This window comes from Streptomyces sp. TSRI0281 (assembly GCF_001905125.1).
GTDB lineage: Bacteria > Actinomycetota > Actinomycetes > Streptomycetales > Streptomycetaceae > Streptomyces.
This window is the reverse complement of record NZ_LWLE01000002.1, coordinates 121,226-167,210: the sequence shown is the minus strand read 5'-3', so window position 1 is coordinate 167,210 and position 45,985 is coordinate 121,226. Positions and strand designations below refer to the sequence as shown.

Sequence of the window (45,985 nt, the reverse complement as noted above, 5' to 3'; positions counted from 1 at the left end):
ACCAGGACGAACGGGAACGCCTGGCTGATCACGACCCAGCCGGTCGCCGCGGTCGACAGCCGGCCCCGGTGGCGGGCCATCACATAGGCCATGGGGGTCGCGATCACGACCGCGATCAGAGCGGCGCAGACGGCGGCGAACAGGGAGTTGGCGGCGGCCTGGAGCAGCGGCTGCTCGTCGAATGCCTGCCGGAAGTTGTCCAGGGTCGGATTCTCGGGAATCCAGGTGGGGTGCAGCGAGCCCAGTTCGCGGGCGGGCTTGAAGGCCGTGGAGATCAGCCAGAGGAACGGGAACGCCAGGAAGATCAGATAGGCCAGGAGCGCCACGTACTGCCCGGCGCGCGCGGACCTGCTGGTACGGAGGCTCATGCGTCCTCGCCTCCCCTGAGCCGGCCGGCGAGGTAGCAGGCGAGGATCACGGAGATCACCGCGACCATCACACAGCCCATCGCGGCGGCGTAGCCGAACTGTCCGTAGCGGAACGCCTCTTCGTAGGCGAAGAGCATCGGCAGCCGGGTGCGGCCGCCGGGACCGCCGCTGGTCAGGACGTAGACCAAGGCGAAGGAGTTGAAGTTCCAGATGAAGTTGAGGGCGGTGATGGAGAGCGCGACCGGCTTCAGCGCGGGCCAGGTGACGGTACGGAACCGGCGCCAGGCGCCGGCGCCGTCGAGGGCGGCGGCCTCGTGGAGTTCGTGCGGGGTGTTCTGCAGGCCGGCCAGCAGGGCGACGGTGGTCTGCGGCATGCCCGCCCAGATGCCGACCAGGATCACGGCGGGCAGCGCGGTGGCCAGTCCGGTCAGCCAGTCCCGGCCGTCGCCGAGCCCCAGATCGCGGATGGTCTCGTTGAGGATGCCCGCGTCCGGGTTGTAGACGAGGCGCCACATGATGCCGACGACGACCTCGGGCATGGCCCAGGGGATGATCGCCAGCGCCCTCGCCAGCCAGCGCATCCGCAGTTTCTCGTTGAGCAGGAGGGCGAGGCCGAGCGCCAGGAAGAACTGCGGGACGGTGACGCCGACCGCCCACAGCAGGCCGATCCGGAACGAGTCCCAGAACAGGGTGTCGTGGAGCAGGTCCTGGAAGTTGAGTGCGCCGATCCACTGCGTGGACCGGGTGCGGCCCGACTGCGCGTCGGTGAAGGCCAGCGCGATGCCGTAGAGCAGCGGTCCGACGCTGAGGATCAGGATCGGGATGAGCGCGGGCAGCACCAGGAACCAGGTGGCCCGGTCCCGGGCCGCCCGTCGGGCCCGGCCGTCCTGTCCGCCCCGGCCGTCCTGTCCGCCACGCGGGCCGCGTGGACCGGACCGCTTCGTCGCGGTCGGCAATGTCACGAATTCGACCTCTTCGCCTATATGAATGGGATTCATCCCGGTCTGGCCGCCCGGTCGGCCCCCGTTATCGTGCTGACGGTCCGTCCGTTCGTCAAGGCGGCCTGCACGGATGCGAAAATCGGAGCCATGAACGAGATGCGTGCGCGCGAGGTGCTGACCGCTGCCGGACTGTCCGGCGGTGCGGAGCTGCTCGCGCTGGGCGAGAACGCGGTGTTCGCCGTCGGCGATCTGGTGGTCAAGGTCGGCCGGGACGCCACGACGCACCCGGAGCTACGGGACCGTGCCGACCGGGAGGTGGCGGTCGCCCGGTGGCTCGCCGCGTCCGGCGTCCCCGCCGTGCGGGCGGCCGAGCCGAAGGCCCGCCTGGTCGAGGGCCACCCCGTGACGCTGTGGCACCGGCTCCCCGAGGCCGTACGCCCCGCCGAGCCGCGGGACCTCGCGCCGCTGCTCTCGCTCGTGCACGCACTGCCCTCCCCGGCCGGCCCCACCCTGCCGCGCCGTGAGCTGCTCGGCGGCGTCGAGCGCTGGCTGCGGCTCGCGGGCGACACGATCGATCCGGCCGACGCCGACTATCTGCGCGAGCGCCGCGACGGTTTCGCGGCGGCCGCGGCCGCACTGGTCCCGCATCTGCCGCCGGGGCCGATCCATGGCGACGCCCTCCCCCGTAACGTCCACATCGGTCCGGAAGGCCCCGTGCTGGTCGACCTGGAGACGTTCTCCACCGATCTGCGGGAACACGACCTGGTCGTCCTCGCCCTGTCCCGGGACCGCTACGGCCTGCCCGCGCAGGCGTACGACGCCTTCACTGCGGCGTACGGATGGGACGTACGGGAGTGGGACGGCTGTGCGGTGCTGCGGGGGGCCCGGGAGACCGCGAGCTGTGCCTGGGTCTCCCAGCACGCTCCGGCCAACCCGAAGGCCCTCGCCGAGTTCCGGCGGAGGGTGGCGTCCTTGCGCGACGGCGACTCCGAGGTGCGCTGGTACCCGTTCTGAGAGCGGGGCCTTCGCTCCGGGCGGGAACGGGGCCCTCGCTCCCGGTCGCCGGAACGGCGCGGGAGGGGGGCCCGGTCGCCGGAACGGCGCGAGCTGCCTCAGTCGCCGGACGGGCTCGATATGCCGGACCGGCCCGACGCGCCCGACCCCGCCGTGGCGCCGGACGATCGCGCCGTCACCGCTTCCCGCAGCGGCCAGTGGCCGTCGATCACCGCGTCGGCGTTGCCCTTGCGCCGGAGGAACTGCTCGAAATCGGCCGCCCACACGGCATACCACCCGATCTGACGCTCGTGCAGTTCGCCCGGGGTGAGTGCGGCCACCGAGCCGTGCCGCTCGGCTATGGCGTACGCCACACGTACCGCGGCCAGCGCGTCCGCCCCCGCGTCATGGGCGCCGCCGTGCACCACCCCGTACTCGACGCAGACCGCTTCGAGGGTGCGCTTGCCCTTGCGGTAGCGGTCGACAGCGCGGTCGATCGTGTACGGGTCGATGACCGGGCCGATCTCGCCGCCGTCCAGCCGGTCGACGAGCGAGGGCAGTCCGTGCCGCCGCAACTCGGCCGTCAGCAGGGTCAGATCGAACGTCGCGTTGTACGCGACGACCGGCACGCCCTCGCGCCAGTACGCCACGAGGGTCTCGGCGATCTCGTCCGCCACCTCGCGCACCGGGCGGCCCTCCGCCGCCGCCCGCTCGCTGCTGATGCCGTGGATCGCGGAAGCCTGTGCGGGAATCCGGATGCCCGGATCCGCCAGCCAGGCCCGTCGTCGGGCCGGCTCGTCGTCGCGGCCGTGGACCGCGACGACCGCGGCGGTCACGATCCGGGCCTCCAGCGGTTCCGTCCCCGTCGTCTCCAGGTCGAAGCCGACCAGCGGCTCCCGGTGCCAGCTCATCCCGTACCTCCTTCGTGGTGCTCTCCCCCAGGTGATGAACACCCTCCCACGCACCACTGACAAGCCCGCACGGGGCGGCTTCTCAGGAGACCGGCCGCGAGTCCGTCCAGACGGACTCGAACTCCTCACGGTAGGTCTCGAACAGACCGTGCTCACTGTCCTGCCCCACCCGGACCACCGAGCGCCCGCCGCCGCGCAGGACGAGCACGGGCGCCTCCATCCCGCGGGCCCGCCGCAGGTAGGTCTGGACGACCCCGACCGCGTCCGGCCCGTCGCCGTCCACCAGGTAGGCGGTGAAGCGCGGGGTCTCGTCGAAGACCTGGATCTGGAAGGCGCCCGGGTCGCGGAGCTTGGAGCGAACCCGGCGCATATGGAGGATGTTCATCTCCACCGAGCGGCTCAGCTCGCCCTTCTTCAGGCCCAGTTCCCGCTCACGGCGCTTGACCGCGCTGCTGGCCGGGTTGATGAAGAGCAGCCGGACCCGGCAGCCCGATTCGGCGAGCCGGACCAGCCGGCGGCCGGAGAAGTTCTGCACCAGCAGGTTGAGCCCTATGCCGATGGCGTCCAGGCGCCGCGCCCCGCCGAAGAGGTCCTCGGCGGGCAGCTGGCGCTGGAGCCGTACCCGGTCGGGGTGGACGGAGACCACATCGGCGTACCGGTCGCCGACCAGTTCCTCGACGGCGTCGACGGGCAGCCGGTCGGCGGACGGGACCGCGGCCCCGCTGCCGAGGATCTCCAGGAGCCGCGCGGAGGCCCGTTCCGCCTGGGCGAGGACCGCCTCGTTCAGCGCGCGGTTGCGGGAGACCACGTTGCGGGCCACCTCCAGCTCGTCCAGAGCCAGCTCGACATCGCGGCGGTCGTCGAAATACGGCTCGAAACAGGGCCAGTGCTGGACCATCAGCTCGCGCAGCTGCGGCAGGGTGAGGAAGCTGAGGACGTTGTCGTCGGCCGGGTCGAGCAGATAGCCCTTGCGGCGCGAGACCTCGCGGACGGCGACGGCGCGCTGCACCCACTCCTGTCCGGCCGGTCCGGCCGCGGCCACCACCCAGTCCTCGCCGTGCACCGGTTCGTAGATGGGCCGGAGCACCGCGGCGACGACGGCCCGCAGCCGCTGTTCCACGAGATTCAGCCAGATATAGGCCCGCCCGGCCCGCTGCGCACGGGTGCGCACCTCGCTCCAGGCGTCGGCTCCCCAGTCGAGTTCGGCGCCGATCTCCAGAGGCTGTGCGAGGGACACCGCCCCGGGCTGGGCATCGGTCGCTTCCCCCTCGTGACCTGCGTCACCTGGGGGCAGCTCGAACCCTCCCGAGCTCACCCGCGTACCGCCTTCCACTCCCCCACCCAACGATCAAGGAAGGGTACTCCGGGAGCGGGAGCCGGTGCAGCCGGATGCGCAGGCTGGTTTCTCAACTCCCCTATGGGGCAGGCGCGTTCCCACCGGCAACATTGGGCGGAGTGAGCGGATTCATAGTGATTAACCACCCCACGGCACGCCGTACACCGGGCTGCGGACCCGGACGCCGTGGCGGAATTCCGTCCGGGGCGGCATCGAGGTGTCCGAAGTTGACCGGTGCCGCCGTTGGGTGCGCCGGGGGTACGCCCGCCGGACGGGACCGCACCGGGCCGGACCGCACCGGACCGCACCGGCCGACGTGCTAGGTGCGCGCGCCTCTTTCGGGGAGTATCGGGCGCAAGAAGCCCATCGCACCCGGATCAGAAGTGGAAGAGTCCTATCTATGCAGGTCTGGCCGGGACAGGCGTATCCGCTCGGTGCCACGTACGACGGCGCCGGGACCAACTTCGCGGTCTTCTCCGAGGCCGCCGACCGAATCGAGTTGTGCCTGCTGCACGACGACGGTTCCGAGACGGCGGTGGAACTGCGCGAGACCGACGCCTTTGTCCGCCATGCCTATCTGCCCGGGGTGATGCCGGGACAGCGCTACGGCTTCAGGGTGCACGGGCCGTACGAGCCGCAGCGCGGGCAGCGGTGCAATTCGGCGAAGCTGCTGCTCGATCCGTACGCGCGGGCCGTCGCCGGGAAGATCGCGTGGGGCGAGGAGGTGTACGGGTATCCGTTCGGCCGGCCCGACGCGCGCAACGACCTCGACTCGGCGCCGCACACCATGAGCTCGGTCGTGGTCAATCCGTACTTCGACTGGGGCGACGACCGGCGGCCCCGTACGGACTACCACCGCACGGTGATCTACGAGGCCCATGTGAAGGGCCTGACGATGCTCCATCCGGGGCTGCCCGAGGAGCTGCGCGGTACGTACGCGGGGCTGGCGCACCCGGAGGTGATCGCCCATCTGACGGAACTGGGGGTCACCGCGATCGAGCTGATGCCGGTTCACCAGTTCGTCCAGGACCACCGGCTGGCCGACGCGGGACTGGCCAACTACTGGGGGTACAACACCATCGGCTTCTTCGCCCCGCACAACGCGTACGCCTCCTGGGGCGACCGCGGTGAGCAGGTGCTGGAGTTCAAGCAGGCCGTACGGGCGCTGCATCAGGCGGGTATCGAGGTCATCCTCGACGTGGTCTACAACCACACGGCCGAGGGGAACCACCTCGGTCCGACGCTGTCCTTCCGGGGCCTCGACAATGCGTCGTACTACCGCCTCACGGACGATCAGCGGTACTACATGGACACCACGGGGACCGGGAACTCCCTGCTGATGCGGTCCCCGCACGTGCTCCAGATGATCATGGACTCGCTGCGGTACTGGGTGACCGAGATGCATGTGGACGGGTTCCGGTTCGATCTGGCGGCGACCCTGGCACGGCAGTTCCACGAGGTGGACCGGCTGTCGTCGTTCTTCGATCTGGTCCAGCAGGACCCCGTGGTCAGCCAGGTGAAGCTGATCGCGGAGCCGTGGGACGTCGGTGAGGGCGGCTACCAGGTGGGGAACTTCCCGCCGCTGTGGACCGAGTGGAACGGCAAGTACCGCGACACGGTACGGGATCTGTGGCGGGGCGAGCCGCGCACCCTGGCGGAGTTCGCGGGGCGGCTCACGGGCTCGTCGGACCTCTATCAGGACGACGGGCGCCGGCCGCTCGCCTCGATCAACTTCACCACCTGCCACGACGGGTTCACGCTGCACGACCTGGTCTCGTACAACGACAAGCGGAACGAGGCGAACGGCGAGGGCAACCGGGACGGTGAGAGCCACAACCGGTCCTGGAACTGCGGCGCGGAGGGCGAGAGCGACGATCCGGAGGTCCTGGAGCTCCGTCTGCGGCAGATGCGGAACCTCATCGCCACGCTGATGCTGTCGCAGGGCGTGCCGATGCTGAGCCATGGGGACGAGTTCGCCCGTACCCAGCGGGGCAACAACAACGCGTACTGCCAGGACAACGAACTGTCCTGGGTGCACTGGCCCGATCCCGGCGGGGCCGGCTCCGACGACGGCGGGGAGGGCGCGGGGCGGACCGGCGACGGGCTGCTGGAGTTCACCCGGGCCATGGTGTGGCTGCGCCGCGACCATCCGGTCTTCCGCCGCCGCCGGTTCTTCCACGGACGGCCGGTGGAGGGCACCCGCGACGAACTCTCCGACATCGCCTGGTTCACCCCCGAGGGGGCGGAGATGACGCAGCGGGACTGGCAGGCGGCGCACGCGAGGGCCATGGCGGTCTTCCTGAACGGCCAGGCGATCTCGGAGCCGGGGCCGCGCGGCGAGCGGATCTCCGACGACTCGTTCCTGCTGATGTTCAACGCGGGCCCCGACACCCTGGACTTCGCCGTTCCGGTGAACCACGGGCGGCGGTGGCAGGTGCTGGTCGACACCGCGCGTACGGACGGTGTGCCGCCCGGTACCGGGCCGAAGGTGTCGGCGGGTGAGCGGGTGACGCTGATCGGGCGGAGCCTGACGGTACTGAAACGCCTGGCGTGAACCCGAGGACCCTACGGAGGGCGGAGGACAAGAACGGGTGATGCTCCCGGCGACCGTGACACAGACCGCTTCCGGCTGGGTACGTACGTTCGCATGACGCCCACCGCCACGTACCGGCTCCAGCTCCAGCCGGACTTCCCCTTCTCGGCCGCCGAAGACGCGGTGCCGTATCTCGCCGCGCTCGGTGTCTCCCATCTGCATCTGTCGCCCGTCCTGGAGGCCGTCCCCGGTTCCCGGCACGGCTACGACGTCGTCGACCACAGCCGGGTCCGGGCCGAGCTGGGCGGTGAGGAGGGGCTGCGGCGGCTCGCCGCCACGGCCCGGGAACACGGGCTCGGGCTGATCCTGGACATCGTGCCCAACCACATGGCGGCCGCGCCCCGCCACAACCGGGCGCTGTGGGAGGTCCTGCGCGAGGGCCCGGCGTCACCGTACGCCCGCTGGTTCGACATCGACTGGACGGCGGACGGCGGCAAGGTGCTGCTGCCGGTCCTCGCCGGGCGCATCGGCGATGAGCTCGACGGGTTCTCGGTGGACGGGGACGTGCTGCGCCACGGCGAGCAGGCGTTCCCGCTGCGCGAGGGCACGGCCGCGCTGGCGCTGCCCGAACTGCTGGACGCCCAGCACTACCGGCTCGGCTGGTGGCGGCTGGCCCGTACCGAGCTGAACTACCGGCGCTTCTTCACCGTGTCCGAACTGATCGGGGTCCGCGTCGAGCACCCCGAGGTCTTCGACGCCACCCACGCCAAGGTGCTCGAACTGCTCCGGGAGGGCGTGCTCGACGGGCTGCGCGTCGACCACCCGGACGGACTCGCCGACCCGGCGGCCTATCTGGAACGGCTCCACCGGGCCACGGACGGCCGGTGGACGGTGGTGGAGAAGATCCTCACCGGCTCCGAGCCGCTGCCCGCGGGCTGGGCGGTCGCCGGGACGACGGGGTACGACGCGCTGCACCGGATCGACGGGCTGTTCACCGACCCCGCCGGCGCCGCGGAGCTGCTCGGCCGCTACCGGGACTTCGCGGGCCCGCCGGGCGACCGGGGCGGCTACTGGAAGGCCACCGTGCGCCGTGCCGCGTACCGCGTGGTGACCCATGAACTGGCCGCCGAGACCGCCTGGCTGACCCGGCTGGCGGTCGGGGTCTGCGCCGCGGACCCCGCGCTGCGCGACCACGCCCCGTGGGCGCTGCGCGCCGCCGTACGCGAACTGCTGGTCCGCGTCCCGGTCTACCGCCCGTACGTCACCGCGGGCGGTCCGCTCACGGAGGCCGCCGCGTCGGCCCTTCCGGACGAGGCGGTCCGGGACGCGAAGGCGGTCTTCTCCGTGCCGCAGGAGGCGGCGGCCGTCGACGTGGTGCGGGGCCTGGCGCTGGGGCGGCTCGGCGACGGACCGGAACAGGCGGCGTTCTGCGCCAGGTTCGCGCAGACGGCGTCGGCGCTGCACGCCAAGTCGGTCGAGGACACCGCGTTCTACCGCTATGTCCCGCTGATCTCCGCGACCGAGGTGGGCGGCGATCCGGGGCAGCCCGCCGTGGCGCCGGAGGAGTTCCACGCGTTCTGCGCACGGCTGGCCCGGGACTGGCCGTCCACCGGCACGGTGCTGACCACGCACGACACCAAGCGCAGTGCGGACGTACGGGCCCGGATCGCGGTGCTCTCGGAGTGCCCCGAACGATGGTCCTCGCTGGTGGCGCAGCTGACGCGGGCGACGACGGTGGCGGCGCCGGACCCGCAGCTGGCCTGGCAGGCATGGCAGTCGTCGTACGGCTGCGCGGTGCTGCCGGCCGGGGAGATGGCGGGGCGGCTGGAGCCGGCGCTGCTCAAGGCCGTGCGGGAGGCGGGGCTCGTCACCAGTTGGACGGAGCCGGATCCGGGGTACGAGCGGGCTGTGACGGACTTCGTCGCGGCCGGTCCGGGCAGTGCCACCGGGGCGGCGCGGACGCTGGTGACCCGGTTCGCGCGCACGCTCGGCCCGTTCGTGCGGGCCAATGTGCTGGGGGCGGCGCTGGTGCACCTGACGATGCCGGGGGTGCCCGATCTGTACCAGGGCACCGAGCGCGAGTACATCGCGCTGGTCGACCCGGACAACCGGCGGCCGTTCCGGCGCCCCGGCGGTGCCGCGGACGGTGCCGGCAGCACCGCCGACGGCACGGACGTCTCCGACGAGAAGGCGGCGCTCACGGTGGCGGCGCTGGGGCTGCGGCGGGCGCGGCCGGAGGTGTTCGGGGAGTCGGGGACGTACGCCCCGCTGGTCGCGCGCGGTTCGGCGGCCGGGCACTGTGTGGCGTTCTGCCGGTCGGGCGAGGTGGTCACGGCGGTGACCCGGCTGTCGCTGCGCCTGGCGGAGGAGGGTGGCTGGCGGGGGACGGTGCTGGCCCTGCCGGACGCGGGTCCCTGGCAGGACGTCCTGTCGCCGGGCCGGGAGTTCTCCGGCTCCACGGTCGCGGTGGACGAGCTGTTCGCCGAGCGGCCGGTGGCGCTGCTCAGGAGGGGCGTACGAGAAGGGACCTCGGACCGCGGGTGAGCAGCCCCGTGCCGACGGGGCGGAAGCCGTCCGCCCAGCGGAGGCCGGGCATGGCGTCCAGCAGGGCGCACAGTCCGTGCTCGGCTTCGAGCCGGCCCAGCACCACGGCGGGGCAGCCCGCGGGGCCGGTGGTGAGACTGCCCGGGTCGGCGCGGAACGGGTCGAAGCGGTCGGGGGCGTCGAATCTGTCCGGGTCGCGGCCCGCCGCGCCGATCAGGCAGGCGACGGGCGCCCCGGCGGGGAGCGTGCCGCCGCTGACGCGGACGTCGGTGCGGGTGCGGCGCAGGACGATCTGGACGGGCGGATCGCGGCGCAGCGTCTCCGTCCAGGCCCCTGCGATCAGACCGGGTTCGGTGCGTACGGCGGCCAGCAGGTCGGCGTCGTCGAGCAGGTTGGCCAGGAACGAGGCGAGGGCCGTCTCGCGCAGGGCGGTGTGCCCGGCGCAGTCGGTGGCGGTGGCGGCGGGGCGGGTGAGCCGTAGGTGGAGGGCGGTGCGCGGGAGCCGGGTGAGGTCCGGCGCGGACGGCCCGCGCGCGGCGGCAGCGGCACCGGCGGGGAGCCAGCGGCAGAACTCCTCCACCAGGTCGGCCTGTTGACGGCCCGCTATCCGGCGGGCGAGGACATACGCGGTCCGCTCGACGGCCTTGCGGTGGACGGCGCCCGCCCGCGCCGCGGGCCGCGGTGGTCCTTCGTCCGGGGTGGCGCAGCCGATGGCGCCCCGGCAGAGTCCGAGCGGGGCGGGGCCGCCGAGGGGTGCGCCGTCGTGCGGACAGCCGGCGAACCGGGGATCGGTGAGCGCGGCGGCCACATCGGCGTACCTGCTGAGCAGCCAGGCGCCGAGCTCCTCGTCGTAGCAGAGCGGGAAGTCCTCGCGCAGGACGCGGTAGAGCCGGAGCCGGTAGGGGTCGGTGGCCGCGCCGGGCGACAGGAGGCCGGGAGGCCCGCCCGGCCGCCGGGGGGCGCGGGCCGCGGGCAGGCGCTCGGGTCCGTCGACCGGCATCCGTACCCCCGGGGTCGGTGCGTCGCTGTCCGACGCGGGTGCCCTCAGCCGACCACCACCGGGGGCTCACCGCAGTGGGCGTACGGCCGTTCGAGTGACGGCGGGCGGGGGTGCGGGGGCAGGTGGGGGTACGGGTCGGGACCCGGGACCGGCAGCGCGGGTCAGGCAGCGGGTCAGGCCGGTGGCCGGAGAGCCGGGGTGGTCAGCCGGAAGCTCATCCGGCCGAAGCTCACCTGGTCCCCGTCGCGCACCGGGACCGATCCGACGAGGCGCTGGCCGTTGACGCAGGTGCCGTTCGTCGAGCCGAGGTCGCGCAGCACCCATCGGCTGCCCTGCACGGTGAGCTCGGCGTGCAGCCGGGACACGGTCTCGTGGTTGAGCCGGAGTCCGTTGCCCGGATCGCGGCCGATGAGCAGCGGATACGGGCCGGGCGCGGGCAGCAGCAGCTTCGGCAGCCGTTCGGTCTGCCAGGCCCGGCGCATCCGCCCGGGGAAGGCCGACAGACCGCCCACGGCCCGGACCAGGCCCTGGGTCCAGCGGCCGCCGGAGTCCAGGTCGGAGGTGAGCGCAGCCAGTTCCTCGGGGCCGCGGGCGACGAGGGCCAGTTCCATGCGTCGCATGAAGGTGTCGTGGGAGAGCTTGCCCTGTGCGGCACCCTCTCTGAGCACGCCGAGGACACGGTCGCGCTGGGCGTCCGACAGCCGCGCGGGATACGTGTGGAACTCGAAGGAGGACGTCACAGAGTCGATTGTCGGGCCGACCGGCCCGGGGTGTCCAGAAGAACCCCGCTTTACTCGCCTGCTGACCTGCGGTGCTGCTGGCCGGAAGCCGTTGTTAGGGTCTGCGGCCTACATGCCATGAGGAGACTTTGTGACCCTTGCACCACGGGAACTGACTGTTCGTCCACTGGCGGGACCGCGGGAACTCGGCCTGTTCCGCGGCCTGTCGTACGTCCTGGACCACGAGCTGGCGGACGATCTGGCCACCGGCCGCCGCCGCCCGGAGTGGATGTGGGTGGCCCTGCGCGGAGAGCGGGTCATGGCCCGTGCCGCCTGGTGGACCTCGGAGGAGGGCGGGCAGCCGCTGGCGCTGGACTTCTTCGACCTGGACGACACCCTGCCGGAGCCGGAGCGCGGCGAGATCGGGGAGCGGCTGCTGGCGGCGGCGACGGCGGCGGTCCTGCCGAAGGGCGCGGCGCGTCCCGAGTACGGCCGCTTCGTGCCGCCCGACTGGCACGAGGACCCGGCGGCGCGGGATGTCGTCGAGGCCCGGATCCGGGTGATGGAACGCACCGGCGCCCGGATGCTGGTGGAGCGGCTGCGCCTGGAGTGGCGGGCCGGGACGCCGGTCCCCGCGGACAGTGGCCGGCTGGTGTTCCGGCAGGTCTCCGGGCGCGAGGATCTTCTCGCGCTGATGACGCCCGTGATGGAGGGCACCCTCGACGCGCACGGCCGGGCGGACCTGGCGTCCGGGCTGAGCGCCCGCGAGGCGGCGGAGAAGCACTACGACGAGGAACTGGCGGGCTACCGGAGCCCGCGGGACTGGTGGCGGGTGGCCGAGCTGCCCGGCGGTGAGCCGGTCGGATTCGTCATTCCGGCCCGCAACAACTACAACCCGATCATCGCGTACATCGGCGTCGTACCGGCGCACCGCGGGCAGGGCTACATCGACGACATCCTCGCCGAGGGCACCCGGGTGCTCGCCGCGCAGGACGTGGACCGGATCAGGGCGGCGACGGACCTCGACAATGTGCCGATGGCGAAGTCCTTCGAGCGCCTGGGGTACGTGAACTTCGAGCGCTCGTTCAACATGGTCTGGGACTGACAGCCGCGGTCTCGGGCCGAGGGCGGGACCACCAGGGCGCCGGCGACGTCCGCACCGGCTCGCGGCGCCGGACGTCCCCCTCGATAATCGGTGGACGGGCCGTCCGGCGCCGGGCTAGTGTCGCCGCGCAACGTCGGACCCGATCGTGCGAAGTCGTGGAAGGAGGCGAGAAAAGTGCGTACGAGCAACAGCACCACCATCCGTAGCACCTCATTCCCGCGCTCCCGTCCCGTCCGCAGGGCGGTGTCGGACTCCGTCTGACCGGGCGCGCGGCGTTTCGTCCCCGGAGGACATTTCCATGACCGATCTGGTCATCCGCGCGCTCAGCGAGAGCGACGCCGAGCTTTTCGACTCCCTGCAGGACAGCGGTCTTGTCGGCCGTGCCGCGTTCGGCCACCGGTACGCCACGGTGCTGAACGGCGGCGAGTACCGCCCCGAGTGGACCTGGGTCGCCCTGCGCGACGGCACCGTGGTGGCCAGGGCCGCCTGGTGGGCGGGGCCCGATGACACCGAACCCGTCCTGCTGAACTGGTTCGACTTCGCGGACGGCGAGGACGGGGCGGGCGCCGAACTCCTGCGCCGCGCCCCGTTCCACGTCGAGTACGAACTGATCCTGCCCGCGAACTGGCGGGAGGTCCCCGCGGTCACGGCCGCCGCGGAGTCCCGGATCGCCGCCGCCACGGCGAGCGGCCTGGAGCCGCTGGTCGAGCGCTACCGCTATCTCTGGACCCCGGACGACGGCCTGCCCGAGCGTCCCGGGCGGCTGACCTTCCGGCCGGAGCCCGACGACGCCGTGATCCTGGACGTCCTGCGCCGGGTCCACTCCGTCACGCTGGACGCCCACGCCCGTAAGGCGATCGAGGGTCCCGGCGGTCTTGGGGCGGCGGCCCAGGAGGAGCTGGACTTCTTCCACTGGTGCCCCTCGCCGCGTTCCTGGTGGCAGCTGGCGTACACGGCGGACGGCGCGGTGGCGGGCATCCACGTGCCCGCGCACAACCCGTCGGGGCCGTGCGTCGGTTTCATCGGGGTCGTTCCCGAGGCGCGTGGCCACGGCTACGGCTACGACCTGCTCGTGGAGTGCACGCACTTCCTTGCCGAGCGGGGAGCCGGGTTCGTCGCGGGCGCGACCGACCGGGGGAACCTGCCGATGGCGGTCGCGTTCGCCCGCGCCGGTCATCGCATCACACAGGAACGCGTCCATCTGGCGTGAGTCCACCGGCCTCGCCGGCCCGTCGGCCGGCGAGGCACGGCAGCAGCCGCTCGGCGGGGCGCGGTAGCCGCTCGGCGGGGGCCGTCACGTCCTCGCCGGGCGGTCCCTCGCGGAGCGGCCCGCGTTCAGCTCCTCTGTGCGCGGATCAGATCGCGGTACCAGTCGTAGGACGCCTTCGGCGTCCGGCGCATCGTCTCGTAGTCGACGTGGACGAGCCCGAAGCGCTTGGCGACGCCCTCGGTCCATTCGATGTTGTCGGTGAGCGACCAGGTGAAGTAGCCGCGCACGTCGATCCCCGTGTCGATGGCGGCGCGCAGGGCGGTGAGGTGGCCTTCGAGGTAGTCGATACGACGGTGGTCGGCGAGGGGCTCGTCGATCGCGCAGCCGTTCTCCGTGATGTAGAGCGGCGGGAGCCGGTCGCCGAAGCGCCCGCGCAGCCGGGTGAGTGTCTCGTTCAGCCCTTCGGGGACGACGGGCCAGCCGAAGTCGGTCTTCTCGTAGCCCTCGATCTCCCGGATGCCGAAGGGGAGTTCGGCGGGCATGCCGAAGCCGGAGAAGGAGTCGAGGGCTTCCGGCTTGGGGGCACCGACGAGGGTGGGGTTGTAGTAGTTGACGCCGTACCAGTCGAGCGGTGCCGAGATGACTTTCAGGTCGTCCGCCACCGGGCCGGGCATCAGGGCCGCGAAGTTCTCGTCGGGGTAGCGGCCGGTGAGGATCGGATCGGCGAACAGCCAGTTGGTGAGCGTGTCGTACAGCTCCGCGCCGAAGCGGTCCTCCTCGCTCTCCCCGGCCGTCCAGACGGGGGCGTGGGAAAGGGCGGCGCCGATGTTGTCGGCGCCCGCCGCGCGGAGCGCGCGGACGGCGAGGCCATGGGCGAGCAGCTGGTGGTGGGCGGCGGGCAGCGCGTCGAAGAGAAGGGTGCGCCCGGGGGCGTGCTCGCCGAGCGCGTAGCCCAGCAGGGTGACTTCGGCGGGTTCGTTGATGGTGATCCACATGGGGACGCGGTCGGCGAGACGTTCGGCGACGATGCCCGCGTACTCGGCGAAGCGGTAGGCGGTGTCCCGGTCGAGCCAGCCGCCCGCCTCGTCCAGGGGCAGCGGGGTGTCCCAGTGGTAGAGGGTGGGAGCCGGGGTGATGCCGTGGGCGCAGAGTTCGTCGACGAGCCGGTCGTAGAAGTCGAGCCCTTCGGGGTTGACCGCTCCGCTGCCTCCGGGCACCACGCGGGGCCAGCTGACGGAGAACCGGAAGGCGTCCGCCCCCAGCCCCGCGAGCAGGGCGACGTCCTCGCGGTAGCGCTCGTGGAAGCCGGTGCCGCGGGTGGTGTCGGTGCCGTCCTTGATCCGGCCCGGCAGCGCGGCGAAGGCGTCCCAGCCGGAGGGGCCCTTGCCGGCGGTGTCGACGGCCCCCTCGGTCTGAAAAGCGGAGGCAGAGGCTCCCCAGAGGAAGCCCGGAGGGAACATCGGGACGGTCATCTCGGCCTCCAGCAGCCGTACGTATGAGCAGAACCTGGCAGGGCAATGATCAGAACCAGACCCTAATCGCCAGTAACGGGCTCGCTCTAGTGTTCCGGGGCCGTGAGCGCGACTTCCGCCGATCATGGAGCCGCCTTCGGGCGACCTGTTCATGGACGAGGAGTGGTGAATGCAGTTCGAGGTATGGGCCCCGGATGCGGAGTCGGTCGAGCTCCGGCTGTCGAGCGCGGCGGCGGGCGCGGGTGCGGAAACGGGTGCGGGTGCGGGCGCGGGCGCGGGCGCGGGGAGGGTGGCTGACGCAGGGACAGGAGCGGGCGCCGGGGCGGTGGAGGACAGCGCGGCGGGGGCGCGACGTGCGATGGAGCGTGATCCGGAGCGGACGGGCTGGTGGCGGGCCGAGGCGGAAGCGGTGGACGGCGACCGCTACGGCTTCGCCGTGGACGGGGGCCCTGTACTCCCCGATCCGCGGTCCCGCCGTCAACCGGACGGCCCGGACGGAATGAGCGCGGTCGTCGACCAGGAGGCGTACGTCTGGCGCGGCGGCTGGGCGGGGCGTGGACTGCCGGGTTCCGTCCTGTACGAGCTGCACATCGGTACGTTCACCGACGCGGGGACCTTCGACGCCGCCGCCGAACGGCTCGGGCACCTCGCCGGGCTGGGCGTCACCCATGTGTCGCTGATGCCCGTCTGTCCCTTCCCCGGCACCCATGGCTGGGGGTACGAAGGGGTGTCGCTGTGGGCCGTGCACGAACCGTACGGCGGCCCGGCAGGACTGAAGCGCTTTGTCGACAGGGCGCACGAGCTGGGGCTCGCGGTGATCCTGGACGTGGTCCACAACCACCTCGGCCCGTCCGGCAACTACCTCCCGGCCTTCGGCCCGTACTTCACCGATACCCACCACACTCCCTGGGGCGCGGCGGTGAACCTCGACGCCCCGGGCTCGGACGAGGTCCGCGCGTATCTGCTGGGCAGCGCGCTCGCCTGGCTGCGGGACTACCGGCTCGACGGGCTGCGCCTGGACGCGGTGCACGCGCTCGCCGACAGCCGGGCGCTCACCTTCCTGGAGGAGTTGTCCTCGGCCGTCGACGCGCTCGCGGCGGAGGCCCGCCGGCCGCTCGCCCTGATCGCCGAGTCGGACCTCTGCGACCCGCGCACCACCACCCCCCGCGACGCGGGCGGGATCGGGCTGCACGCCCAGTGGAACGACGACTTCCACCACGCGCTGCACACGGCGCTCACGGGCGAGTCCCAGGGCTACTACGCCGACTTCGCGCAGGCCCCGCTCGCCGCCCTGGCCAAGACGGTGACCAGCGGCTTCTTCCACAACGGGACGTACTCCAGCTTCCGGGGCCGTACGCACGGCCGCCCCGTCGACGTCACCCGGAGCGCGGCCCACCGCTTCGTCGGGTACGCCCAGACCCATGACCAGATCGGCAACCGGGCCCTGGGCGACCGGCTCGCCGCCGCCCTCTCCCCCGGCCTCCAGGCGTGCGCCGCGGCCCTGGTGCTCACCGGCCCCTTCACCCCGATGCTGTTCATGGGCGAGGAGTGGGGCGCCCGTACGCCGTGGCAGTTCTTCACCGACCACACCGACCCCGCGCTCGCGCGAGCCGTGCGCGAGGGCAGACGGCGGGAGTTCACGGCACATGGCTGGGCCGCGGAGGAGGTCCCCGACCCGCAGGACCCGGCGACCCGCGACCGCTCCTGTCTCGACTGGAGCGAGCCGGAGCGCGAGCCGCACGCGCGCCTACAGGCGTGGTACGTCGAACTGATCGCGCTGCGCCGGGCCGTGTCCGACCTCCACGACCCGGACCTGGCCACGGTGAAGGCCGCGTACGACGAGAACGCCCGCTGGCTGGCGTACCGCAGGGGTGATCTGCGGGTCGCGGTGAACCTGGCGGACAGGCCGGCCACGATCCCCCTGGGCGGCGGCCGCAACCGGGGCGGCGGCGCACGGGTGCTGGCGGCCTGGGAACCGGTCCGGTCACCGGCCGCCGACGGCCTGCTGCACCTGCCGCCGCAGTCGTGCGTGGTACTGGCGGACGACTGAGGAGACGCGGGGCGGGCGGCGCGGACGGGCCGGGCGATGCGGACGGTCCGGGCGATGGCGGCGGGGACGGGCGATGGCGGCGCGGACGGGCCGGGCAGACCTGCCGTTTCGTGGTCCGCTCGGCCAACTCCCCGCGCTTTCCCTTGCCTTCGTGTGCACTCCAACACCTAGCGTTTCCTGTCGCAGGGAGAACACACGGAGGGAACACCATGAAGCAGCGATACCTCGGCCGGTCCGGACTGCGGGTCAGTGAACTGTGCCTGGGGGCCATGACGTTCGGCCAGGACACCGACGAGGCGAGCGCGCATCGCGTCCTCGACACGTTCACCGGGGCGGGCGGCACGTTCATCGACACCGCCGACGTCTACCAGCGGGGCGTGTCCGAGGAGATCATCGGCCGCTGGCTGAAGGGCCGCAGGCGCGACGACCTCGTCATCGCCACCAAGGTGTTCGGGACGATGGGCGAGGCGCCCAACGCGGGCGGGCTGAGCCGCAAGCACATCGTGTCGGCCGTGGAGGCGAGCCTGCGGCGGCTCGGCACGGACTACATCGACCTCTATCAGACCCATGTGTGGGATGCGACGACACCTCTTGAGGAGACCCTCGCCACGCTCGATTCCCTGGTGAAGGCCGGAAAGGTGCGCTACCTCGGCGCGAGCAACGTCTCCGCCTCCCAGCTCCAGCGCGCGCAGGACCTGGCCGACCGCAACGGCTGGGAGCGCTATGTGAGTCTCCAGCCCCTCTACAACCTGCTCGCTCGCGAAGTGGAGTGGGAGCTCGTCCCGGTGAGCCGGGCGGAGGGGGTCGGCATCATCCCCTGGAGCCCGCTGCAGGGCGGCTGGCTGACCGGGAAGTACCGGCGCGGCATGACGGCCGCGGCCCCCGGCACCCGCGAGGCCCGCTACCAGGAGGAGTTGGGCCGCGAGGCGTGGCGGGAGCGGGACAACGAGGAGACCTGGCGGGTCGTGGAGACGCTGGTCGCGGTCGCGGAAGAGGGCGGGCACACCCCGGCGCAGGTGGCGCTGCGCTGGCTGCTCGGCCGGTCCGCCGTCACCGCGCCGATCGTCGGCGCCCGCAACGCCGAGCAGCTGACCGACAGTCTCGGCGCGGTGGGCTGGGAGCTGACGCCGGAGCAGACGGACCGGCTGGACGCGGCGAGCGCCCGCCCGCTCCCGTACCCGTACGACGTGCTCCACCGCTTCCGGGACCGCGAGCCGCAGGACTGAGCGGCGGAGCGGACGAGGAGCAGTGGGCGCGACGGGAGCGGCGGGCCGGTTTCGCGCACCGGCCCGCCGTTCCCGACGCCGGGCGCCCGGTGCTACTCGACGATCGCCAGCTCGCGCGGGGTCGTGTTCAGCCGGCGTCCGCCGTCCTCGGTGACCGTCACGATGTCCTCGATCCGGACGCCGAACCGGCCGGGGAGGTAGATGCCCGGCTCCACCGAGAAACACATGCCGGGGACCAGCGGCAGCTCCTCGCCCTCGATCATGTAGGGCGGTTCGTGGGTGGTGACCCCGATGCCGTGCCCGGTGCGGTGGATGAAGCGTTCGCCGTAGCCGAACTCGGTGATCACCGCCCGCGCCGCCCGGTCGATGTCCTGGCAGGCGGCGCCGGGGCGGACCGCGTCGCAGCCCGCCTTCTGCGCCTCCCGGACGATGTCGTGCACCCGCTGCTCCTCGGCGGTGGGTTCGCCGACATGGACCGTACGGGAGGTGTCGGAGCCGTAGCCGTGCTTGAGCCCGCCGAAGTCGAGGACCACCATGTCGCCGCGCTCGATGGTGCGGTCGCCCGCCTCGTGGTGCGGGTTGGCGCCGTTGGGGCCGGAGCCGACGACGGTGAAGTCGACCTGGGAGTGGCCGAACCGCTTGAGGAGAGCGGCCAGATCGGCGGCGACGTCGGTCTCCCTGCGGCCGGAGAAGCGCACCTTCAGGATCTCGCCGTACGTGGCGTCGGCGGCGGCGCCCGCTGCGGCGAGGCGGTCCAGCTCGTGCGCGTCCTTGACGGCGCGGAGCATCGGGAGTGCCTCGGTGAGGGAGGTGTAGGAGGTGGTGGGGAGGATCTGCTGCAGGCCGAGCAGGTGCATCGCCCAGGCGTTGTCGCTGATCCCGTACCGCCCACCGGTGTCCAGCAGCGGGGCGGTCACCTCGTACGGGTCCTTGCCGTCGGTCCAGTCGCGCAGGGTGAGGGCCGGGGCGCCGACGGCGTGTTCGGCGTCCGGTGCCTCCAGCGTCGGGACGACGAGGACCGGGTCCTGTCCCGCCTTGAGGACGAGGAGGGTGAGCCGTTCGGTGCTCACCGGCTGGTAGCCGGTGAGGTGCACGAGGTCGGGGCCGGGCGCGACGAGGACGCCGGCGAGCCCGGCGGCCTCGGCCGCCTCGGCGGCGCGGGTCATCCGGGCCCGGTAGTCGTCGGCGGTGAAGGGGACGGGCTGGTGCGGGCTGGGCATGCGGGACCTCCTGGCGGCACGGTGCGCGGCACACAGCATCCTGCCCGCCCGCCGGGTGCCGCGCTAGCGGGCTCGGGGCGTGGCACCCGGATCGGGCCGGGGTGCCGGGCGCAGCCGTACGAGGAGGTCGGCCCGGTCCCGGCCGCGGTCGACCAGGCGGGCATTGGTCTCGTCGGAGCCGGCCACCCAGCGCTCGGCGTACGGGCGGGGCTTGCCGAACCGCACATGCCGCTCCACGAGCCTGCGCACCCGCTCCTCGGGGTCGAGGTCCAGGAACCACACCTCGTCGAGCAGCCCGCGCACCGGTGCCCACGCCTCGTCGTCGTGGAGGAGGTAGTTCCCCTCGGTGACGACCAGCGGGACGTCCGGCGGGACCGGCAGGGCCCCGGCGACGGGCTCCTCCAGGGCGCGGTCGAAGGCGGGCGCGTAGACGGGCCCGGTGGCGTCGGGGTCGCGCAGGCGGCGCAGGAGCGCCGCGTACCCGGCGGCGTCGAAGGTGTCGGGTGCGCCCTTGCGGTCCGCGCGGCCGAGGCGGTCCAGTTCCGCACGGGCGAGGTGGAAGCCGTCCATGGGGACGAGGACGGCGCGCCCTTCGAGGGCGTCGACGAGCCGTGCGGCCAGGGTGGACTTCCCGGCTCCGGGCGGTCCCGCGATGCCGAGGATGCGTCGGTGGCCGGGAGTGGCGAGGCGCTCGGCGCGGGCCGTCAGCTCGGTGAGGTCGCTCGTGTCCATGCCGGAAGTGTGCGGGGACGGGGAGGAGGAGCGTTAGTGTTACGTATAACTCTGATGTCGCCCCTCCGGAAGGACCCGTTCATGTCCCTCATCGCCCTGGTCACTCTGGTCGTCCACGACTACGACGAAGCGATCGGCTTCTACCGCGACGCCCTCGGGTTCGAGCTGGTGGAGGACACGGACCGGGGCGACGGCTCCCGCTGGGTGGTGGTGCGCCCGCGCGGCGCCGCCGCCGGTACGGGGCTGCTGCTGGCCCGCGCCAAGGACGAGGCCCAGGGCGCGAGCGTGGGGGCGCAGACGGGCGGCCGGGTCGGGTTCTTCCTGCACACCGAGGACTTCGCGGGCGATCATGCGCGGATGCGGGCGGCCGGGGTGCGGTTCCTGGAGGAGCCCCGGCACGAGGTGTACGGCTCGGTGGCGGTCTTCGAGGACCTGTACGGCAACCGGTGGGACCTGTTGCAGCCCGCGTGAGCCGACGAAGACATGGGTGAGCCCCGCGTGAGGTGGTCGGGACGCGCGTGAGCCGTTATGCGCCCGCGTGGACGGCAGGCACCCGCGTGAGCCGACCGGGAACGCGTGCCTCAGTTCGTCCCCTTGCTCTCCAGGTACGCCAGTACCGCCAGCACCCGGCGGTGCACCGAGCCGTCGTCCGGTTCCAGGCCGAGCTTGGCGAAGATCGAGCCGATGTGCTTGCTCACCGCGCGTTCGGTGACGACCAGTTCGGCGGCGATCGTGGCGTTCGCCTGGCCCTGGGCCATGTGCTCCAGGACCTCGCGCTCCCGGGCGGTGAGGCTCTGGAGGGGGCCCGCCGAGGACTTCCGGGTGAGCAGCTGGGAGACCACCTCCGGATCGAGGGCGGTCCCTCCGGCCGCCACCCGCTCCAGGGCCTGGAGGAACTGGTCGACCCGGCCCACCCGGTCCTTGAGGAGATAGCCGATGCCCCGGGCGCCCTGGGAGAGCAGCTCGGCGGCGTACATCTCCTCGACGTACTGCGAGAGGACTAGGATCGGCAGGTCCGGCAGTTCGGCGCGGGCGGCGAGGGCGGCGCGCAGGCCCTCGTCGCGGAAGGACGGCGGCAGCCGTACGTCGAGCACGGCCACGTCCGGGCGGTGTTCGAGGAGTGCGGGCAGCACCTCGGGGCCCGCCGCCGCATCGGCCACCACCTCGTGGCCCGAGCTGGTGAGGAGGAGGATCAGCCCCTCCCTCAACAGGGCGTTGTCCTCGGCGATCACAATCCGCACGGCAGCTCCACTTCGATGTCCGTCGGCCCCCCGATGGGGCTGCTGATCCGGGTGGTGCCGTCCAGGGCGGCGACCCGCCGCCGGATTCCCACCAGCCCGCTGCCGGCGCGTTCGTTCGCGCCGCCGTGCCCATCGTCGCCGATCATCACCCGCAGGGTGTCGGGGCCCCGGTCGATCCGGACCCGGGCCGCCGTGGCACCACTGTGCTTGCTGATGTTGGTGAACGCCTCGGCGACCACGAAGTACGCCGCCGCCTCGATCGCGGCGGGCAGCCGCCGCCCGTCCTCGACGCTGTCCAGGTCCGCCTCGACGGGGACCGCCACATCGGCGGCCAGCGCCCGTACCGCACCGGCCAGTCCGCGGTCCGTCAGGATGGGCGGATGGATGCCGCGCACCACGTGCCGGAGCTCGGCGAGCGCCTCGTCGGCACCGTCCTGGGCCTCGTCCAGCCGGGTGCGGGCAGCGTCGGGATCGCGGTCGATGAGCTGCTTGGCCAGTCCGATCCGCATCGACAGGGCGACGATCCTGGCCTGCGCCCCGTCGTGCAGATCCCGTTCGATGCGGCGCAGTTCGGCACCGTGGGCCGCGACGGCCCCGGCCCGGCTCTCGGTCAGCTGGGCGACCCGTTCGGAGAGCGCGTCGGACGGTGCGGACGCGAGCAGGGACCGGGTCCAGGTCGCCGACAGATCGGCGAGCACGGGAAACCAGCGCAGCACCCAGCCGGGCCGTTCGGGCAACGGGGTGCCGTATTCGTCGGCCCTGCGCCGGTCCAGGAGGCGCGCGAGCGGCAGCGCGGCCCCGTCCACGAGGAGCGCGATCGGCCACAGCACCAGCGTGAGATAGCCCACGCCCATGCCCAGGAGGGTCTGCATGGGCAGCCACAGCACATCGCGCCAGGTCGCGGAGTCGGTGAGCACGCGCCTGACCCGCTCCGGCAGTTCCCCGCCGTCCAGCGGCAGATACTGCGTCGGCCGGAACACGATACCGAGCCGGGCGGCCGCCCGGCGTCGCTCGGACTCGGCGAATCCGCGGAGCAGTTTGGCGGCTTCCGGCAGCGCGGGCAGCCCGATGATCACTGCGGCGAACATCAGGACGGCCACCACCAGGAACGCGCTCAGATAGGTGAGCAGCGACACGGCGAGGCCGATGAAGAGGTAGTGCGACGCTTCCCACGCACGCCGGATGGCGGCCGTCAGCAAGGCGGGATCGGAGCTCATGACAGGTCACGTTACGGGGGTCGGACCACCGTGTGAGTGGGGCGGTCCCCCGACCGGGGGTGTAGCAGGCTGCACCCCCGGTCGGGTAGTGCGCACCCTCGCTGCCGAATCTCCCGTCGCATAGCGTCAGTGCAGGTCAAGCGGTACGAGGAAGACGGAAAGAACGGTGAAGGCAACGGTGAACACGGTCATGACGACACAGGCGGCCGCGCTCAGCCTGGAGTCGGTGAGCCGACGCTACGGGCGACGTGGCAGCGGCCGGGAGGCGACGGCCCTGGACATGGTCAGCTGTGCGGTCCCGGTCGGCAGTTTCACCGCGGTGGTGGGTCCCTCGGGATCGGGCAAGAGCACGTTCCTCCAGTGCGCGGCGGGGCTGGACCGGCCGACCTCGGGGACGGTACGGATCGGCGGCACGGATCTCGGCTCGCTCTCCGAGGCGGCGCTGACCCGGCTGCGCCGGGACCGGATCGGTTTCGTCTTCCAGTCGCACGCCCTCAACCTGGTGTCCTCGCTCTCCATCGAGGAGAACGTGGTGCTGCCGCTGGTGCTGGCGGGCGCCGATCCCGCCGGTACGGAGGTGCTGGCCCGAGGCCGGAACCTGCTGGCCCGGGTCGGGCTCGCGGGACGCGGCGGTGACGGGCCCGCGACGCTTTCGGGCGGGCAGCAGCAGCGGGTGGCGGTGGCCAGGGCGCTGGTCACGGACCCGGACGTGATCTTCGCGGACGAGCCCACGGCGTCCCTGGACCCGGAGTCGGCGACGCTGGTGCTGGGGCTGCTGCGGGACGCGGTGCGGGCCGACGGCCGGACGGTCGTCATGGTCACCCACGACCCGGTCGCGGCGAGCTGGGCGGACAACGTCCTGACGATGGACGGCGGGCGGCTGCGATGAACAGAGCCGTACGCGACAGCAGGAGCACGGGCTCCCACGGGCCCGGGACCGTGGGCGGCGGAAAGGCGTCGGGTGCACACGAGCCCGCGACCGTGCGCGACAGGAGGAAGGACCCGCGCGATCCGCCGGCCGTACGGCACGGGTCGCGTCGGGCGTCCGCGTTCCTCGCCCGGCGCTCGCTGCCCGCGCACCGCCGGGCCTGGGCGGCGGTGATCGCGGCGACGGCCGCCGCCGCGGCGCTGATCGGCGCGTTCGCGTTCGTTCTCGGTTCGCTGCTGGTGGCCACGCCGCCGGTCGACCGGTACGCGGGCGCCGACGCGGTGGTGGCCGCCGACCAGAAGGTGTCGTACACCGCGAAGCCCTGGGGCAGTGAACCGAAGACCGCGACGGCGTACCTGTCGGAACGGGCCCGGCTCGACCGGTCCCTGCTGGCGAAGGCGGCGGGGGCCGACGGGGTCGCCCGTGCCGTCGCGGACGACTCCGTTCCGGTCACCGTGGGCGGCGGGACACCCGCGGTCGGCCGCTCCTGGCCGTCCGCGGTGCTGACCCCGTACGAGCTGACCGGGGGCCGGGCCCCGAAGGCCGCGACCGACGTGGTCCTGGACACGGCGCTGGTACCGGCCGGAAGCGGGCCGGGCGACACGGTGAAGCTCCAGGTCGACGGGGCCGCCAGATCCTACACCCTCACCGGTGTCGCTGACCCGGGCCACCGGGGAAAGGGCGCCCCGGCCGTGTTCTTCACCGAGCGGCGGCTGACCGCGCTGGCCGGGCATCCGGACACCGTCGACGCGATCGGGATCGTCGCGAAGGAGGGGGTCCCGGCCGACACCGTGCGGGACTCGGTGAACAGGGCGCTCCCCGAGCGTGCCGCCGCCGGTTCCGACCGCGGGGTGCGGGTCCTGACCGGTACGGAGCGGGGCGAGGCGGAGCAGTTGAGCGCGCTCGGCGGGCGCGGCGATCAGCTGGGCCTGCTGGGGTCGATCGGCGGCACCGTGCTGATGGTGGCGCTCCTGGTGATCGGCTCCACACTGTCCCAGGCGATCCACCAGCGGTCCGGTGAACTGGCCCTGCTGCGGGCGGTCGGGGCGACGCCGCGCCAGCTCAGGTCGGCGATCGGCCGGGAGGCGGGCCGGGTCTCCGCCACCGCCGCGGTGCTGGGCGGCATCGGAGCCGTACCGCTGGGTCTCGCGATGCGGTCGCTGCTGACCACGGACGCGCTGCCGCTGCCGGTACCCGTGTGGCTGCCGTTCGCCGCGGCCGGGGCTGCCGCGCTGATCGTCACCGTCCTCGTGCGGCCGGTGGCGATGCTGGCCGCCCGGGGCATCACGAAGCTGCGGCCCGCCGCGGCCCTGGGTGCGGCGAGCTCCCCCGAACCGAGCGAGCCGGGCCGCTTCCGTACGATCACCGGCCTGGTTCTGGTCTTCTCGGGCGTCAGTTCGGCCGGTCTCGCCACGTCGCAGAGCGGCCAGACCGCGGCGGCCGCGGCGTCGGGCGCGGCGACCTCGCTGGTCATCGCGGTGGCGTTGCTGGGGCCGTGGATCGCACGGATCGCGATGCGGGTGCTCGGCACTCCGGTACGCAAGGCCGGCGGGGTCTCCGGCTTCCTGGCCGCGCGGACCGCCTCCGCGCACACCCGGCGGCTCGGTGCGGCGCTCACGCCGATCGTGCTGGTGGTCGCCTTCGTCTGCGTACAGCTGGCGGCCGGTACGACGATGGAACGGGCCGCCGACCGGCAGGCCGACGCCGCGCTGCGGGCGGATCTGGTGGCGACGGCGCCGGGCGCCGGGCTGCCGGCCGGGGCGGCGCGAGCGGTCCGTAAGGCGCCGGGCGTCACGGCGGCGACGGGCGTGCTGCGCTCCAGCGTCGTCCTCGCCCATCGCGAGGTCGGCGAGCCGAAGCTGAGCAGCCTGCCCGTGCTGGGCGTGACGGCCTCCCAGCTGTCCGGCACCCTCGACCCCGGGGTCACGTCGGGCGACCTGGAGCGGCTCACCGGCCGGGGCACGGTCGCGGTCGGCGCGGAGCGGGCGGACAGCCTCGACGTCTCCACCGGCGACACGGTGGAACTGCGGCTGGGGGACGGTACGAAGGCGAAACTCCGGGTGGTCGCGGTGTACGAACGCTCCCTGGGTCTCGGTGAGTTCATGCTCCCGCGCGAGGCACTGGCGGCGCATGTCTCGGCGGCGCGCGACGCGAGTCTCCTGATCGGGACCGCACCGCATTCCGGGGCTGCGGCCTCCGCCGCTGTACGGAAGGCGCTGGCGCCGTACAGCGGGGTGCTGGTCCGGCCCGCGGAGGCGAACGACGTACGGATCTCTCCGGCGGTGTCGGACGAGGACAACGCCATGGTCATCATCGGGGTGGGTGTGATCGGCGGCTTCGCGCTGCTGTCCGTGATCAGCACGCTCGCCCTGATCACGACCGGTCGGCGCGGTGAGTTCCGGCTGCTCCGGATGGTCGGCACGGGGCGCGGGCAGCTGCGGCGGATGCTGGTGCTGGAGACCGGTCTGGTGACGGTCGCGGGGCTGGTGATCGGCACGGTGGTCGCGGCGGTCCCGCTCACCGCGTTCGCGGTGTCGGCGACGGGGTCGGCGCCGTACATGCCGCCCGCGCAGTACGGGGTGCTGGTGGCGGCGGTGACGGTGGCCGCGCTGGCGGCGACCGTGCTGCCGGGGTCGTCCGGTGGCCGCTTCGTCCTCAAGCGGCGCAAGGGCTGAGGCTGGGGCGGAAGCGGGGGCGGAAGCGGAGGCTGCGGCTGCGGCTGCGGCGGAAGCGGGGGCTGGGCGGAAGCCGGAGCTGAAGCGAAACGAAGCGCACGTGTGCCGGGCGGGTCTGAGGTTCAGGCCCGCCCGGCGCACGGGTATCCGCGACGACCCTCAGGCGTCCCGGACCGACACCGCTCCCAGCGCGTCCAGGACCGGGCTGATCAGCGGGTGGCCCTCCGCCCCCTGCCGTACCGCTGCGAAGACGCGTCGCGTCGGGGCGCTGCCCTGTACGGGGCGGACGACCACCCCGCTCAGTTCCGTCCCCCGCAGCGCCGACCTCGGGACGAGTGCCACTCCGGCGCCCGCCCCGGCCAGCGCGACCACCGCGCGGAAATCGTCCGAGGAGTGTTCGAGCATCGGCTCGAAACCGGCGAACTCACAGGCCAGGACCACCACATCGTGGCAGGGGTTGCCGGGGTACGGTCCGATCCAGGGGTCCTTCGCGAGGTCGGCGACCGCCACCTGTTCCTGACCGGCCAGCCGGTGCCCCACCGGCAGCACCGCGTCGAACGGCTCCGAGTAGAGCGGCACCCGCGTCAGCCGCAGGTCGTCCTCGGCGGGCGCGCCCCGGTATTCGACGGCGACCGCCACATCCACCTGCCGGTCCAGCACCATCGGCACGCTCGCGTCGCCCTCGGCGTCCTGGACGCGGACCCGGATACCGGGGGCGGTGCGCGACAGCTCGCGGAGCGCGGGGGCCAGGACCAGGCCGATGCCGGTGGCGAACGCGGCGACCGTGACCGTACCGGCGACACCCGCGCTGTACGCGGCGAGCTCCGCCTCGGCCCGCTCCAGCTGGGCCAGCACCGCGTTGGTGTGGGTCAGCAGGATCTCCCCCGGCGCGGTGAGCCGCGCACCGCGCGCGCCGCGTTCGACGAGCCGGTGGCCGGTCTCCTGCTCCAGGGCGGCGAGCTGCTGGGAGACGGCCGAGGGCGTCAGATACAGTGCGGCGGCGGCCGCGGTCACCGTACGGTGGTCCGCCACCGCACGCAGGATTCGCAGCCGCCGTGCATCGATCATGCGCCTATTGTCCCAGGTCGCGTGGGACTTCCCGGACATCCCGAACCGGGGCTCAGGGCCCGGACGCCACCGCGCCGGGGCCCGACGCCCGACGCCCGGCGCGGCTCCGGCCCGACGCCCGGGCCATGAGCCCCGGCCAGACGTCCCGGCCATGGACCCGGCCCGGCGTCCGGCCATGGACCCGGCCCGGCGGCCCGACCATGAGCCCCGGCCCGGCGTCCCGGCCCGAGGCTCCGGTACCCCTACTTCCCCTACTCGCCGAGCGCCGCCCGCGCGTCGACGAACGCGTCCACGGCACGGTTCACGTCGTCGGTGGAGTGCGCTGCCGAGAGCTGGACGCGGATGCGGGCCGCGCCGTCGGGGACGACCGGGTACGAGAACCCGATCACGTACACACCGCGCTCCAGGAGCAGTTCCGCCATCCGGCCTGCCTTCGCCGCGTCCCCGATCATGACGGGGGCGATGGCGTGGTCGCCGGGCAGGATGTCGAAGCCCTCCTCGGTCATCCGGGTGCGGAAGAGCGCGGTGTTGGCGTTCAGCTGCTCGCGCAGGTCACCGGCGGACTCCAGCAGGTCGATGACCTTGAGGGAGGCGGCGGCGATGACCGGGGCGAGGGAGTTGGAGAAGAGGTACGGGCGCGAGCGCTGGCGCAGCAGCGCGACGATCTCGGCGCGGGCCGCGACATAGCCGCCGGACGCACCGCCGAGCGCCTTGCCGAGGGTGCCCGTGATGATGTCGACGCGGTCCATGACGCCGTGCAGTTCGGGGGTGCCGCGCCCGCCGGGGCCGACGAAGCCGACGGCGTGCGAGTCGTCGACCATGACCATGGCGTCGTAGCGGTCGGCCAGGTCGCAGATCTCGCGCAGCGGGGCGACGTATCCGTCCATGGAGAACACGCCGTCGGTGACGACGAGCCGGCGGCGGGCCCCGGACGCCTCCTTGAGCTGCTGCTCCAGGTCGGCCATGTCGCGGTTGGCGTAACGGAAGCGCTTGGCCTTGGAGAGGCGGATGCCGTCGATGATCGAGGCGTGGTTGAGGGCGTCGGAGATGACCGCGTCCTCGGGGCCGAGCAGGGTCTCGAACACGCCGCCGTTGGCGTCGAAGCAGGAGGAGTAGAGGATCGTGTCCTCCTGGCCGAGGAACGACGACAGCCGCTGCTCCAGCTCCTTGTGGACCTCCTGGGTGCCACAGATGAAGCGGACCGAGGCCAGCCCGTAGCCCCAGCGGTCCAGCGCCTCGTGGGCGGCGGCGACGACCTCGGGGTGGTCGGCGAGGCCCAGGTAGTTGTTGGCGCAGAAGTTGAGGACCTCACCGGGACGGCCGCCGGAGGTGACGGCCACGGTGGCGGACTGCGGGGTGCCGATCACACGCTCGGGCTTGTGCAGCCCGGCGGCCCTGATCTCGTCGAGGGTGGTGCGCAGATCGTCGCGTACGGAGTCGAACATGCGTGAGTCCTTAGGGTTCAGGAGGTCCAGTCGAGGATGACCTTGCCGCCGAGACCGCTCGCGGCGTCGTCGAAGGCCGCTTCGAAGTCGCGGTAGTCGTACCGTCCGGTGATCACGGGGGCGAGGTCGAGACCGCCCTCCAGCAGTACGGACATGGCGTACCAGGTCTCGTACATCTCCCGGCCGTAGATGCCCTTGATCGTGATCATCGAGGTGACGACGCGGGACCAGTCGACGGCGAACTCCTCGGACGGCAGTCCGAGCATGGCGATCCGGCCGCCGTGCGTCATGTTCGCGATCATGTCGCGCATCGCCTCGGGGCGGCCGGACATCTCCAGTCCGATGTCGAAGCCCTCCCGCAGTCCGAGGTGGCGCTGCCCGTCGGCGATGGTCTCCTCGCCGACGTTGAGGGCCAGGCTGACACCGACCTTGCGGGCCAGTTCCAGGCGGGCCTCGCTGACGTCGGTGATGACGACGTTGCGGGCGCCGGCGTGCCGGGCGACGGCGGCGGCCATGATCCCGATGGGGCCCGCACCGGTGATCAGGACGTCCTCGCCGACCAGCGGGAAGGACAGCGCGGTGTGGACCGCGTTGCCGAACGGGTCGAAGATCGCGGCGATGTCCAGGTCGACGGGGACCCGGTGCACCCACACGTTGGCGGCGGGCAGCGCGACGTACTCGGCGAACGCCCCGTCGCGGCCGACGCCGAGCCCGAGGGTGGAGCGGCAGAGGTGGCGGCGTCCGGCGAGACAGTTGCGGCACTTCCCGCAGACCAGGTGGCCCTCGCCGCTGACCAGGTCGCCGATCTTGATGTCGGCAACATCGGCGCCGAGCTCGGCGACCTCGCCGACGAACTCGTGGCCCAGGACGAGCGGGGTGCGCACCGCCTGCTGCGCCCAGCCGTCGTAGGCCCGGATGTGCAGGTCGGTGCCGCAGATGCCGGTACGCAGGACCTTGATGAGTACGTCGCCCGGGCCGATCTCCGGCTCCGGGACGTCCATCAGCCACAGACCGGGCTCGGCCTTCTGCTTCACGAGTGCCTTCACGGCTGCGGCTCCCTGCACGTGGTACGCGGTGGTGGATGCCCCGGGCCGGGGCAGCATCGAGGCAGCCTGCGGCCCGGGGAAGTCGAGAGGGACGGCGGAGCGGCGCTGGGCCGGGCACGGACCGGGGCGCACGTCGGTGGCCACCGCGCATCGCCCTGCCGCTGCCGTCACGGAGAAATCTGCCGCACCCCGCGCCTCAGGTCCATCGAGGTTTTCTTAAGCGCGGCCGCAGCTCCGCTTCACACCTCGCCGTAGGGGCCCAGGAACGTGGGCCGCCCGGCCACGATCCGGTAGAGGAAGATCCCGTTGTCGAACCGCACCCCGCGGGTGTCGTGGAAGGACAGGGCGCGGACGATGCCCCGGTACCGGGTGCGGAACAGCCGCTGGGCGATCCCGCCCCGCTCCGCACCCGTGGCACTGGTGGCCTCGGCGGCAGCGGCGATCAGCCCGACCGCGTCGTACGCCTCGGCGGACCAGGTGGCGGGCGGCGCCCCGTAGCGCTTCCGGTGCGCGGCGGTGAACTTCTTCGCGGCGGGGAGCGCCAGGGGGTCGGCGTACGCCTCGGCGAAGACCCATCCTTCGGCGGCCTTCCCCGCCTTCTTCAGGAAGGCGGGAGCGAGGACGGGACCGGCGCTGACGCGGGTGCCGGTGAACCCGGCGGCGGTGAGGGCGGTGGCGCAGCGCGCTGCCCGGGTGGGTGAGCCGCCCGCGTACACCACGGCGTCCGCCTTCGCGCCGACAACCGCCCGCGCCGCCGTGCCGAAGCCCTGCCCGGCGGCGACGGTGCGGGTGGTGGGGGTGGCTCCCGCGAGGGGTGCGTCGCTGAAGATCTGGCGGATGCCCCAGCTGCGCCGCGGGTCGTCCTCGTCGGCGATCAGAAAGATCCGCTCGGCGGGGCGGGTGTGGATCAGGTAGCTGATGAGGCCGATGCTGAGGCTGTCGTCGAAGGGGCGGGTGACGCACAGGACCGGGCTCGCGAAGAACTCGGCGGTGGTGGAGCCCGCCGCGACGACGACCATGGCCAGCCGTGCCTTCTTGTACCGGGCGACGACGTCCTCGGCGGTGACGTCGGCGCTGGGCCCGATGACGGCCAGGACGCGGGGGTCGGCGGCCAGCCGGTCGGCCGCCCGGCGTGCTCGGGCCGCGTCCCCCGCGTCGTCCTCCGTGCGCAGGGCGAGCCGGAAGGCCGCGTCGGTACGGGAGTTGTGGTCGGCGACGGCGAGCTGGACGCCCCGCTGGTGCGCGAGGCCGGTGGCGCGGCCGGGTCCGGTGAGGTCGGCGTGCAGGCCGAGCCTGTACGTGGGGCGGTTCGCGGTCCTCGTCGACGGGCCATTCACATGGCCGCGCCGCCGGGCCATCCAGGCTGCGGTGCCACCGCCCGCGAGGAGGACGGCTCCGGCCGCCGAGGCGGTGAGCAGGCGCCGCCGCGAGGGGCCGGGTGCCGCCCCGGTGCCGGACGCCGCCGGGGCGGGCGGGGTCTCGGGGTCGGGCAGCGCGAGGGCGCGGGCCGAACGTTCGGCGATCAGCGCGGGCAGCCCCGCCGGCATCCAGCGGTCCGCCTCCGCCGCCGGGTCCGGAGGCGAAGGGTCCGGAGGCGAAGGGTCCGGAGGCGCCTGACCTGGGCGCGCCTGACCCGGGTGCGCCTGATCCGGATGCGCCTCGTCGGCCAGCGCCCGGTGCACCTGGTCGGCGGTCGGCCGGGCGGCCGGGTCCTTGGCCAGGCAGGCGGCGGCGAGGGCGCGCAGTCCTGGCGGCAGACCGCGCAGGTCCGGTTCCTCGTGCACCGTTCGGAACAGGACCCCCGCCGCCGCGCCCTCGCCGAACGGGCGCCGCCCGGTGGCCGCGTACACCAGGACGCAGCCGAGCGAGAAGACGTCGCACGCCGGTCCGACGGGCCCGGCCGACGCCTGTTCGGGGGCGAGGTAGCCGGGCGTGCCGATCACCGCATCGGTCGCGGTGAGCGCGGTGGCGCCCTCGTGGCGCGCGATGCCGAAGTCGATGAGCCGGGGCCCGTCGAGGGCGAGGAGCACATTGCCGGGTTTGACGTCGCGGTGGACGAGCCCCGCCCCGTGCACCGCGACGAGGGCCGCCGCGAGCCGGGCGCCGAGTGCGCGCACGGTGGCGGCGGGCAGGGCGCCCTGTGTCCCGATCATCTCGGCGAGCGAGGGGCCGGGCACGAACGCGGTGGCCAGCCACGGTTCCCGGGCCTCCGTGTCGGCGCCGGTGACCGGGACCACCCACGGCCCGGTGATCCGCGCGGCGGCCTCGGCCTCGCGGCGGAAACGGGCCCGGAAGCCGGGGTCGGCGGCGTGCTCGGCGCGGATCACCTTCACCGCGGCGAGCGCGCCGCCCGGCGATCTGGCCAGGTACACCACACCCATGCCGCCCGCGCCGAGCCGGACCAGGGTGCGGTACTCGCCGATGACGCGCGGGTCGTCCGAGGTGAGCGGCCTCATGTCAGGTGGTGGGCTTCGGGGCCGCGCCGAGATAGCGGTAGCGGCCGTTCTCGACACGGTAGAGGTGGGCGTCCTGGCCCACCAGCGCCTGCCTCTTGTCGAAGGCGTAGGTGCGGGAGATTCCCTCGTACGGTGAGGCGGCGATCTCGGCGACGACAGCGGCCCGGCCGGGCCGCACGGGGCGGCGGGCTTCCGGCGAAGCGCCGGTGTTCCCCGACGCCTTCTTCCCTTCGGCCTCTTCCGGCTTCCCCGACGCCTTCTTCCCCTCGGCCCCCTCGGCCCCGTCCGACCCCTCGTTCTTCCCCTCGGTCCCGTCCGGCTTCCCCGTCCCGCTCCCGTCCGGCTTCCCCGTCCCGCTTCCGTCCGGCTTCCCCGTCGCTTTCTCCCCGTCGGCCAGGGCGAGGGCGACCAGCGCCTGGGCGACGAGCCCGGCCACGTCGTACGCCTCGGCGGCCCACGGCGCGGGCTCGGCGCCGAAGCGAGCGCGGTGTGCGGCGGTGAACTCCTTGGCGGCGGGCGCCGACGCGTCCGTGTACGGGGAGATGAACTCCCACCCGGTGGCCGCGGCTCCGGCAGCCGTGAGGAAGTCCGGTCCCATGACGGTGTGCTGGGCGATGCACGGCCCCTTGAACGAGGTTCCGGCGAGCGCGACGGCCGTGCGGGCGGCTCCGGCCGCGTCACCCGCGTAGAAGATCGCGTCGCTCCTGTGCGTGAGCATGTCCTCGATCACCGGTGCGAGGTCCCTCGTCCCGGCGGGCACCACGCGCGGATAGGTGGTCCCGGTGGTGAGGGTGGGGGTCATCAGGTTGGTCGCGTAGCCCACCTGGTAGGCGGACTGCCCGCCGGAGCGGTCCATGAGCACACCGAGGCGTTCGACGTCGGGGCGCAGCAGGAGCCGGTTGACGATCGGTGCGGAGAGCGCACCCCAGGACGGAGCGGCCTGGAAGAACGACTTCTTGGACCTGGGGGCGTACGCCATCGCCAGTGACGACACCGTGAGCACCGCCAGCATCGCCTCGTCGTACGCGGGCAGCGCCGCTCCGGTCGCGGCGTCACCGGTCGGGCCGATCACCGCGAGCACGTCCGGGTCGCGTGCGAACAGCTCGGCGACGCGCGCCGAACGGGCGGCGTCCCCCCGGTCGTCCAGCGCCTTCACAATGAGCGTGAAGGGCTTGTTCCCGCGGGAGTTGAACCGTTCGACGGCGAGCCGGACGCCCCGTTCCTGAGCCTTCCCCCACGCCGCTTGAGGGCCCGTCAGGTCGGCGTGCACGCCGATGATCCAGTCCCGCTCGCCGGAGCCGCCCCGCTTCGGGGCGCTCTCGGTGTCCTCGCCCGCCACCTGTACGGCGGCGTAGGCGGTTCCGGCGAGACCCACCGCCGCGACGGAGGCGAGGAGGAGGAAGCGCCGCCTGTCGGGACGGGCGGGCGCCACGGGCTCCTCGGCCACGGTGGCGTCGATGTCCGGCAGTGCGAGCATCGCGGCGGACCGGTCGGCGATCAGCCGTACGACGTCCTCGGGCAGCCACTCGACCGACCCGCCCGGTACGTCCTCGGCGATGCGCGCGTCGAGCTGTGCCGCCGTCGGCCGCTCCCCCGGGTCCTTGGCCAGGCAGGCGGTCAGCAGGGTGCGCAGTTCGGCGTCGTCGATCCCGCCGAGGTCCGGTCGGTCGTGCACGGTGCGGTAGAGCAGGGCGTCGACGGCCCCGCTGCCGAACGGGGGCCGCCCGGTGGCCGCGTACACGAGGAGGCAGCCGAGCGAGAAGACGTCGCTGGCGGGTCCGGCGGTGGTGCCGCCCCCGGTGGCCTGCTCGGGCGAGAGGAAGCCGGGGGTGCCGACCACGAGGTCGGTGGCGGTCAGCGCGGTGGCGTCGGCGGCCCGCGCGATGCCGAAGTCGATGAGGCGGGGACCGTCGGCGGTGAGCAGGACATTGCCCGGCTTCACATCGCGGTGGACAAGCCCGGCCTCGTGTACGGCGCTCAGGGCGCGGGAGAGCAGCCGGCCGAGCACCTTGACGCTACGGGCGGGCAGCGGTCCGCGCCGTGCCACGGCGTCCGAGAGCGCGGGTCCTGGCACGAACGCCGTTGCCAGCCAGGGGCGTTCGCCCTCGGTCTCCGCCCCGGTGACCGGGACCGCCCACGGGCTGTGCACACTGCGGGCCGCCGCGACCTCGCGGCGGAAGCGGGTACGGAAGTCGTCGTCCCCGGCGTACTCGGGCAGGATCACCTTGATGGCGGCGAGCGCCCCCGCTTCCGTGCGCCCCAGGTAGACGACGCCCATGCCGCCCGCTCCGAGGCGGCCCAGGAGCCGGTGCCCGCCGATGTGCGACGGGTCCGACGGCCTCAGTTCGTCCATCAGGGGTGCCTCAGCTCTGCTTCTCGATGGCGGATTCGAGCCGGACCAGCATGGCGGCCTGCGCCTGGGTGACCAGGTCTTCCAGTTCCTTGTCAGTGCGCCCCTTCGCCCCCTTGCCGGTCACCGCGACGGTGAACTGAAGGGTCTGCGCCTGCTGCCAGGCGTAGGGGTACGGACCGCCGAGCTCCTCGCTCCGGAACTGTCCCGTCTCGGCCAGCGAATCCTCGGAGTTGTTCTGCGTGCTCTCGCCCTGGAGCAGCGCGGCGGAGATCATCGAGCCGATGAGTTCCCCTTGCCGCAACTGCTGTGTGGGGCAGCGCATCGTCTCCTCCAGGGACTCGGCCATCTCCCACTGCGCGTCCTGCCGGGTGCGGTGCACGGTGACGACGGCCGCCAGCCGGACCGGTCCCCTGCCCTTCGTCGCGGGCACCTCGAAATTGCGGGTGACGGTGGCCATGACGTTGCCCGCGGGCTTCCGCTGCGCCCAGACGCAGTCGGTCCCCAGGACGGGCCAGGTGGCCGGGTCGCTCTCGTACGGGCTCCGCTTCACCACTCCGGGGCCGAAGCTGTCGGGCTCGGCGATGACCTTGCCGATGAGGGCGAGGGCGGCGCTCCGGTTCTTCGGCAGCCTGGCCGGGTCGGCGTCGACGAGTGCGGAGGAGGGTGCGGGTCCGGATGAGGGTGTGGACGGTGAGCCGGATGCCGGTCCGGATGCCGGTCCGGATGCCGGTCCGGATGCCGGTCCGGATGCCGGTCCGGATGCCGGTGGGCCCGATGAGCCCTTCCCCTGCGCGTCCGCCTCAGCGCCACCGCCGGAACACCCTGCCAGCAGCAGGGGCAGAAGCAACAGGGGAGCTCCGTACCGGAATCTGTGTAACGGCCCGTGAAATACCACGAGTTACCACCCTTACCTCATCGACACCGCAGCGATCATACGATCGCGTGGCGGCGACGTCCGGGGTGGTACCGAACTGTTGCACCATCAGGACTCGGATACAGGGACGTTACGGAAACAGGACGTGTCCGGGCCCGCGAAGGCGTTGACGTCGGCCGGGAACCGGGCCCGCACGGGCGCCCGGCCGAAGCCGGGACAGCGTCTACGCTCCGCCGTCACCCTCCAGGAACGCCCGGATGTGCGCGGCGAGCACGACGGGCTGATCCTCCGGAATGAGCGTGTAGCTGTCGGCCACCTCCACCAGCCGCCCCTGTGGGAGGAGGTCCGCCAGCCGCCGCCCGTGCTCCGGTGGCATGACCTTGTCCTCGGCCGCCCATACGACGAGGGCAGGCCGGTCGAACGCGCGCAACGCCTCGGCCCAGCGCAGAAGTTCCGCCTTGGGCGGCACTCCGAGGACGTAGGTGCGCAGGTCGCGCCGGATCTCCCGCGACGACCACAGCGGACGGAACCAGGCGTCCATCACCTCACGCGGAACCGGCCGCTTGGTCATCCATCCCCAGGTGACGGGCAGCCGCCGCATCGGCGTGAGCTTCAGCAGGGCGAAGGCGGCCATCAGACCTCCGGGCACCTTGGCCGCAGCGTACAGATTGCCGCCGGGCAGTCCGGGCGGGAAGTTGTCGAACGCCTCGCAGGACGTGATCACCAGCTTTCCGATCCGCCGGTCCCGTCCGTCCGCGACCAGCGCCTGCGCCCCGCCCCAGTCGCTCATGACCAGGGTGACGTCCTGGAGTTCGAGTGCGTCGAGGAACTCCGCGACGATCCGGGCCACCCCGAGGACCGACAGGTCGGCGTCGGGGCGCATGGGCCGGCGGTGACCACCGAGAGGGAGGGTCGGCACGATGCACCGGAAGCCGGAGCGGAGTTCGCCGACGACAGTGCGCCACAGCGAGCCGTCCATGGCGACGCCGTGCAGAAGGACCACCACCGGCCCGTCGCCACCCGTGTCCTCGTACTCCACCACACCCGCGGAAAGCAGCACTTCGGTCATGGCCCCAACCTAGGGCCTCCGCTCCCCTCCCTGCACTTCCCCCACCCGGACTTTGAACACTGTGGTGACAAAGCATGGACGGCACGAGCAGAAGCCTCCTACTCTTTCCGGCGCAACCGTCGGAGTTTCGCTCAGGTACGGCGCCACAGGAACGCACTGATCGAACGATCACCCGGACGCTCACGGGTGACCCGCACCCTTCGCCACTACACGCTCCTCGTCCCGGGGGGCCAGGAGGCAGGATGAATCCACGGCTGTACCACCGCTTACGCAGTCGCCTGACGGGGCTGCTCGTCCTCTCGTTCCTCGTCGGCGGCTTCGCCTCGTCGCCCGCCGCGGCCGATGACATGCCACCGGTGACCGATGGCATGTCATCGGTCACGGCCGACATGTCATCGACCGCCGGTGACATGTCACCGGTGACCGCGTCCGACATATCACCGGTGACCGCCCACGCGTCACCGGCCACCGCCGAACCTGCGGTCCCGGCCGAGCTTCCGCCGCAGGAACCCGGTGTCACACTGCGCGTCTTCGACGTACAGGTGCCGCTCAGCAAGTTGTGCGACATCAAGACCGGACAGACCCCGAACGTCGACAGGCTGATGCCCACGATCGACTGGAGCGCGGCCGGGGACTTCGGCTTCGAGGACCACTTCGTCACCCAGGTGACCGGCAACATCGACGTCCCGCAGACCGGCGCGTACACCTTCCGGCTGACCAGCGACGACGGATCACGGCTGCTCATCGACGGCAGCCCGGTCATCGATCACGACGGTCTGCACGGCGCGGACCCCAAGGACGGCACGGTCACCCTGGAGGCGGGCCACCACTCCCTGCGCATCGATCACTTCGACCGCACCGGTGGGCAGCAGATCACCCTGGCGTGGAAGCCTCCGGGCGCCCCGGACTTCGCGGTCGTACCGAACGCGGTACTGAGCACGGACGCCGACGTCGTACGGGTCACGGCGCCGGGCCGCAAGGAGTGCGAGGGCGTCCTCGACTCGCCGGGCGACGGGCTGCCCCTGAACGCGGTGCACCCGGACTACGCCCTCACCGATCTCCGTCCCCCGGGCTTCGAGCCGCAGGTCACCGCCATGGACTGGCTGCCGGACGGCCGGCTGGCCGTGACCACCTGGGGCGGCAGCACCAACACCGCGGGCGAGGTCCATCTCCTCGACAACGTGCGGGGGAACACCGACCCCGGCAAGGTGACGACCAAGAAGATCATCGGCGGCCTCAAGGAGCCGATGGGCATCAAGGCCGTCGACGGCAAGCTGTACGTGTCCCAGAAGCACGAGCTGACCGAGCTGAGCGACACCGACGGCGACGACGTCATCGACGAGCAGCGGACCGTCGCGACATGGCCCTACGGCGGAAACTTCCATGAGTTCGCCTTCGGACTGCTGTACAAGAAGGGCTTCTTCTACCTCAACCTGTCGGTCGCCATCAACTACGGCGGCGCGACCACCGACCCCCAGCCCTCGAAGAACCGCGGCTCCACGATCAAGGTGAACCGGAAGACCGGTGAGGTGTCATACATCGCCGGTGGCCTGCGTACCCCCAACGGCATCGGGTGGGGGCCGAAGGGCGACATGTTCGTCCTGGACAACCAGGGCGGCTGGCTGCCGTCGTCGAAGCTCCTCCACATCAAGCAGGACCGCTTCTTCAACCACTACACCAACCCGGACGGGCCGTTCGACGCGAAGCCGGTGACCAAGCCGGTGCTGTGGCTGCCGCAGAACGAGATAGCGAACTCGCCCAGCACTCCGCTCCAGCTGACCGAGGGCAGGTTCGCCGGGCAGATGCTCTTCGGTGACGTGACATACGGAGGCATCCAGCGCGCGTACCTGGAGAAGGTCAAGGGCGAGTACCAGGGTGCGGTCTTCCGCTTCACCCAGGGCCTGGAAGCCGGGGTCAACCGGATCAGCATGGGCCCGGACGGCGCGATCTACGCCGGTGGCCTGGGCGCGGGCGGCAACTGGGGCCAGGAGGGCAAGCTGACGTACGGGCTCCAGAAGCTCTCGCCCAGCGGCGACAAGGCGTTCGACATCCTGGCGATGCGGGCGAAGCCGGGCGGGTTCGAACTGGAGTACACCCAGCCGCTCTCGGAGGAGACGGCGGCCAAGCTGGCCGGGAGCTACCGGGTCCAGCAGTGGCACTACGTACCGACCCCGAGTTACGGCGGTCCCAAGGCGGGCGAGGAGACCCTGTCCGTACGGTCGGCCATCCTGTCGCCGGACCGCAGGAAGGTCACCCTCGACATCCCCGGCCTGAAGTCCAACCGCGTGGTGCACGTACGCTCCCCGCGCCCATTCAGCTCGGCGAGCGGCGAGTCCCTGTGGAGCACGGAGGCGTGGTACACGCTCAACTCCCTCCCCGGCAAGCAGCCTCCGGCCACCCAGTACGAGGCGGAGGAGGCGACGCTGACGGGCGGAGCCGGCTTCAACACCGACCACCCCGGCTACTCGGGCAGCGGATTCGTCGACAAGTTCGGCGCCGAGGGGGCGTCGACCACCTTCGAGGTCGACGCGGCGAAGGCGGGGACGTACGACGTCGGTCTGCGCTACTCCAACGGGCCGAACCCCTTCACCGGCACCAAGAGCCTGAGCGTGTACGTCAACGGCGCCAAGGTCCGGCAGACGATCCTGCTGTCCACCGTCGACTGGAACACCTGGTCGACGCGGAACGAACCGCTGCCCCTGCGCGCCGGAAGGAACACCGTCACCTACCGGTACGACGGCGGCGACACCGGCCATGTCAACCTCGACCTGATCACCGTCCACCCCGAGGGCGCCCGCATCCCCCTGTTCGACGGATCGAACCAGGCAGCCTGGCAGCACCCGGACGGCCGGGCGGCGGCGTGGCCGGTGACCGGTGACGGATCGATGGAGGTCTCCGGCGGCGACATCCGCACGAAGCAGGGATTCCAGGACTTCAGGGCACACGTCGAATTCTGGCTCCCGAACCTCCCGCCGGACGTGACCGGCCAGAACCGTGCCAACAGCGGCGTGTACCTCCAGGAGCGGTACGAGGTCCAGATCCTCGACTCGTACGGTGACACCACACTCGCCGACAACGAGGCCGGGGCGATCTACACGAAGAAGGCCCCGGACGTGAACGCCGCGACGGCGCCGGAGACCTGGCAGACGTACGACATCACCTTCCGCGCGGCCCGTTTCGACGCGGAGGGCGAGAAGACCGCCGACGCCCGCGTCACCGTGGTGTGGAACGGCAAGAAGGTCCACGACGACGTGGCGGTCGACGGGACGACGGGCGGCGGCGCGGCCGAAGGTCCGACGGCGGGGGCGATCCGCCTCCAGGACCACGGCAGCAAGGTGCGCTACCGCAATGTCTGGGTCGAGCCCCTGACGTAACCCTGCGGCACGCCCCGCCAGGTCCGTCACACCTGAAATGTCACATGTGATGCCCCGCCAGGCCCGTCACACGTGACATTTCACGGGTGACGGGCCGTCCCCGTTAATGGCTTCTCCCCCGGACGGCCGCTGGGTAGCCTGCGGAGCGGAACAGCACATGGCCCCCGAGGAGCTGAGATGCCCGGTTACCCGAGCGCGCGTTGACGTTCTAGGCCGCGACCGGCCTGTCATCGCGTGCTGCCCTTGATTTGCGGCACAGCGAACCTCCCCCGCCCCACGTACCGGCGCGCGTGCACGGGCCCAACCGGCGTGCGCCGAGTGGCGGGCTTCTTCGTTCAGCCCTCAGCAGCTCAAGGGGTCCCCTGTGCCTGTGCCTTCCAGCTCTCCTTCCAGCGCTCCTTCCCGCCCCGGCCTGTGGCGTGACGCCGACTTCCGCAGACTCTGGGCGGGCCAGACCGCCTCACAGCTCGGGGCGCAAGCCGCTCAGGTCACTCTGCCGCTCGTGGCCGTGGTGGTGCTCAACGCCGATGCCGGCCAACTCGGAACCCTGCGCGCGGTGCAGCAGGTGCCGATCCTGCTGTTCTCGCTCTTCGTCGGCGTGTGGGTGGACCGGCGACGGTCCCGCAACGTGATGGTGTGGGCGGACTTCGGCCGCGCGGTGCTGCCCGCCGCCCTTCCGGTCGCCTGGCTGCTGGGCGTGCTCGGGATTCCGTTGCTGCTCATCGTCGCGTTCCTCGTCGGCGTGCTCACGGTGTTCTTCGATGTGGCCTACCAGGCGTCGCTCGTACGCCTGGTGGAGCGCGACCAGTTGATGCAGGGCAACAGCGCGCTTGAGGGCAGCAGATCAGCGGCGCAGATCGGCGGCCCCGCGCTCGGCGGCGCGATGGTGTCACTGCTCTCGGCACCGTTCGCCGTCCTGGCGAGCACGTTCTTCTTCGTCCTGTCGTTCCTCTCGATCAGGCGGATCCGGCGCCCCGAACCCCTGACTCACCACATCGAGCGACCCGCGCGTGTAGGGCGGCAGATCCAGGAGGGTCTCCAATTCGTCGTCCATGACGCCTCGTTGCGGGCCGTGGGCGTGTGCTCGGCGAGTTTCCAGTTCTTCTTCGCGGGCCTGATGACGGTCTATCTGCTCTTCCTGTCCCACACGCTGCACCTGCCGGGTTCGTCCGTGGGACTGGTGCTCGCGGCGATGGGACCGGGAGCGCTCATGGGTTCGGTGCTGGCCGCCAGGCTGCCGGCGAAGTTCGGCTACGGCATGGTCCTGGTCTCCTCGGCCGCGCTCGGCGACGGCGTGATGCTGTGCGTACCCGCGCTGAGCGGCTCGGCTCCCGCGACGGTCCCTCTGCTCATGGCGGTCAACTTCGTGTTCGGCGTGTTCAGTCAGCTGGTCGATGTCACGGTCACGGCCGTTCGGCAGGCCATCACGCCGGTCCGGATGCAGGGACGCGTCGTCGCGACGATCGATTTCGTCGGCATGGGGCTGACCCCGCTCGGCTCACTGCTCGGCGGCGTTCTGGCCGCCCGGTGGGGATTGCGTACCGGCCTGCTGGTGACCGCCATCGGACTGCTCCTGTCCCCCCTGCTGATGGCCTTCTCCCCCCTCGCCCGGCTGGGCAGGGAACTGCCGGAGCCGCCCGGAACGGCATCCCGGGGCGAGCCGTCGCCGTAGCAGTAGCCCTCGCCCTCGCGACATACCGGGACGGCCGATGCGGACGTCCGCGCACTCGACTACGTCCGCGAGTACACGGCCGCCCTCGACCCCTGGCGCCGTGAGCCCGTCGTTGTCGGGTACGTCCGGCCAACGCACAAGGAACTCGGGTCCGCCGCCCGACCGACGTGACCTCGATTACGGTCGGCGCCTCAGAGGTCGGTCAGCCTGCCCCGAACAGCGGTGCCAGTACCAGGAGCGTGAGCATGGCGAGGGCGACCAGGGCCCAGCCGAGGGGGCCCGTGGTACGTCGTCCCAGCCGACGCCCCTGAACGTACTCCGGAACCGGAACCGTCAGTGCGGCCCGGCTGTCCCGCTGGTCACCGACCATGGCCGCGACCTCCTCGTTCCCTGTCTGAGCCTGACCCGGGGACCAGTCTGACAGGGCCCGCACGGTCATGGGCCACGGGGAACGGTCAACTTCCCATGCCGACGCTCAACGGGCCCTGCATTGGTGCCAGATCGTGCGCCAAGCCCTCGTCAGCCCTGACGCTCTTTCTGGGAAACTGATGCACCTCCGTCAGACGCCGCTTCAGCGCCTCGGCGTGCGGCGGGCGCCCGGGGGTGGGGGCGCCGTCGATCCGGACCCCGGTGTCGGCGAGGAGGTACAGCATCCGCAGCGTGCGCATGGCGTTGGAGGTGTGCGCCGCCACGGTGGGGGCGCCGCGCCGGCCGGCGGCGAAGTCCGTCTCGATCGCGTCCAGCCAGCCGACGGCCTCGGCCTCGGACAGTTCCGGCCGGGTGAGCGTGCGGGCGATGCCCTGGGCGAGCCGGTCGTCCTCTTGTTGGGCGAAGAGCTCGTCGGTCGGAACCACGAGCCGCTCCGCCGCCAGCGCGAGCATCTCCTTCGGGTCGACCTCCGGATGGAGCCCGAAGGCGCCCAGCAGGTCAGCGCCGTGCGCGACGGCGTGGAGCCAGCCGAGCTCGGGGTCGTACCCGCGCAGGTCCGTCTCGGCCGGGAACCAGCGTCGGAAGGCGGCGAGCCATGCCGGGTCGAAGTCGCCGCGACCGACGATCATGTCGAGCACGAGCGGGGCGAAGGTGCGCGCCTGGATCTCGGGGTCGTCGAACCGGTCGGCCATCACGGTGCCCAGCTGGGCGCGCAGCGGCTTGTCGATGACGTCCCGCTGGATCCACGTCCGCAGCACCACGTAGGGGGCGCCGTCGCGGATATCCGGGTCGGGGTGGCGGAGGGCCTCGGCCAGTTCGGTGGCGAGGGCCGGCAGTTCGGCCGCCGCCGGGGCGGGGCAGTCGTTCTCGTAGAGGTACAGCCAGCGGGCCGCGTCGATCGGCGGCCTGTCGTCGGTCTTGGTCACTGCCTCACCTTGGGGGAGGGTCCCCGGCAAGGCAACCGATTATCGGACGGATGCGGGGCGTGCAGGCGGACCGGGCCCAATGGGGACCGCCTGTCGGTACGCCTCGCCACACCCACCCCATGACCACGCATGGAACCATGTTGACCGCATCTGACCGTCGGCTGCGGGAGTTCGCGCCCCGCTTATCCCGATGAGCGGTTGCGGCCGTCACGCACTCGGAGCGGCCAGGTTTCTTTTCAGCCGTGGAGCGGCGACAAGCTCACTTCCGTACCCGGATTCCTCGGACTCGCCGATCCTACGAATGACCGGTGTGGGCCGAGCCAGAACCGTAGGACCAGCTGAATCGTGCGGTCAGGAGGTAAGCAGACCTGGTGAGGCCGGTGCCACGCTGGTGGAGGGATCGGTGGCGATCGCCGCGGCGATCGCTTCGCTGCGCCATACGAGCATCGGTACGCCGGACAGGTAGTAGTGGGTGCCGCTCGTGAGGTGGCCCAGGGCGAGAAGCGACCGCTGGGGCCTGCCGCTCCGGTCGACGAGCCGTCCGGTTTCCGGCTGCACGCGCAGGCCACCGTCCGGGTGCCGTTGTCCGCAGCCGTTGCGGGTCAGCGAGTCCATCAGCTCATGGGGCGTGGCTGGACGGGCCGTCGGTGCCGCGGTTGCGGCGGCGATCACGATGTCGGCTTCCACCGTGTGGTGTTGCGCTGTGACCCGGAACCCCTGCTTCGCGGGCGTGACCTTCTCAAGGCCGCGTAGGACGCGCAACTGACCGTTGTCGGCCATCTCAAGGAGTGTGCCGGCGGTCGCGGCGGGCATGGGGGAAGTGAAGCTGGTCCACAGTCGGTGGTAGCGGCGGAAGAACCGCTGCCGATCGCCGCGGGGCAGAGTCGGCCACCAATAGTGCACGGTGGTGATCAGAGCCCAGGTGGTGACCTGGAGCCAGTCGACGTCCTGTACGTGTTCCCGGTCGGCGAGTTGTCGGCGTACACGGCTCAACCCCCAGTCCGCCATGGATGTCTCGGCGGCGATCTGCCCCGGCGTGGCCCCGGCGCGCAGTGCCTCTGTCCGGGCCAGAGCGGCCACCATCGACAGCCGAAGAGGTGAGGACGAGCGCTCAAGCCGGTCCCGGACGATCTCCGGGGTCAACACCGTCGGCCGCCCGACCTGTCGTGGTCGGCGCACGGCAGCCAGGATGCCGTCCCGCGAAAGCAGTGTGATCGGCCCCTGATGTCCTTGGGCCCGCAGTCCCAGGACGGCGTCGACAGCGGTGAGCCCACAGCCGATGACGGCCACGGAGGCCGACGGACGAACGGTGTCAAGGGTGGACGCCACGGGATAGGGCCGCGTGATGCAGGACGGGTGACCGGCGAGTCCGTAGGGGTCGTAACCGGACGGGTCTCCGACGCACAGCACCGCGTAGTCGCACGGGACGGTGGCCCCGTCCTCCAGACCCACCAGCGCCTTGTCACCGTCGGGCGCGACGCTCACGACGCGTCGGCGCAGCCATGTGACACGCCAGGCGGCGCCCGTCAGGTCGTCCAGGGTCTGGGAGAGGGTTTCCTCCAGGTAGCGGCCGTAGACGTGCCGCGGTGGGAAGGTTTCCTGCGTCCACAAGTGGGGAGCACCGCTCCCGTCGTGGTGACGGGCGACCCACCGCTGTGCGTGCTCCGGATCGTTCGGGTCCAGCGTCATCATGCCGGGTGGGGCGTTCACCACGATCTCGTCACGGTCCATCCGGTACGCGCTGCCGCGCCACAGCTGGTCCGAGGGCTCCACGATCACGAGGTCGACGTTTCGTGAACCGAGTGCGCGGGCGAGCGCCATGACGAGACATGCCGCGGCCGTGCCCCCGCCCACAATGCAGATACGCATGCGCAGCTCCTAGGCTCTCGGGGGCGCCGTACTGGCGGATGGCTCCCTGCGAGCCAGCGCGAAACGGTAGGTGATGCTGCCGACGAACCCTTCGTCCTGTGCCCTGCGCCGCGCTTCTTCCTTCAGCGAGCGGGCCAGGTCTTTGCCGATCATCCCGCTGTCGAGCATCGTTTCCACGCCTCGGTCGATGATGGTGTACGCGTAGGCCGAGTGCGCAGCTGTGTAGATATGGGCACCTGCCTGCGTGAGCTGAAAGCCTGCCGTCTCCAGCAGGCGCGGGAGGGATCGCAGGTCGTGCGTGTTCACGACGTACCGTGCACGCCAGGCGGCCACGCAAGCGTTCAGCGGATCGTGCGGGCCCAGCGAGAAGTCCGTCGATGCGTAGTCGCCGTCGAGTACGGCTATCTGCCCTCCCTGGCGGCACACCCTGTGTGCCTCTTGGAGCACCGAGCGGATGTCCGGAGTGTGGCTGAGCAGCGTGTACATGAGGACCAGCGGGAACGACTCGTCGGCGAACGGCAGCCGATGCGCGTCGGCTGCCAGAAGCCTGAGGTTCCCCGCTGTTCCGTTCGATCGGCGAGCCATCCTCAACAGGTCGACGCTGTGGTCGATGCCGACGACTGTGGCGGTACGCGCCCGGTCGCAGAGGTCGGCGAGAAGTTCACCGGAACCACAGCCGATCTCCAGCAGCGGCCCGGAGGTGACATCGACGGACGTGAGGAAACGCTGCAGCATCCGGTACTGCTCCGGGTCCTGCCTGCGGGAGTGCAGTACTGATGCGACCTGCTGCGTGGTCTCGCTGTCACCCGTGGCCAGCGAGGAGAACACGTCGTTCATCTACAGCCACTTCCCGTGGTCGGTGCGGGCGTGACGCGGAAGAGGGCCCCTTCGTCCTCCAGTCTGCTCAGCGCCTCAAGAGACTGCCGGACCACGGACTCCTCGGGATGGACGAAGTAGACGATCCCTGTCCTGCCCTTGGTCAG

At 72.2% G+C, this 45,985-nt stretch carries 33 protein-coding genes and 1 pseudogene; 12 read left to right on the top strand and 22 right to left on the bottom strand.

The window, feature by feature from the left end; all coding sequences use genetic code 11:
* Both A6A29_RS46300 and A6A29_RS07315 read right to left on the bottom strand, forming a co-directional pair.
* Positions 1-368, bottom strand: a pseudogene (locus A6A29_RS46300) (carbohydrate ABC transporter permease); the annotation flags it as partial.
* Positions 365-1,366, bottom strand: a complete 1,002-nt coding sequence (locus A6A29_RS07315) for a carbohydrate ABC transporter permease (RefSeq protein WP_107468158.1) — start codon at positions 1,364-1,366, stop codon at positions 365-367. The pseudogene A6A29_RS46300 and the gene A6A29_RS07315, both read right to left, overlap by 4 nt.
* Before the next feature lie 90 nt (positions 1,367-1,456).
* Between A6A29_RS07315 and A6A29_RS07310 the strand changes: the two genes are divergently transcribed.
* Positions 1,457-2,323: a phosphotransferase enzyme family protein gene (locus tag A6A29_RS07310; RefSeq protein WP_073719350.1), complete on the top strand. Its 867-nt coding sequence runs from the start codon at positions 1,457-1,459 to the stop codon at positions 2,321-2,323.
* Positions 2,324-2,421: 98 nt separating this feature from the next.
* On the opposite strand, the gene A6A29_RS07305 is transcribed toward A6A29_RS07310, so the two are convergent.
* Positions 2,422-3,213: a 3'-5' exonuclease gene (locus tag A6A29_RS07305; protein ID WP_079182620.1), complete on the bottom strand. Its 792-nt coding sequence runs from the start codon at positions 3,211-3,213 to the stop codon at positions 2,422-2,424.
* An 82-nt stretch (positions 3,214-3,295) separates the two neighbouring features.
* The gene (locus A6A29_RS07300) at positions 3,296-4,528 is read right to left on the bottom strand and encodes an SAV2148 family HEPN domain-containing protein (RefSeq protein WP_073719349.1); all 1,233 of its coding nucleotides are present in this window, start codon (positions 4,526-4,528) and stop codon (positions 3,296-3,298) included.
* Between the two features lie 421 nt (positions 4,529-4,949).
* On the opposite strand from A6A29_RS07300, the gene glgX reads away from it, so the two are divergent.
* Both glgX and treY read left to right on the top strand, forming a co-directional pair.
* Positions 4,950-7,103: a glycogen debranching protein GlgX gene (gene glgX / locus A6A29_RS07295; RefSeq protein ID WP_073719149.1), complete on the top strand. Its 2,154-nt coding sequence runs from the start codon at positions 4,950-4,952 to the stop codon at positions 7,101-7,103.
* Between the two features lie 93 nt (positions 7,104-7,196).
* Positions 7,197-9,626, top strand: a complete 2,430-nt coding sequence (gene treY / locus A6A29_RS07290) for a malto-oligosyltrehalose synthase (protein ID WP_073719148.1) — start codon at positions 7,197-7,199, stop codon at positions 9,624-9,626.
* Here the strand turns inward: treY and A6A29_RS07285 are convergent.
* Both A6A29_RS07285 and A6A29_RS07280 read right to left on the bottom strand, forming a co-directional pair.
* Positions 9,586-10,626 carry a cytochrome P450 gene (locus tag A6A29_RS07285; protein WP_073719147.1) on the bottom strand — a complete coding sequence of 347 codons (1,041 nt, stop codon included), beginning with the start codon at positions 10,624-10,626 and terminating at the stop codon, positions 9,586-9,588. The two genes, treY and A6A29_RS07285, sit on opposite strands and share 41 nt — an antisense overlap.
* 173 nt (positions 10,627-10,799) lie before the next feature.
* Positions 10,800-11,366: a DUF1707 and FHA domain-containing protein gene (locus A6A29_RS07280; protein WP_073719146.1), complete on the bottom strand. Its 567-nt coding sequence runs from the start codon at positions 11,364-11,366 to the stop codon at positions 10,800-10,802.
* Between the two features lie 130 nt (positions 11,367-11,496).
* On the opposite strand from A6A29_RS07280, the gene A6A29_RS07275 reads away from it, so the two are divergent.
* Both A6A29_RS07275 and A6A29_RS07270 read left to right on the top strand, forming a co-directional pair.
* Entirely contained in the window at positions 11,497-12,450 is a 954-nt protein-coding gene (locus A6A29_RS07275) for a GNAT family N-acetyltransferase (protein WP_073719145.1), read from the top strand.
* A 298-nt stretch (positions 12,451-12,748) separates the two neighbouring features.
* Positions 12,749-13,660 (top strand): GNAT family N-acetyltransferase, encoded by a 912-nt coding sequence (locus A6A29_RS07270; RefSeq protein ID WP_073719144.1) that lies wholly within the window; start codon positions 12,749-12,751, stop codon positions 13,658-13,660.
* A 125-nt stretch (positions 13,661-13,785) separates the two neighbouring features.
* On the opposite strand, the gene A6A29_RS07265 is transcribed toward A6A29_RS07270, so the two are convergent.
* Positions 13,786-15,132, bottom strand: a complete 1,347-nt coding sequence (locus A6A29_RS07265; RefSeq protein ID WP_073719143.1) for a GH1 family beta-glucosidase — start codon at positions 15,130-15,132, stop codon at positions 13,786-13,788.
* Between the two features lie 358 nt (positions 15,133-15,490).
* Between A6A29_RS07265 and treZ the strand changes: the two genes are divergently transcribed.
* Together treZ and A6A29_RS07255 are read left to right on the top strand one after the other, a co-directional pair.
* Positions 15,491-17,182 (top strand): malto-oligosyltrehalose trehalohydrolase, encoded by a 1,692-nt coding sequence (treZ, locus tag A6A29_RS07260; protein ID WP_107468162.1) that lies wholly within the window; start codon positions 15,491-15,493, stop codon positions 17,180-17,182.
* Between the two features lie 209 nt (positions 17,183-17,391).
* On the top strand, positions 17,392-18,408 hold the full coding sequence (locus A6A29_RS07255) for an aldo/keto reductase (protein WP_073719142.1): 1,017 nt from the start codon (positions 17,392-17,394) through the stop codon (positions 18,406-18,408).
* Between the two features lie 92 nt (positions 18,409-18,500).
* On the opposite strand, the gene A6A29_RS07250 is transcribed toward A6A29_RS07255, so the two are convergent.
* Both A6A29_RS07250 and A6A29_RS07245 read right to left on the bottom strand, forming a co-directional pair.
* Positions 18,501-19,628, bottom strand: a complete 1,128-nt coding sequence (locus A6A29_RS07250) for an aminopeptidase P family protein (protein ID WP_073719141.1) — start codon at positions 19,626-19,628, stop codon at positions 18,501-18,503.
* Positions 19,629-19,691: 63 nt separating this feature from the next.
* Positions 19,692-20,360 (bottom strand): nucleoside/nucleotide kinase family protein, encoded by a 669-nt coding sequence (locus A6A29_RS07245; RefSeq protein WP_073719140.1) that lies wholly within the window; start codon positions 20,358-20,360, stop codon positions 19,692-19,694.
* Positions 20,361-20,441: 81 nt separating this feature from the next.
* On the opposite strand from A6A29_RS07245, the gene A6A29_RS07240 reads away from it, so the two are divergent.
* On the top strand, positions 20,442-20,831 hold the full coding sequence (locus A6A29_RS07240; RefSeq protein ID WP_073719347.1) for a VOC family protein: 390 nt from the start codon (positions 20,442-20,444) through the stop codon (positions 20,829-20,831).
* Between the two features lie 110 nt (positions 20,832-20,941).
* On the opposite strand, the gene A6A29_RS07235 is transcribed toward A6A29_RS07240, so the two are convergent.
* Both A6A29_RS07235 and A6A29_RS07230 read right to left on the bottom strand, forming a co-directional pair.
* Positions 20,942-21,601: a LuxR C-terminal-related transcriptional regulator gene (locus tag A6A29_RS07235; RefSeq protein WP_073719139.1), complete on the bottom strand. Its 660-nt coding sequence runs from the start codon at positions 21,599-21,601 to the stop codon at positions 20,942-20,944.
* Complete coding sequence (locus A6A29_RS07230) at positions 21,589-22,818, bottom strand: sensor histidine kinase (RefSeq protein ID WP_073719138.1); 1,230 nt, start codon at positions 22,816-22,818, stop codon at positions 21,589-21,591. The genes A6A29_RS07235 and A6A29_RS07230 overlap by 13 nt, the downstream gene beginning before the upstream one ends.
* A gap of 190 nt (positions 22,819-23,008) precedes the next feature.
* Between A6A29_RS07230 and A6A29_RS07225 the strand changes: the two genes are divergently transcribed.
* Both A6A29_RS07225 and A6A29_RS07220 read left to right on the top strand, forming a co-directional pair.
* Positions 23,009-23,707: an ABC transporter ATP-binding protein gene (locus A6A29_RS07225; protein ID WP_198953016.1), complete on the top strand. Its 699-nt coding sequence runs from the start codon at positions 23,009-23,011 to the stop codon at positions 23,705-23,707.
* Positions 23,704-26,421: an ABC transporter permease gene (locus A6A29_RS07220; protein ID WP_079182618.1), complete on the top strand. Its 2,718-nt coding sequence runs from the start codon at positions 23,704-23,706 to the stop codon at positions 26,419-26,421. The genes A6A29_RS07225 and A6A29_RS07220 overlap by 4 nt, the downstream gene beginning before the upstream one ends.
* Before the next feature lie 159 nt (positions 26,422-26,580).
* Here the strand turns inward: A6A29_RS07220 and A6A29_RS07215 are convergent, their stop codons facing one another.
* From A6A29_RS07215 to A6A29_RS07185, 7 genes are all read right to left on the bottom strand, one after another.
* Positions 26,581-27,489, bottom strand: coding sequence for a LysR family transcriptional regulator (locus A6A29_RS07215; RefSeq protein WP_073719136.1), 909 nt, complete (start codon positions 27,487-27,489; stop codon positions 26,581-26,583).
* A 251-nt stretch (positions 27,490-27,740) separates the two neighbouring features.
* Positions 27,741-28,934: a glycine C-acetyltransferase gene (locus tag A6A29_RS07210; RefSeq protein WP_073719135.1), complete on the bottom strand. Its 1,194-nt coding sequence runs from the start codon at positions 28,932-28,934 to the stop codon at positions 27,741-27,743.
* 17 nt (positions 28,935-28,951) lie between these two features.
* Entirely contained in the window at positions 28,952-29,980 is a 1,029-nt protein-coding gene (tdh, locus tag A6A29_RS07205; protein ID WP_073719345.1) for an L-threonine 3-dehydrogenase, read from the bottom strand.
* 239 nt (positions 29,981-30,219) lie between these two features.
* Positions 30,220-32,436 carry a protein kinase domain-containing protein gene (locus tag A6A29_RS07200; RefSeq protein WP_073719134.1) on the bottom strand — a complete coding sequence of 739 codons (2,217 nt, stop codon included), beginning with the start codon at positions 32,434-32,436 and terminating at the stop codon, positions 30,220-30,222.
* A gap of 1 nt (position 32,437) precedes the next feature.
* A complete protein-coding gene (locus A6A29_RS07195) occupies positions 32,438-34,789 on the bottom strand; it encodes a bifunctional serine/threonine-protein kinase/ABC transporter substrate-binding protein (protein WP_073719133.1) in 2,352 nt (783 codons plus the stop codon).
* 10 nt (positions 34,790-34,799) lie between these two features.
* The gene (locus tag A6A29_RS07190) at positions 34,800-35,639 is read right to left on the bottom strand and encodes a hypothetical protein (RefSeq protein ID WP_241838382.1); all 840 of its coding nucleotides are present in this window, start codon (positions 35,637-35,639) and stop codon (positions 34,800-34,802) included.
* 247 nt (positions 35,640-35,886) lie between these two features.
* Positions 35,887-36,732 (bottom strand): alpha/beta fold hydrolase, encoded by an 846-nt coding sequence (locus A6A29_RS07185; protein ID WP_073719132.1) that lies wholly within the window; start codon positions 36,730-36,732, stop codon positions 35,887-35,889.
* A 410-nt stretch (positions 36,733-37,142) separates the two neighbouring features.
* Between A6A29_RS07185 and A6A29_RS07180 the strand changes: the two genes are divergently transcribed.
* Both A6A29_RS07180 and A6A29_RS07175 read left to right on the top strand, forming a co-directional pair.
* A complete protein-coding gene (locus A6A29_RS07180; RefSeq protein WP_073719343.1) occupies positions 37,143-40,106 on the top strand; it encodes a family 16 glycoside hydrolase in 2,964 nt (987 codons plus the stop codon).
* 370 nt (positions 40,107-40,476) lie between these two features.
* Entirely contained in the window at positions 40,477-41,778 is a 1,302-nt protein-coding gene (locus tag A6A29_RS07175) for an MFS transporter (RefSeq protein WP_073719131.1), read from the top strand.
* Between the two features lie 202 nt (positions 41,779-41,980).
* Here A6A29_RS07175 and A6A29_RS45185 read toward each other — a convergent pair whose 3' ends face one another.
* The 4 genes from A6A29_RS45185 to A6A29_RS07160 form a co-directional block, all read right to left on the bottom strand.
* Complete coding sequence (locus A6A29_RS45185; RefSeq protein ID WP_158074373.1) at positions 41,981-42,148, bottom strand: hypothetical protein; 168 nt, start codon at positions 42,146-42,148, stop codon at positions 41,981-41,983.
* Positions 42,149-42,233: 85 nt separating this feature from the next.
* On the bottom strand, positions 42,234-43,133 hold the full coding sequence (locus A6A29_RS07170; protein ID WP_073719130.1) for a DUF2785 domain-containing protein: 900 nt from the start codon (positions 43,131-43,133) through the stop codon (positions 42,234-42,236).
* Positions 43,134-43,484: 351 nt separating this feature from the next.
* Entirely contained in the window at positions 43,485-45,002 is a 1,518-nt protein-coding gene (locus A6A29_RS07165; protein ID WP_073719129.1) for an FAD/NAD(P)-binding protein, read from the bottom strand.
* 9 nt (positions 45,003-45,011) lie between these two features.
* Entirely contained in the window at positions 45,012-45,839 is an 828-nt protein-coding gene (locus tag A6A29_RS07160; protein WP_073719128.1) for a methyltransferase domain-containing protein, read from the bottom strand.
* Between the last annotated feature and the right edge of the window lie 146 nt (positions 45,840-45,985).

What these genes read in the sequence shown, in the direction of transcription:
- A6A29_RS07185 (WP_073719132.1), bottom strand. Translation starts at nt 36,732, where the DNA reads ATGACCGAAGTGCTGCTTTCCGCGGGTGTGGTGGAGTACGAGGACACG.
- A6A29_RS07210 (WP_073719135.1), bottom strand. Translation starts at nt 28,934, where the DNA reads ATGTTCGACTCCGTACGCGACGATCTGCGCACCACCCTCGACGAGATC.
- A6A29_RS07200 (WP_073719134.1), bottom strand. Translation starts at nt 32,436, where the DNA reads ATGAGGCCGCTCACCTCGGACGACCCGCGCGTCATCGGCGAGTACCGC.
- A6A29_RS07245 (WP_073719140.1), bottom strand. Translation starts at nt 20,360, where the DNA reads ATGGACACGAGCGACCTCACCGAGCTGACGGCCCGCGCCGAGCGCCTC.
- A6A29_RS45185 (WP_158074373.1), bottom strand. Translation starts at nt 42,148, where the DNA reads ATGGTCGGTGACCAGCGGGACAGCCGGGCCGCACTGACGGTTCCGGTT.
- A6A29_RS07315 (WP_107468158.1), bottom strand. Translation starts at nt 1,366, where the DNA reads ATGAATCCCATTCATATAGGCGAAGAGGTCGAATTCGTGACATTGCCG.
- A6A29_RS07180 (WP_073719343.1), top strand. Translation starts at nt 37,143, where the DNA reads ATGTCACCGGTGACCGCGTCCGACATATCACCGGTGACCGCCCACGCG.
- glgX (WP_073719149.1), top strand. Translation starts at nt 4,950, where the DNA reads ATGCAGGTCTGGCCGGGACAGGCGTATCCGCTCGGTGCCACGTACGAC.
- A6A29_RS07265 (WP_073719143.1), bottom strand. Translation starts at nt 15,132, where the DNA reads ATGACCGTCCCGATGTTCCCTCCGGGCTTCCTCTGGGGAGCCTCTGCC.
- A6A29_RS07225 (WP_198953016.1), top strand. Translation starts at nt 23,009, where the DNA reads ATGACGACACAGGCGGCCGCGCTCAGCCTGGAGTCGGTGAGCCGACGC.
- A6A29_RS07215 (WP_073719136.1), bottom strand. Translation starts at nt 27,489, where the DNA reads ATGATCGATGCACGGCGGCTGCGAATCCTGCGTGCGGTGGCGGACCAC.
- A6A29_RS07310 (WP_073719350.1), top strand. Translation starts at nt 1,457, where the DNA reads ATGAACGAGATGCGTGCGCGCGAGGTGCTGACCGCTGCCGGACTGTCC.
- A6A29_RS07240 (WP_073719347.1), top strand. Translation starts at nt 20,442, where the DNA reads ATGTCCCTCATCGCCCTGGTCACTCTGGTCGTCCACGACTACGACGAA.
- treY (WP_073719148.1), top strand. Translation starts at nt 7,197, where the DNA reads ATGACGCCCACCGCCACGTACCGGCTCCAGCTCCAGCCGGACTTCCCC.
- A6A29_RS07165 (WP_073719129.1), bottom strand. Translation starts at nt 45,002, where the DNA reads ATGCGTATCTGCATTGTGGGCGGGGGCACGGCCGCGGCATGTCTCGTC.
- A6A29_RS07305 (WP_079182620.1), bottom strand. Translation starts at nt 3,213, where the DNA reads ATGAGCTGGCACCGGGAGCCGCTGGTCGGCTTCGACCTGGAGACGACG.
- A6A29_RS07285 (WP_073719147.1), bottom strand. Translation starts at nt 10,626, where the DNA reads ATGCCGGTCGACGGACCCGAGCGCCTGCCCGCGGCCCGCGCCCCCCGG.
- A6A29_RS07220 (WP_079182618.1), top strand. Translation starts at nt 23,704, where the DNA reads ATGAACAGAGCCGTACGCGACAGCAGGAGCACGGGCTCCCACGGGCCC.
- A6A29_RS07230 (WP_073719138.1), bottom strand. Translation starts at nt 22,818, where the DNA reads ATGAGCTCCGATCCCGCCTTGCTGACGGCCGCCATCCGGCGTGCGTGG.
- A6A29_RS07160 (WP_073719128.1), bottom strand. Translation starts at nt 45,839, where the DNA reads ATGAACGACGTGTTCTCCTCGCTGGCCACGGGTGACAGCGAGACCACG.
- A6A29_RS07250 (WP_073719141.1), bottom strand. Translation starts at nt 19,628, where the DNA reads ATGCCCAGCCCGCACCAGCCCGTCCCCTTCACCGCCGACGACTACCGG.
- A6A29_RS07270 (WP_073719144.1), top strand. Translation starts at nt 12,749, where the DNA reads ATGACCGATCTGGTCATCCGCGCGCTCAGCGAGAGCGACGCCGAGCTT.
- A6A29_RS07255 (WP_073719142.1), top strand. Translation starts at nt 17,392, where the DNA reads ATGAAGCAGCGATACCTCGGCCGGTCCGGACTGCGGGTCAGTGAACTG.
- A6A29_RS07195 (WP_073719133.1), bottom strand. Translation starts at nt 34,789, where the DNA reads ATGGACGAACTGAGGCCGTCGGACCCGTCGCACATCGGCGGGCACCGG.
- treZ (WP_107468162.1), top strand. Translation starts at nt 15,491, where the DNA reads ATGGAGCGTGATCCGGAGCGGACGGGCTGGTGGCGGGCCGAGGCGGAA.